This is a genomic window from Phocaeicola sp. ICN-14070, from assembly GCF_037892625.1.
Lineage (GTDB): Bacteria > Bacteroidota > Bacteroidia > Bacteroidales > Bacteroidaceae > Phocaeicola > Phocaeicola plebeius.
Genome location: NZ_JBBKBF010000032.1, coordinates 1 through 44,487, shown reverse-complemented (window position 1 = coordinate 44,487; position 44,487 = coordinate 1). Strand labels below are relative to the sequence as shown.

General features: G+C 46.6%; 42 protein-coding genes and 1 tRNA gene. 20 read left to right on the top strand and 23 right to left on the bottom strand.

Annotated features, from left to right (window positions below; all coding sequences use genetic code 11):
• Positions 1 to 16 precede the first annotated feature (16 nt).
• Positions 17 to 841: a 4-(cytidine 5'-diphospho)-2-C-methyl-D-erythritol kinase gene (ispE, locus tag WKT20_RS10145; RefSeq protein WP_340417312.1), complete on the bottom strand. Its 825-nt coding sequence runs from the start codon at positions 839 to 841 to the stop codon at positions 17 to 19.
• 102 nt (positions 842 to 943) lie between these two features.
• Between ispE and dnaB the strand changes: the two genes are divergently transcribed.
• The 5 genes from dnaB to WKT20_RS10120 all read left to right on the top strand — a co-directional run bounded on the left by dnaB (position 944) and on the right by WKT20_RS10120 (position 6,428).
• Positions 944 to 2,506, top strand: a complete 1,563-nt coding sequence (gene dnaB, locus WKT20_RS10140) for a replicative DNA helicase (RefSeq protein ID WP_022054401.1) — start codon at positions 944 to 946, stop codon at positions 2,504 to 2,506.
• Between the two features lie 101 nt (positions 2,507 to 2,607).
• Complete coding sequence (gene pheT / locus WKT20_RS10135; RefSeq protein WP_340417311.1) at positions 2,608 to 5,070, top strand: phenylalanine--tRNA ligase subunit beta; 2,463 nt, start codon at positions 2,608 to 2,610, stop codon at positions 5,068 to 5,070.
• A gap of 9 nt (positions 5,071 to 5,079) precedes the next feature.
• Complete coding sequence (locus WKT20_RS10130) at positions 5,080 to 5,322, top strand: hypothetical protein (protein WP_117700595.1); 243 nt, start codon at positions 5,080 to 5,082, stop codon at positions 5,320 to 5,322.
• Between the two features lie 23 nt (positions 5,323 to 5,345).
• Positions 5,346 to 6,083: a YebC/PmpR family DNA-binding transcriptional regulator gene (locus tag WKT20_RS10125; RefSeq protein WP_117700596.1), complete on the top strand. Its 738-nt coding sequence runs from the start codon at positions 5,346 to 5,348 to the stop codon at positions 6,081 to 6,083.
• Positions 6,084 to 6,188: 105 nt separating this feature from the next.
• Positions 6,189 to 6,428: a TIGR03905 family TSCPD domain-containing protein gene (locus WKT20_RS10120; protein WP_117700661.1), complete on the top strand. Its 240-nt coding sequence runs from the start codon at positions 6,189 to 6,191 to the stop codon at positions 6,426 to 6,428.
• Between the two features lie 90 nt (positions 6,429 to 6,518).
• On the opposite strand, the gene WKT20_RS10115 is transcribed toward WKT20_RS10120, so the two are convergent.
• Positions 6,519 to 7,856, bottom strand: a complete 1,338-nt coding sequence (locus WKT20_RS10115; protein ID WP_340417310.1) for a DUF3667 domain-containing protein — start codon at positions 7,854 to 7,856, stop codon at positions 6,519 to 6,521.
• A gap of 197 nt (positions 7,857 to 8,053) precedes the next feature.
• Complete coding sequence (locus WKT20_RS10110; RefSeq protein ID WP_117700662.1) at positions 8,054 to 8,755, bottom strand: Crp/Fnr family transcriptional regulator; 702 nt, start codon at positions 8,753 to 8,755, stop codon at positions 8,054 to 8,056.
• Between the two features lie 112 nt (positions 8,756 to 8,867).
• On the opposite strand from WKT20_RS10110, the gene WKT20_RS10105 reads away from it, so the two are divergent.
• Positions 8,868 to 11,066 (top strand): DUF5686 family protein, encoded by a 2,199-nt coding sequence (locus WKT20_RS10105; RefSeq protein WP_117700598.1) that lies wholly within the window; start codon positions 8,868 to 8,870, stop codon positions 11,064 to 11,066.
• Between the two features lie 15 nt (positions 11,067 to 11,081).
• Here WKT20_RS10105 and lysA read toward each other — a convergent pair whose 3' ends face one another.
• From lysA to hisH, 7 genes are all read right to left on the bottom strand, one after another.
• A complete protein-coding gene (gene lysA, locus WKT20_RS10100; RefSeq protein WP_117700599.1) occupies positions 11,082 to 12,242 on the bottom strand; it encodes a diaminopimelate decarboxylase in 1,161 nt (386 codons plus the stop codon).
• A 107-nt stretch (positions 12,243 to 12,349) separates the two neighbouring features.
• On the bottom strand, positions 12,350 to 13,675 hold the full coding sequence (locus WKT20_RS10095) for an aspartate kinase (protein ID WP_117700600.1): 1,326 nt from the start codon (positions 13,673 to 13,675) through the stop codon (positions 12,350 to 12,352).
• A 115-nt stretch (positions 13,676 to 13,790) separates the two neighbouring features.
• Positions 13,791 to 14,477 (bottom strand): cell division ATP-binding protein FtsE, encoded by a 687-nt coding sequence (locus WKT20_RS10090; RefSeq protein ID WP_340417309.1) that lies wholly within the window; start codon positions 14,475 to 14,477, stop codon positions 13,791 to 13,793.
• A 9-nt stretch (positions 14,478 to 14,486) separates the two neighbouring features.
• Entirely contained in the window at positions 14,487 to 15,098 is a 612-nt protein-coding gene (hisIE, locus tag WKT20_RS10085) for a bifunctional phosphoribosyl-AMP cyclohydrolase/phosphoribosyl-ATP diphosphatase HisIE (RefSeq protein ID WP_007561805.1), read from the bottom strand.
• Positions 15,099 to 15,133: 35 nt separating this feature from the next.
• A complete protein-coding gene (hisF, locus tag WKT20_RS10080) occupies positions 15,134 to 15,889 on the bottom strand; it encodes an imidazole glycerol phosphate synthase subunit HisF (RefSeq protein ID WP_117700602.1) in 756 nt (251 codons plus the stop codon).
• 22 nt (positions 15,890 to 15,911) lie between these two features.
• Positions 15,912 to 16,634 (bottom strand): 1-(5-phosphoribosyl)-5-[(5-phosphoribosylamino)methylideneamino]imidazole-4-carboxamide isomerase, encoded by a 723-nt coding sequence (gene hisA / locus WKT20_RS10075; protein WP_118163132.1) that lies wholly within the window; start codon positions 16,632 to 16,634, stop codon positions 15,912 to 15,914.
• 22 nt (positions 16,635 to 16,656) lie between these two features.
• Complete coding sequence (gene hisH / locus WKT20_RS10070) at positions 16,657 to 17,247, bottom strand: imidazole glycerol phosphate synthase subunit HisH (protein WP_117700604.1); 591 nt, start codon at positions 17,245 to 17,247, stop codon at positions 16,657 to 16,659.
• Positions 17,248 to 17,506: 259 nt separating this feature from the next.
• Here hisH and WKT20_RS10065 point away from each other — a divergent pair.
• A tRNA-Asp gene (locus WKT20_RS10065) sits at positions 17,507 to 17,580 on the top strand.
• Between the two features lie 111 nt (positions 17,581 to 17,691).
• Here the strand turns inward: WKT20_RS10065 and WKT20_RS10060 are convergent.
• From WKT20_RS10060 to mobV, 3 genes are all read right to left on the bottom strand, one after another.
• Positions 17,692 to 18,240: a hypothetical protein gene (locus tag WKT20_RS10060; protein ID WP_302462627.1), complete on the bottom strand. Its 549-nt coding sequence runs from the start codon at positions 18,238 to 18,240 to the stop codon at positions 17,692 to 17,694.
• A gap of 13 nt (positions 18,241 to 18,253) precedes the next feature.
• The gene (locus WKT20_RS10055; RefSeq protein ID WP_340417308.1) at positions 18,254 to 19,255 is read right to left on the bottom strand and encodes a hypothetical protein; all 1,002 of its coding nucleotides are present in this window, start codon (positions 19,253 to 19,255) and stop codon (positions 18,254 to 18,256) included.
• 236 nt (positions 19,256 to 19,491) lie between these two features.
• The gene (gene mobV, locus WKT20_RS10050; protein ID WP_118242661.1) at positions 19,492 to 20,832 is read right to left on the bottom strand and encodes a MobV family relaxase; all 1,341 of its coding nucleotides are present in this window, start codon (positions 20,830 to 20,832) and stop codon (positions 19,492 to 19,494) included.
• 440 nt (positions 20,833 to 21,272) lie between these two features.
• Between mobV and WKT20_RS10045 the strand changes: the two genes are divergently transcribed.
• From WKT20_RS10045 to WKT20_RS09990, 12 genes are all read left to right on the top strand, one after another.
• Positions 21,273 to 21,638, top strand: coding sequence for a BlaI/MecI/CopY family transcriptional regulator (locus WKT20_RS10045; RefSeq protein ID WP_117702350.1), 366 nt, complete (start codon positions 21,273 to 21,275; stop codon positions 21,636 to 21,638).
• Between the two features lie 12 nt (positions 21,639 to 21,650).
• Positions 21,651 to 22,919 (top strand): M56 family metallopeptidase, encoded by a 1,269-nt coding sequence (locus WKT20_RS10040; protein ID WP_340417307.1) that lies wholly within the window; start codon positions 21,651 to 21,653, stop codon positions 22,917 to 22,919.
• Positions 22,920 to 23,036: 117 nt separating this feature from the next.
• Positions 23,037 to 24,245: a TlpA family protein disulfide reductase gene (locus WKT20_RS10035; protein ID WP_118242638.1), complete on the top strand. Its 1,209-nt coding sequence runs from the start codon at positions 23,037 to 23,039 to the stop codon at positions 24,243 to 24,245.
• Between the two features lie 89 nt (positions 24,246 to 24,334).
• The gene (locus WKT20_RS10030; RefSeq protein WP_118242636.1) at positions 24,335 to 24,724 is read left to right on the top strand and encodes a hypothetical protein; all 390 of its coding nucleotides are present in this window, start codon (positions 24,335 to 24,337) and stop codon (positions 24,722 to 24,724) included.
• Positions 24,725 to 24,773: 49 nt separating this feature from the next.
• Positions 24,774 to 25,736: a biotin synthase BioB gene (gene bioB / locus WKT20_RS10025; protein ID WP_118242635.1), complete on the top strand. Its 963-nt coding sequence runs from the start codon at positions 24,774 to 24,776 to the stop codon at positions 25,734 to 25,736.
• Positions 25,726 to 27,015 (top strand): adenosylmethionine--8-amino-7-oxononanoate transaminase, encoded by a 1,290-nt coding sequence (gene bioA / locus WKT20_RS10020; protein ID WP_340417306.1) that lies wholly within the window; start codon positions 25,726 to 25,728, stop codon positions 27,013 to 27,015. Before bioB ends, bioA begins: the two co-directional genes overlap by 11 nt.
• Positions 27,016 to 27,033: 18 nt before the next feature.
• Positions 27,034 to 28,209, top strand: a complete 1,176-nt coding sequence (locus WKT20_RS10015) for an 8-amino-7-oxononanoate synthase (RefSeq protein ID WP_117702357.1) — start codon at positions 27,034 to 27,036, stop codon at positions 28,207 to 28,209.
• A 20-nt stretch (positions 28,210 to 28,229) separates the two neighbouring features.
• Positions 28,230 to 28,898: a DUF452 family protein gene (locus WKT20_RS10010; RefSeq protein WP_340417305.1), complete on the top strand. Its 669-nt coding sequence runs from the start codon at positions 28,230 to 28,232 to the stop codon at positions 28,896 to 28,898.
• Complete coding sequence (bioC, locus tag WKT20_RS10005; protein ID WP_340417304.1) at positions 28,883 to 29,632, top strand: malonyl-ACP O-methyltransferase BioC; 750 nt, start codon at positions 28,883 to 28,885, stop codon at positions 29,630 to 29,632. The genes WKT20_RS10010 and bioC overlap by 16 nt, the downstream gene beginning before the upstream one ends.
• Positions 29,633 to 29,645: 13 nt before the next feature.
• Positions 29,646 to 30,293 carry a dethiobiotin synthase gene (bioD, locus tag WKT20_RS10000; RefSeq protein WP_117702360.1) on the top strand — a complete coding sequence of 216 codons (648 nt, stop codon included), beginning with the start codon at positions 29,646 to 29,648 and terminating at the stop codon, positions 30,291 to 30,293.
• Positions 30,294 to 30,424: 131 nt separating this feature from the next.
• Positions 30,425 to 31,651, top strand: a complete 1,227-nt coding sequence (locus tag WKT20_RS09995; protein ID WP_317345298.1) for a hypothetical protein — start codon at positions 30,425 to 30,427, stop codon at positions 31,649 to 31,651.
• A 27-nt stretch (positions 31,652 to 31,678) separates the two neighbouring features.
• Positions 31,679 to 33,292, top strand: a complete 1,614-nt coding sequence (locus WKT20_RS09990) for a hypothetical protein (protein ID WP_118242627.1) — start codon at positions 31,679 to 31,681, stop codon at positions 33,290 to 33,292.
• A gap of 67 nt (positions 33,293 to 33,359) precedes the next feature.
• Here the strand turns inward: WKT20_RS09990 and WKT20_RS09985 are convergent, their stop codons facing one another.
• The 10 genes from WKT20_RS09985 to WKT20_RS09940 form a co-directional block, all read right to left on the bottom strand.
• The gene (locus WKT20_RS09985; RefSeq protein WP_340417313.1) at positions 33,360 to 34,460 is read right to left on the bottom strand and encodes a DUF4421 domain-containing protein; all 1,101 of its coding nucleotides are present in this window, start codon (positions 34,458 to 34,460) and stop codon (positions 33,360 to 33,362) included.
• Between the two features lie 75 nt (positions 34,461 to 34,535).
• Positions 34,536 to 35,525 (bottom strand): Gfo/Idh/MocA family protein, encoded by a 990-nt coding sequence (locus WKT20_RS09980; RefSeq protein WP_007561855.1) that lies wholly within the window; start codon positions 35,523 to 35,525, stop codon positions 34,536 to 34,538.
• A gap of 12 nt (positions 35,526 to 35,537) precedes the next feature.
• Positions 35,538 to 36,356 carry a transporter substrate-binding domain-containing protein gene (locus WKT20_RS09975; protein ID WP_270653592.1) on the bottom strand — a complete coding sequence of 273 codons (819 nt, stop codon included), beginning with the start codon at positions 36,354 to 36,356 and terminating at the stop codon, positions 35,538 to 35,540.
• 10 nt (positions 36,357 to 36,366) lie between these two features.
• Positions 36,367 to 38,454 (bottom strand): putative porin, encoded by a 2,088-nt coding sequence (locus WKT20_RS09970; RefSeq protein WP_340417303.1) that lies wholly within the window; start codon positions 38,452 to 38,454, stop codon positions 36,367 to 36,369.
• A gap of 171 nt (positions 38,455 to 38,625) precedes the next feature.
• Entirely contained in the window at positions 38,626 to 39,168 is a 543-nt protein-coding gene (locus tag WKT20_RS09965; protein ID WP_007561861.1) for a 2-oxoacid:acceptor oxidoreductase family protein, read from the bottom strand.
• A gap of 15 nt (positions 39,169 to 39,183) precedes the next feature.
• Positions 39,184 to 39,957 (bottom strand): thiamine pyrophosphate-dependent enzyme, encoded by a 774-nt coding sequence (locus tag WKT20_RS09960; RefSeq protein ID WP_340417302.1) that lies wholly within the window; start codon positions 39,955 to 39,957, stop codon positions 39,184 to 39,186.
• Between the two features lie 18 nt (positions 39,958 to 39,975).
• Positions 39,976 to 40,107: a hypothetical protein gene (locus WKT20_RS09955; RefSeq protein WP_258361454.1), complete on the bottom strand. Its 132-nt coding sequence runs from the start codon at positions 40,105 to 40,107 to the stop codon at positions 39,976 to 39,978.
• A 45-nt stretch (positions 40,108 to 40,152) separates the two neighbouring features.
• A complete protein-coding gene (locus WKT20_RS09950) occupies positions 40,153 to 41,235 on the bottom strand; it encodes a 3-methyl-2-oxobutanoate dehydrogenase subunit VorB (RefSeq protein ID WP_040313010.1) in 1,083 nt (360 codons plus the stop codon).
• Between the two features lie 29 nt (positions 41,236 to 41,264).
• Positions 41,265 to 41,495, bottom strand: coding sequence for a 4Fe-4S binding protein (locus tag WKT20_RS09945; protein ID WP_007561869.1), 231 nt, complete (start codon positions 41,493 to 41,495; stop codon positions 41,265 to 41,267).
• A gap of 12 nt (positions 41,496 to 41,507) precedes the next feature.
• Positions 41,508 to 41,786: a tetratricopeptide repeat protein gene (locus WKT20_RS09940; protein WP_022052453.1), complete on the bottom strand. Its 279-nt coding sequence runs from the start codon at positions 41,784 to 41,786 to the stop codon at positions 41,508 to 41,510.
• A 352-nt stretch (positions 41,787 to 42,138) separates the two neighbouring features.
• On the opposite strand from WKT20_RS09940, the gene WKT20_RS09935 reads away from it, so the two are divergent.
• Positions 42,139 to 44,433, top strand: coding sequence for a bifunctional dihydroorotate dehydrogenase B NAD binding subunit/NADPH-dependent glutamate synthase (locus tag WKT20_RS09935; RefSeq protein ID WP_118163094.1), 2,295 nt, complete (start codon positions 42,139 to 42,141; stop codon positions 44,431 to 44,433).
• Positions 44,434 to 44,487: the final 54 nt, after the last annotated feature.

Sequence of the window (44,487 nt, the reverse complement as noted above, 5' to 3'; positions counted from 1 at the left end):
AAGAACCGGACTCCAATTAGTTCAGTTCTCTCTGACGACAGAAGCATCCGCCAAATTTCTCGTCCACGTGTTCTACCGGCTGGCGGAAGATACCGTAAACCGATGAGCCGGATCCGCTCATGCTGGCATATACCGCACCCAGGTCATACAATTCGTCCTTGATGGCTGCAATCTCCGGATATTTCAGGAACACACTGTCTTCAAAATCATTCTTCATGTTGTCCTTCCACGTTTCTACCGGCTGGCAGATGATGTCTTTCAACGAAACTTCCGGCCGACGGGGAGTGATGTGTGCGAAAGCGTCGCGCGTGGATACGAAGATGTCCGGTTTCACCAGCACCAGGTAATAGCCCGAAAGCGAAAGACGGACAGGTTCGAATAGGTTACCGATGCCCGTGGCAAATACCGACTGGTTGCGGATGAAGAAAGCACAATCGGCTCCTAAACGGGCGGCGTAGTCTTCCATCTCCTCCAGACTCAGTGCCAGACGGAATTTCTCGTTCAGCAACTTAATCATGAACGCGCAATCAGACGAACCACCTCCCAGTCCGGCACCTGTGGGGATGTGCTTGAACAAGTGGATGTCAACGGGCGGTATGTCATGATCCTTTTTCAGTAATTCGTAGGCTCTGACCACTAAGTTGTCTTCCGGCTTACCCTCGATAGCCGTACCTTTCACGTGAAGCGTATAAGGAGCATCGTTATTTTCTCTTCGTGTTACTTCCAGTGCGTCTTGCAAATGGATGGGGTAGAAAATAGTTTCCAGGTTATGGTAACCGTCGGGACGTTTTTCAATAATATTCAGGCCAAGGTTTATTTTGGCATTTGGAAATGTAATCATAAGGTCGTTTGTTTTTTCGTTTCTCAAATATAGCAGAAAGTTTCGAGAAAATCGGGATTCACGGAAAAAATCGTATCTTTGCCCCACTTAAACAAAAATAAAATGGCAGAACCGAGAAGAAATACACGTGTGGCAAAGACGGCTAAGACCAAGCCGATGGATGAGTACGGCCACCTTCAGCCTCAGGCTCCCGAACTGGAAGAAGCCGTGCTGGGTGCGCTGATGATTGAGAAGGATGCGTATTCGCTGGTGAGCGAGATTCTTCGTCCGGAGTCGTTCTACGAACACCGGCACCAGCTGATTTATGCGGCCATTACTGACTTGGCTATTCAACAGAAACCGATTGATATTTTGACCGTGGCCGAGCAGTTGCGCTCGCGCGGTAACTTGGAAGAGGCGGGCGGACCGTTCTATATCACTCAGCTGAGTGGTAAGGTGGCCTCGTCGGCTCACATTGAGTACCATGCCCGCATCATTGCCCAGAAGTTTCTGGCACGTGAGCTGATTTCTTTTACGAGCAATATACAGACCAAGGCGTTCGATGAGACGCAGGACGTGGACGACCTGATGCAGGAAGCTGAAGGAAAGCTCTTCGAAATCTCTCAGCAGAACATGAAGAAGGACTACACGCAGATTAATCCGGTTATTCAGGAGGCCTATGAAATGCTTCAGAAGGCGGCGGCACGTACCGACGGTTTGAGCGGACTTTCGAGCGGATTCCATCAGCTGGACAAGATGACCTCCGGCTGGCAGAACTCCGACCTGATTATCATTGCGGCTCGTCCGGCCATGGGTAAGACGGCCTTCGTGCTTTCCATGGCCAAGAACATGGCGGTGAACAGCAAAGTGCCCGTAGCCTTGTTTTCGCTTGAAATGAGCAACGTGCAGCTGGTAAACCGTCTGATCGTGAACGTCTGCGAAATTCCGGGCGAGAAAATCAAGAGCGGTCAGCTGGCACCTTACGAGTGGGGACAGCTCGACTACAAGATAAAAGAACTCTACGACGCACCGCTTTACGTGGACGACACGCCTTCTTTGTCCGTGTTCGAATTGCGAACTAAGGCACGTCGTCTGGTACGTGAGCATGGGGTGAAAATCATCATCATCGACTACCTCCAGCTGATGAATGCCAGCGGTATGTCGTTCGGAAGCCGTCAGGAAGAGGTCAGCACCATTTCGCGTTCGTTGAAGGGATTGGCCAAGGAGCTGAACATCCCGATTATCGCGCTGAGCCAGTTGAACCGTGGAGTAGAGAACCGTGAAGGTATCGACGGAAAGCGTCCGCAATTGAGTGACCTCCGTGAATCGGGAGCCATTGAGCAGGATGCCGACATGGTGTGCTTTATCCACCGTCCGGAATACTACAAGATTTACACCGACGAGAAAGGAAACGACCTGCACGGCATGGCCGAAATCATTATCGCCAAGCATCGTAACGGTGCCGTGGGTGATGTGCTGCTCCGTTTCCGTGGCGAATATGCCCGTTTTCAGAACCCTGATGACGACATGATTGTACCGATGCCGGGTGAAGAGAAGAAGGCTCCGGTGCTCCGTTCGAAGATGAATAACGGCGGCGGACAGGACTTTGTACCACCTCCACCCGCAGAGATGCCTCCTATGCCCGACAATCCGTTTGGTGCACCTGTGCCCGATGTACCGTTCTGATGGTTTTTGGCTAAAAATATTTTTTGTCTTACCTCTTATATCCCAAATATGTATTAACTTTGCACATCATTGTTTGGGAAATTATAAAATACTATTACGATATGAATATTTCTTATAACTGGCTGAAAGAATACGTCGACTTCGACCTTACTCCGGACGAAGTGGCAGCCGCACTGACTTCCATCGGTCTGGAGACTGGGGGAGTGGAAGAAGTTCAAACTATCAAGGGAGGATTGGAAGGTCTGGTAGTAGGCGAAGTGCTGACCTGCGAGCCGCATCCCAATTCTGACCACATGCATATTACGACCGTCAACTTAGGACAGGGAGAACCTGTGCAGGTTGTCTGTGGTGCCGCTAACGTCGCTGCCGGACAGAAGGTTATCGTAGCTACGCTGGGTACAAAACTGTACGATGGTGACGAATGTTTCACCATCAAGAAGTCGAAGCTCCGTGGCGTGGAATCAAACGGTATGATTTGTGCCGAAGATGAAATTGGCGTGGGTACAAGCCACGAAGGTATCATCGTATTGCCTACTGACGTAGTTCCGGGTACACTGGCCAAGGATTACTATAACGTGAAGAGCGAATACGTGCTCGAAGTGGACATTACTCCGAACCGTGCCGATGCCTGCTCACACTACGGTGTGGCACGCGACCTCTACGCATGGCTTATTCAAAACGGTCATAAAGCTACGTTGAAGCGTCCTTCGGTAGATGCTTTCAAGGTAGACAATCACGACATGAACATCGACATCGTGGTGGAAAATACCGAAGCTTGCCCGCGTTATGCTGGAGTAGCCATCAAGGGAGTAACGGTAAAGGAAAGTCCTGAATGGTTGCAGAACAAGCTCCGCCTTATCGGTGTGCGTCCTATCAATAACATTGTCGATATTACCAACTACATTGTGCATGCTTACGGCCAGCCGATGCACTGCTTCGATGCCGACAAGATTAAGGGCGGCAAGATTGTGGTGAAGACTTGTGCCGAAGGAACTCCGTTCGTTACACTGGATGAAGTGGAACGTAAATTGTCTGACAAAGACCTGATGATTTGCAACGCGGAAGAACCGATGTGTATCGCCGGTGTGTTTGGAGGTCTGGATTCAGGTACTACTGAGGCTACTACTGACGTGTTCTTGGAAAGTGCCTACTTCCATCCTACATGGGTGCGTAAGACTGCCCGCCGTCACGGATTGAGCACCGACTCTTCTTTCCGTTTCGAACGTGGCATCGACCCGAACATCACTATCTATGCCTTGAAGGAAGCTGCTCTGCTGGTGAAAGAACTGGCCGGAGGTGAAATTGCTTCTGATATCAAGGATAACTATCCGAACCCGATTGCCGATTTCGCGGTAGAACTTTCATATAATTATGTAAACTCGCTGATTGGAAAGGAAATTCCGGCAGAAACGGTGAAGAGCATCGTAACCAGCTTGGAAATGAAAATTGTGGAAGAAACGGCTGAAGGTCTTTCTTTGCAGATTCCTCCTTACCGTGTAGACGTGCAGCGTCCGTGCGACGTGGTAGAAGATATTCTTCGTATCTACGGATATAACAATGTAGAAATTCCTACTACCCTGAAATCAAGCCTGAGCGTGAAGGGAGAAGTGGATAAATCGGTGAAACTCCAGAACCTGGTAGGCGAACAGCTGGTGGGTTGCGGATTCAATGAAATCCTGAATAACTCTTTGACTGCGGCCGCTTATTACGACGGACTGGAAACTTACAAACCGGAAAATCTGGTACGCCTGATGAACCCGTTGAGCAACGACCTGAACGTGATGCGTGCTACTTTGCTCTTTGGTGGTCTGGAAAGCATCCAGCACAATGCCAACCGCAAGAATGCTGACTTGAAGTTCTTCGAATTCGGTAACTGCTATCACTTCCATGCAGAGAAGAAGAATCCGGAAAAAGTGTTGTCAGGCTATTCAGAAGAGTTGCACATGGGCTTGTGGGTTACTGGAAAGCGTGTAAGCAACTCGTGGGCTCATGCCGACGAAAACGCTTCAGTTTATGAACTGAAGGCTTACGTGCTGAACATTTTTCGTCGCCTGGGTGTGAATTTTGGCTCACTGGTGTTCGGTAACCTTTCAGATGACATCTACTCGGTAGCTATCTCTGTACACACCCGTGGCGGTAAATTGCTGGCTACCTTTGGTGTGGTTTGCAAGAAGATTCAGAAAGCGTTCGATATCGATAATGAAGTGTACTATGCCGACCTGAACTGGAAAGAACTGATGAAGGCCATCAAGGGCAATACGGTAAGCTACAGGGAAATCTCCAAGTTCCCGGCTGTAAAACGTGACTTGGCATTGCTGATTGACAAGAAGGTGCAATTTGCTGAAATCGAAAAGATTGCTTGCGAAACCGATAAGAAATTGCTCAAGTCTGTAGAATTGTTCGACGTGTACGAAGGAAAGAACTTGGAAGCTGGCAAGAAGAGCTATGCTGTAAGCTTTATGCTTCAGGATGAAAACGCTACACTGAACGACAAGCAGATTGACAAGTTCATGCAGAAGTTGATTGGTAACTTGCAGAACAAGCTGGGAGCAGTGCTTCGATAACTGTAAAAAATGATGCGTTACAATATTAAACCAGATTATCACATAAAAGCCAAAAGGGGATACCTGGCGGCTTTTTACATCGAATTGTTTCTGGCTCTGCAGGCTGGAATGGTGCTCTGGCATTTTTCTTCGAATGAAACGTGGAGAAATGTGCTGGCTATCACGGGCGGGGCAATATGCTTGTGTCTCGCTGGTGTGTCGTACTGGAAATATTGTAAGCTGGTACAGAATAGTGAAAAAGAAACTCATTAAAAATAAATTTAAAATATCATCCAATGGGAAGAGCATTTGAATATAGAAAAGCTGCAAAGCTGAAAAGATGGGGTCACATGGCAAAGACCTTTACACGTCTGGGTAAACAAATTGCAATTGCGGTAAAAGCTGGCGGTCCGGAACCGGAAAACAACCCGACTTTGCGTTCGGTAATCGCTACTTGTAAGCGTGAAAACATGCCGAAGGATAACATTGAACGTGCCATCAAGAACGCAATGGGTAAGGACCAAAGCGAATACAAGAGCATGACTTACGAAGGATACGGTCCTCACGGAATCGCCGTATTCGTAGATACACTGACTGATAATACCACTCGTACCGTAGCTGATGTTCGTTCGGTATTCAACAAGTTTGGCGGAAACTTGGGAACAACTGGTTCATTGGCTTTCTTGTTCGACCACAAGTGTGTGTTTACTTTCAAGAAGAAAGACGGACTGGATATGGAGGAACTGATTCTGGACTTGATTGACTACAACGTAGAAGACGAATTCGATGAAGATCCGGAAGAAGGAACTATCACTATCTACGGTGATCCGAAGAGCTATGCGGCTATTCAGAAGCATCTGGAAGAATGTGGTTTTGAAGATGTCGGTGGTGATTTCACTTACATTCCGAACGACCTGAAAGATGTGACTCCGGAACAGCGTGAAACTATCGATAAGATGGTAGAACGTCTGGAAGAGTTTGACGACGTACAGACCGTATATACTAACATGAAACCGGAAGAAGACGCTGAATAAGCTTTTCTTGAAAGATAATGACGGAACGGAGTATCCGGCCGGAATGATCCGGCAAGTGGTGCTCCGTTCTCTTTTTATGTTAACTCGACTAGCATATTGATGACAATGAAATATACTTATCGTACGATGGGAACATGCAGTTCTCAGATTGATTTTGAGGTAGAGGATGGCATACTGAAGGGCGTGCATTTTACCGGTGGTTGCAATGGAAACTTGAAAGGGATTTCAGCCCTGGTGGAAGGTATGAAAATAGATGAAGTGATTGCTCGTCTGGAAGGTATCCGTTGTGGCGGGAAGCCGACTTCTTGTCCCGACCAGCTCTGTAAGGCTTTGCGGGAAATCTAAGTGACTAAATGAGGGATATTGAAGCAAAGAGCACTTCTGAGAGATGAATGTTATGTCTCGGGAGTGCTCTTTTTATGTGAATGTTTGATATTAAAGCTGCTCAGAAAGAGTGGAAAGCAGGAATACCAATAGCGCAGCCGCAATGGCTAGTGAAATGAAGGTAAAGACAGCCAGGAAAACGATTGTCTTGACAAATGTACGTATCCATCCCCGGCGGTATACCGTGTGCAGGGAAATGTAGGTGTACACAAACATGCCTGCTACGAAGATAAGGAGAGTATACATTGGCATGTTTCCCTTAAGTGATTCCATAAAAGTGTCACTTGTCAGCACGGGTACCAGTGGAATAGGAATCAGTATCAGAAACACGGTATTCAGGTGAATCGCGTGTACGAAATGCCACATGTAAGGAAGTTTAGATTTCCGGAACATTCCCTGCAAAAGCCAGGCAAACAGTGGCAGAAGGAACATCATGTAGAGCGGAGTCCATTTGGATAAATCTCCAAAAAACTGGTTGAGAAAGGATTCCTGACGAAGTTGCTGTGCTTCATCGTTATGGTCTTCTCTCCATTCGTATACGGGAGTAAGAGCGGTACCGGTGGAGTCTACCAGGAAATGGCGCGCGGCTTGCAGGGATTCAGAGGTAATCTCTTCTTCCTCAATCAGATTATTCAAGTATTCACCTTGTACTTTTTTCAGATTCAGAATAGTATTCAGGTCTTTTTGCCGGAGAGTTGTTTCATGCAGGCAGGAGTCGGCCACGATTTGGGGCATTCGCATGTAGGAAAGAGAGAACCGGTCGTCCAGGCGTTGCACTTTGAACAGCTCCTCGGCCTTTTCTACTCCTCTTTCTTGAAAGGCTTTCACTAACTCAGGGCCTTGGTATACATACACACATGTATCGGGCAGGGTAGCAGATGATTTGAGCTGTGCTACAATTCTGTCGTTGATGTTTAGTGAGCTTACAGCTTGCAATGCCTGATTGGCTTTGTCGGAGGCTATCATGAAGAAAAGGGTAAAGAAAACGACGGAGATGCACATATAGAGCCGGAAAGGATGTACGTAGGAATTGATTTTTCCGGCATTGAATTCGTTGGTCAAGAATCCGGGGCGGGTGAACATCAGCCACAAAGTTTGCCAGATTTTGCTGTCAAACTGGTAGACATTTTCAATGTATTGTCTGAGGTATTTCCAGAAAGGTTGGTAGATGTCGAGGGCATATTGTCCGCAACAATGGCAATACATTCCCTCTAGCTTGGTACCGCAATTCTTGCAATAGGTGTACCCGGGTACAGTCTTTTTACGTATTCTCCGAAGACGTTTCAACTCGATGAGGCGCATCACCCGGCGTTTTCGTTCTTTCAGTCTTTGTCGCATCCGGGCGAGAAGAGTTTTGTGGGTTTCTTCTTTGTGTGTGGTATTTCCCATGTCAGTATAAATGTAATATAAATGATATTTTGACACAAAAGTACGTTCGTAAAATGAATTTAGCAAGTTTTTATATAAGGAATTGAATACGCAGGTATTGGGATTTAGAGACATAAAAAAAGTGATATTGTTTCTTTTGTTGTAGAAACAATATCACTTGATGAATGAACAAACATGGGATGTTTATCCACAAAAGTTTATCCAATCTTGCTTATCTTCTTTAATTTCTCTTCGTCAATGAGCTTTATTTTTCGTCCGTCGATGATAATCAGTTTTTCGGCGGCAAAATTTGATAAAGTTCGGATGGCATTGGAAGTGGTCATGTTAGAAAGATTGGCCAAATCCTCTCTGGAGAGATAGATGCTTAGTGTGCACTGGTCTTCCTCCATGCCGTAAGTATCTTTCAGGAAGAGCAATGATTCGGCTAGACGTCCCCGAATGTGTTTTTGGGTCAGGTTGACAGTTCTTTCATCCGAAATTCCCAAGTCTTTCGACAATTGTTTGATGAAAAACATAGCAAGCTCCGTATTTTCCATAATCAACTGTACGATGATAGGCATAGGAATCAGACACATGGTACATGGTTCAAAGGCAGCTGCTGCGGTCACAAAGTTCTCTTCCGCAAAATAGGCACGATAGGCAAAATATTCTTTGTCCTTTACAACTCGGATAATTTGGCTGCGTCCTCCTACGCCATCCTTGTAGATTTTTACCTTTCCGTTCAGCAAACACATTAAATTCTCTGGTGTTTCACCTTCGCAATAAATCGTTTCGTTCTTTTTGTATTTCTGAATCGTAAAGTTTTGTGCCAGCAGTTCGCGTTGTTGCTGTGTTAATGGTTGCCATAAATCTGGTATACTTTCGGCAATCTCAGCTTCTGTTAATTCCTTTTTTACCATAAAATGTTCCAAAACCATGTTATTTAGCACAAAGGTACAAAGAAAAATTGAAAATATTCTTTTTTTTCTTCATAAAAATGGCTTCAGATAAGTGGTTTGTTATATATTTGCCATGAATATGCGAAAATTGAAAGGCTTATATGTAGCTTTGTGGGGCTTGCTGATGGTGTGTCTGCTCAGCGGCTTTCCGCGACAAGGAATGGCTCGCGACAATGCTCCAGCTCTTCCGAAAAAGCCTGTCGTTGCCGATTCTATTATGGAGCATATGTTTCATTCTGCTTCCATTTATTCGCATGAAGTGAAGGGATACAAGGGCGATTTGTATCTGAAAGGTCATTTGAAAGTACACAAGCAAAACCGGATTATCAAGTATGTACCTTCCATGTTTCGCCTGGAGAAGGGAATTAATGATTATTTTCATGAGTCTATCAGTGAACTGCAATATACGGCTCCTGCCATTTATGACCGAAAGGTCAGGGCAATATCTACGACTTTCCCCAGCACCAGAGGGCAGATATTCGACATTATGGACTACATGAAGTTCAATATTTATGCTCCTTCGCTGATGGGCAACAGGATACTTTCACCGTTGAACAGAAAGGCCCAGGTGCATTATCATTATTTGCTTGAAAGGGTAGAACACCGGCTGGGGGGAGAATTGTATTGCATTCGTGTCGTACCTCGTTATCGGAGCACGCAGTTGGTGGAAGGTTTTCTGTGGCTTTCATCAGCCGACTGGACTATCCGAAGAATGAATCTCAAGGGACGTTATGACCTGGTAAGGTTCCAACTGAGCATGCAAATGGGAGAGGAGGACGATACGAAATATCTTCCGGTACTGTTGAATCTTGACTTGAACTTCAAGTTCCTGAAGAATCATCTGGAGATGAAGTACACGGGGTGGATGAAGTATTCATCGGTCGTTTATCGTAAGCCGGGGGAGGAATGGATTGTCAAGAAAACGAACGACCATAATCTGTCGAATTCTTATATCTTGTCGTGTGATACTAGCCGGCTTGTGGTGGAGCGTGACTCGTTCAACCGCATCCGTCCGATTCCTTTGTCTGCTTATGAGGATTCGCTTTACCGTTCGGCAGATGAGCGGCGATTGAAACGGGAGGCCGATACGATAAAGGCAGAGCCTACGAAACTGAAGAAGAACATGGTATTCTTGGGCCAGTTGGGGGATGCCTTGATCAGCAGTTATGACATTGACATCTCTAAAGTGGGAAGCATTAACTGCTCTCCGATTATCAATCCCTTATTAGTGAGTTATAGCCACCGGAACGGAATATCCTATCGACAGGTGTTTAAGTACAACAAGCTTTTCCATGACGGGCGCCTGTTGCGTATTGTTCCTCAGATTGGTTATAATTTTACAAAGAAAGAATTTTATGCCAAGGCAGATGTGGAATATATTTACAACCCTCGAAAGCTGGGGTCCATTGAGATACATGGAGGAAATGGTAACCGTATTTACAGTAGTGTTGTGCTTGATCAGCTGGAGCAGATTCCGGACAGTGCCTTTACGTTCGATGGACTGGAACTGGATTACTTTAAGGATGTATATGTGGATGTATCGCATAATATAGAGCTGTGTAACGGCTTAAAGCTGGGCACAGGTTTGGCCATGCATTGGCGATATACAAAAAGTTCACCGGAGGTAGAAGCGCGTGTACGTTCCAATTATAATAGTTTTGCTCCTCGTATTCGTTTGGAATGGACGCCGGGTATGTATTACTATATGAACGGTAACCGAAAGATAAATGTCGGTTCCTTCTTTCCTACCTTTATGCTGGATTATGAACGGGGTATCAAAGTCTTAAAGAACTCCGGTACCTACGAACGAATTGAAGGCTCTGTAGAGCAGGTCATTCGTTTGAAAAATGTGCGTTCACTGGCTTATCATGTGGGGGCTGGAATGTTTACTAACCAGTCGGATATGTACTTTGTGGATTATGCGCATTTTGCCAACTTGAATCTTCCTCAGGGATGGAATGACGATATTGGAGGTACGTTTCAGATGCTGGACGGTCGCTGGTATAATGCTTCCAGTCACTACATACGAGGAAATCTGACTTTTGAGGCACCTTTCATACTCTTATATCCGGTCACTCGTCTGTTGTCGTTCGTACAGAAGGAACGTATTTATACGGGTATCCTTTTTATGCCTCATCTGAATCCTTACCTGGAATTCGGTTACGGGTTTGCTACCCACTTGTTTGATGTGGGTGTCTTTATCGGAAATGAAAAAGGTAAATTTACCTCCGTGGGATGCAAATTTACCTTTGAGTTGTTCAATAATAAATGATGTTTCGCTTGTTGTTTATACCAACTCGTCCGAGGTGTATCCTTGCGGAAGCGGACGACAGTTGTATCCTGAAGCCATAATTTCGCCATAAGCACCGGCAGAACGCAGGGCAATCAGGTCGCCACGATGTACTTTGTTCAGGTCGATAGCCTTTCCAAAGACATCGGATGATTCACAAATCGGACCTACCACATCGTATGTTTCTACAGGTTCTTCCGAGGTCAGGTTTTCAATCTTATGATAAGCCTGATATAAAGCCGGTCGAATCAGGTCGGTCATACCTCCGTCTACAATGGCAAATTGCTTGTTGGTACCTTGTTTCACGTAAGTCACCTTGGTGATGAGACTTCCGCATTGTCCCACTACAGCACGTCCCAATTCAAAATGAAGCGTTTGTTGCGGGCGCAGGTGCAGGTGTTTGTGGTAAGTCGCGAAATATTCTGCAAAGTCAGGAATCGGCTGGCGGTTAGGGTGTGCATAATCAATGCCTAAGCCACCTCCCACGTTGATATGTTCCACGATAATCTGGCGAGCAAAAAGCTTTTCCTGTAACTCATTCACACGGTTGCAGAGTGCCACAAAGTCACCCATATCCAGAATCTGTGAGCCGATGTGGAAGTGCAAGCCCACAAACTTCACGTTTTTCATTTCAAGTGCCAAGTCAATCACGCGGTCCATATCCTGTATGCTGATACCGAATTTGTTTTCTGCCAGTCCGGTAGTGATGTTGGCATGCGTATGAGCGCCTACATCCGGATTGATACGGAAAGCCACACGGGCAATCTTGTTCTTTGCGGCGGCCAACTCATTGATAACTTCCAGTTCCGGGATAGACTCTACGTTGAAGCAGAAAATATCATAGTCCAGTCCCAAATTGATTTCCTTGTCTGTTTTTCCTACTCCGGCATATACAATCTTGCTAGCCGGGAAACCGGCTTTGATGGACGCTTGGATTTCTCCTCCACTCACGCAATCGGCACCTAGTCCGCTTTCACGGATAATTCCCAGCACTTTCGGATTGGCATTTGCCTTTACTGCATAATGCACACAGAATTTATTGTATTTTCCTGCTTCTTCCTTGATTTTGTTCAAAGTTTCACGGAGCAGATTCGTATCATAATAATAAAATGGAGTTTCCAGTTTCCGGAATTGTTCTATTGGAAAATTAGCTTTCATAAAACGAGTTTAGTTGTGATTGTTATTATATTAGAAGAATAAAAAAGGCGGTGATGCGGTTTTTACTGACCGTATCCTCCGCCTTTAGCTTTTATAAAAGGTTGCTTTTATTTCTGGTTACCATTGAAAAGCACGTTGCTCAAAGATTGCAGAGCCTGTTTCTTGTCTGATTCACGAATCAGGAAAGAAATGTTGTAGTTACTTCCGCCGAATGAAATCATACGTACTGGAATCTCACGCATTGCATCTAGTGCTTTTGCTTCGAAACCTACGTTTTCCCATTCCAGGTCACCAACTACACAAACGATACACATGTCATGGTCTACCGTTACCGTACCGTATTTCTTCAGGTCGTTTACGATTTCGTTCAGGTGTTTCGTGTTGTCAATCGACATTGATACACCCACTTCTGAAGTACATACCATATCAATAGGAGTTTGGTAGCTTTCAAAGATTTCGAACACCTTGCGGAGGAAACCGTGAGCCAGCAGCATACGGCTTGACTTGATCTTGATAGCCGTGATGTTGTCTTTGGCAGCTACTGCTTTGATTTTACCTTTTTCCGTATCGTTAGAAATCAGTGTACCCGGAGCGGTTGGTTCCATGGTGTTCAGCAAACGTACCGGAATGTTGGCATATTTAGCCGGCTGGATACAAGTAGGATGCAGAATCTTCGCACCGAAGTAAGCCAGTTCAGCTGCTTCTTCAAAGTGAAGCTGACGTACCGGAGAAGTCTTGTCTACCACACGCGGGTCGTTGTCGTGCATACCGTCGATATCTGTCCAGATCTGGATTTCAGAGGCATTGATGGCGGCCCCAATCAGAGAAGCAGTGTAGTCACTTCCTCCACGTTGCAGGTTGTCGATTTCACCGTACGCGTTGCGGCAGATAAATCCCTGAGTAATATAGATTTCATAATCCGGGTTAGCTTCCAGTTGTGCCGACAGCTTTTCGCGGATGTAAGTCAGGTCCGGTTCGCTGTTCTTGTCGGTACGCATGTATTCCAATGCCGGAATCAATGTGGCGTTTACGCCCTGTTCGCACAAGTAATTGGTCACCATGTTGGTAGAGATGATTTCTCCCTGAGCCAGGATGACTTTTTCTTCAAATAAAGTAAATATGTCTTTCGTATAAGAACGAATGTAATCGAATACAGATTTTACAAAATCCAGTGTTTTCTGTTTATATTCTTCGGTAGAATACAATTCATCAATGTGCTGTTTATATTTTGCTTCCAGTCTATTGATGATTTCATTTGCACCTTCTGGATTTTTCTTGTACAGATAATCCGAAATTTCAACTAATGTGTTAGTCGTACCTGACATGGCAGACAGGACTACAATTTTCTGTTCGCCGTCAGTGATTAATTTGGCCACATCTTTCATTCTTTGTGCAGAACCCACAGATGTACCTCCAAACTTTAAAACTTTCATTTTACGTTTCGAATTTTAAATGTTCTATAATTAATTAATTTCGGGAGCAAATGTAATAATAAAAACCCTATTTTGAGGTCATTTTGGCAAAAATCCTTTTACTCCTTTGTCTTTTTTATGAATTTGTCGTTTCCGTAAGCCGGTGATGTTCGCATTTGTACACTTTTCCGGGATATTCCGAAAGCAAGTTCAAGTTCAAGTTGTGCGTAGTCATCAGAATGGCTGAGCCCTGGCGGCAGATGTCCTGCAATAATTCCACGATGCGGCGTCCGGTATCCACGTCCAGGTTGCCAGTCGGCTCGTCGGCCAGTATGATTTCCGGCTTGTTCAGGATGGCCCGGGCGATAACGATACGTTGCTGCTCTCCACCGGAAAGTTCGTTGGGCATTTTATATCCCTTGTTTTCCATGCCTACCTGCTGTAAGACTTCTCCAATTCGCCGTTCTATTTCCGTACGGTTTTTCCAGCCTGTAGCTTTAAGCACGAATTTCAGGTTCTCGTGCACGGTACGGTCTGTCAATAGCTGAAAGTCCTGAAACACAATACCGAGTTTCCGGCGAAGGGTAGGGAGATCCTTTTGTTTCAGGCTACGCATGGCATTTCCCAGCACCCATGCTTCTCCGTCATCAATCTCCACCTCACCGTAGATGGTTTTCAGGAGAGTAGACTTTCCGCTACCCACCTTCCCGATGAGATAGACAAATTCGCCCTTTCGGAGTTCCAGGTTTACATCCGAAAGAATCTCCTGCCCTTGCAGGCTCACGTTTACGTGCTGGTAAGAAATGAGTGGTTGTTCTTCCATATCTCGTGATTAGTGTTTTTTCCAGGTGGCACTGTGACGCTCTTTCAATTCACGGGCCAAGTCTTCAATGCGGTAGCCTTTGTAAGTAAGCAGTACAATCAAGTGGTAAAGCAGGTCGGCTCCTTCGTAAATCAGGCGTTCGTCGGTTCCGTTGCAGGCTTCGAGGATGGTTTCCACAGCTTCTTCGCCCACCTTTTGTGCCATCTTGTTGACTCCCGAATTGAATAAGCTGGTGGTGTACGATTTCTCCGGCATTTCCTGACGGCGACGGTCAATGAAATCCTGCAACTCTTTCAAAAACATGATGTCCTGCTCATTCTTGTCTCCCCAGCAAGTATCTGTACCCTTGTGGCAGACAGGACCTTCCGGATGTACCATGATGAGCAGTGTGTCGTTGTCGCAGTCAGCTTTTACCGAAACCACGTGCAGAAAGTTTCCGCTTTCTTCTCCTTTGGTCCACAAGCGGTTTTTGGTACGGCTGAAGAAAGTCACTTTACCCGTTTCCATGGTTTTCTCGTAGGCTTCCTTGTTCATGAATCCCAGCATCAATACTTTCTGTGTATAGTTATCTTGGATAATGGCCGGAATCAAGCCATTCATTTTTTCAAAATCCAGTTCCATAATTTTACTTTATATAATATAGTTAGTTGAAATAGTTATCTGCGCACAGCGATACCTTCTTTGCAAAGGTAATCTTTTAATTCGGGAATTGGTATTTCACCGAAGTGAAAAACACTGGCAGCCAGAGCGGCATTAGCTTTTCCTAACGTAAACGCATCACGGAAATCCTCTTTCTTGCCAGCTCCTCCGGAAGCGATGACCGGAATGGTCAGCCGGTCAGCCAGCTCAGCCAGTGCTTCGTTGGCATATCCTTCCTTTACCCCGTCGTGGTCCATGCTGGTAAATAAGATTTCCCCGGCTCCACGGCTGTTGGCTTCTTCCGCCCATTCCATAAGAAAACGGTCGGTCTCCAGCCTTCCTCCGTTGAGGTAACATTTCCAGCCTCGCGGGGTCTGTCGGGCATCAATGGCTACCACACACACCTGTGATCCGAAATGACGGGCGATGTCATCGATGAGCTGCGGGTTCCGGATGGCCGAAGAGTTGATAGACACTTTGTCGGCTCCAGCATTTAGCAGACGTTCCACATCGCTCAGTTCATGAATACCTCCTCCCACGGTGAAAGGAATGTTGATTTCTGCAGAGATGCGTTTTACCAGCTCCGTAAACGTTTTCCGTCCTTCGTGGCTGGCAGTGATGTCCAAATAAACCAGTTCGTCGGCTCCTTGTTCACTGTAAGCCTTTCCGAGCTCTACCGGGTCGCCCGCTTGTCGCAGATTGACGAAGTTGGTACCCTTCACTGTTTGTCCGTCTTTGATGTCAAGACAGGGTATGATTCTTTTTGCTAACATAATCAGTTTCTTGAGTTAAGAGTTAAGGAAGAAAAGCTTTCAACTCCTGCAGGGTGATACGCCCTTCATAGAAAGCCTTGCCGAATACCACTGCCGGAATACCTGCTTCGTTCAGTGCTTCAATGTCCTTCATGCCGCTGATGCCTCCGCTGGCTATCAGATGCAGGTCGGGGTGAGCCTCCATGATTTGCTTGTATAGCTCCAAAGATGGTCCGTTGAGCATACCGTCGCGAGAGATGTCTGTGCAGAGTACCTTTGCGACACCTTTCTTTATATAGTCATCCAAGAACGGCATCAGCTCCAGACGGCTGCATTCCAGCCATCCGTTGACGGCTATTTTCCCGTCTTTGGCATCCGCTCCTAAAATAATCCGTTCACTGCCATATACCTCCATCCATCGGTTGAACGTATCCGGCTCCTTTACGGCGATGCTGCCCAGCGTTACCATCTGCGCTCCGCTTTCGAAGGCAATGTGCAAGTCTTCATCGCTTTTGATGCCTCCGCCAAAGTCAATGACCAGCGAAGTCTGTCCGGCCAGTGCTTCCAGTACCTTATAGTTTACCACATGCTTGGAAGCCGCTCCGTCCAGGTCGACCACATGCAGGCGATGGATGCCATGCGCTTCAAATATCTTGGCCACTTCCACCGGATTCTCGTTGTAAACCTTTTTTGACTGATAGTCGCCCTGAGAAAGTCGTACACACTTCCCGTCGATGATATCGATGGCAGGTATAAGTTCTATCATATTTTTATATAATGTTTCAGGATTAGAGATTCAAAAAGTTGCGCAAGATACATTCTCCCACCTTTCCGCTTTTTTCCGGATGAAATTGGGTGGCATAGAAATTATCCTTGTGCAAGGCTGCACTGAAAGGGGTGATGTAGTCGGTTGTAGCCGCTGTAAATTCGTTGACCGGCACATAGAAACTATGCACGAAATATACGAATTCTTCTTCTTTTATACCTTGAAAGAGCGGGCTGCGGAGATGTGACAATGTGTTCCATCCCATGTGAGGAACTTTCTCTTCAGGATTGGTCGACTGGAATCGCTTGACTTCTGCATCGAAGATTCCCAGGCAGTCCGCATCACCTTCTTCCGAATGGCGGCAGAGTAGCTGCATCCCCAGGCAAATACCTAATACTGGTTGTTTAAGTTCTTTGATGAGAAGATCCATGTGGCAAGCTTTCAGGTAATCCATGGTGGTACGTGCTTCGCCCACTCCCGGAAAAATTACCTTGTCGGCACTGAGCAGTGTCTCCTTGTCGTTGGTGATGACAGGTTCCACACCCAGTCGCTTCAGTGCACAATCTACCGAAAAGAGGTTGCCTGCATTGTATTTTATGATTGCAATTTTCATTCAGTGCTGTTTTTTTTGTAGAAAAATAGTTTTTTGCAAAAGTAACGAATTATAAACAATCTCCTAATAAAAGCGACAAAAAGTTTGTCTGTGATGGTAGTTTTCTGACAAGGTTTTTGTAAGAAGCTTCTATGCGTGGCTTTCTAAAAAATGGACTGTAAAACTTTTTTGAATATTTTTTCGGAAAGCTATTGCAGATTCAAAAAAAAGCACTACCTTTGCAACGCAATCGAGAGAGATAGCAACGAAAAAACTTAATGGTGCGTTAGTTCAGTTGGTTAGAATACATGCCTGTCACGCATGGGGTCACGGGTTCGAGTCCCGTACGCACCGCAATAAACATTGAAAATCAATAGTTTACAAAAATAACGCCCAGTTTTACACCCACTAATGTAAAACTGGGCGTTTTTATTTCAAAAGGTAATAGGAGAAGCTATTTCAGTCCTAATTGGATGAATTATTCATATATACCAATAGCATAACAAACAAAATGAATACAAGAACAAAAGCAAACCCCGTCAGTAATCCTTTCAGTTCATCTTTATCATCTTGAGCAATCCGTCCAAATAATTTCCTACCTGAATAAAAGTCAATTGCGGCTTGTAATTTCCTACCGTTACAGGAATATTCATTAAGTAGAATGGAGATATGTTCATCATTCTTTAATACAATTTCCAAAAAGGATTTAGGTTGCCACTGTGTAGTTGGAAAACTTATGTAAAAACATCTTTTTATTCGATTCCAATGGATTGTACCTTTCTCTTCCGTAGTTATCCCTTGTTTGTCTATCCGCATTATCTTGTCTTTCCTTTTTAATTTATTGATGCCTACAACCATAAGGATTAGAGAAAGGACAATGCCGAATAGACTAATATCTCTTGATGTCAATCCTACGGCAAAACTCACAAAAGCTGCAAAGAAAAAAAAGTATGGAGTCTCTTTACTCCTGTGCAGTAAATAAGGATGTGATAAATCGAATTGATATTTTTTCATAAACAGTACAACTTTAATGTTCCCATATTTGTTTGCCATTACACATTACACCACGACACACATCTATACCCCATAGTCCTTTGCCTATGTTCAATATACATGTGTCTCCTACGTGCATCAAATTTTCATTTACTTTGTAGCCTATTGTAAAAGTATCATCATTTCCAAAGCGTAATCGGGCAAAGGTTGTGCGCTTGTGCCTACCTCCTTTATATATTTTTTCTATTACCGCTTTACGTTTTTCGAGGGGTCCGGAAAAGTAGTAATTGGGTATGTATATCAGAACGGGTATAGCAAACCACACTATAACCACATTGATAGAATATCTATGTTTCGTAAAAGAAGTTAATAATCCGACCAACACTCCTATTAGAAGTAAGTACCAACTCAAATTGCCGTCTGCTGTGCGAAGGTTCAGTGATGCGCTATAACAAAAAAGCCCAAGAACTATGATTATAGGCAAACACCCTGAGGTGCACGAACGCCAATCTTCCATAAATCCCTGCACTTTATTGCAGATACGTTGCCACAAGCTAAACTTTTCTTCCGTTGCCCGAAAAGCATGTATGTTGCTTGCACTTGGAAACTTTGTATCCATGAAAGGGATATAGATAGCCTGTTCCCCTGTTGATTTAAAGGAATAAGGTTCTGTGTTTATATCATCTTCGTATACATTTCCTTTAGTATCTACTGCCGCAAAGTCCGACTTACTGCTATCATTCACATAAATCATAGATTCGGCAGGCAATCCACTTCCTTTCTGCTTCCTTTTGCAGTATGCGCGTACTTTCCTTTTGTCATTAGGCAATGTATCAAGTTTAAAGAGTAATTCGCAAAACAGGTCAAAAGGAATTGCTTGCGGGAAATTCAGCGCATAAGCCTTTCCTTCCAAACGATGCAAGTAAACGGTGAAGCGAACTCCTTTTCCGCTTTCTTCCGAACAAAACCGTTTTACGATAGATTTTATTTCTCGCTTATTAACTCCTTCTATGTAGATAACTTCTTCCTGCTTCATAAATTATTAGTTTAAAGTTCTAATGACTAACAGTACTCTACGGGATTGATTGTTTAAATGGATTCATACACGTATATTATAAAAGTCAATGACAAATGTACAAAAAAATGCTGTACACGAGAGACGGATACAGCATTTCTTTTGTTTTCAAAGAAATAAGTCGTTTACCACTTCTGTTAGATACCTTTCAAATAGAGATACGTAGCAAACATTAGAAGTAGATATTCAGTAAAACATTACATTCTCACCCCCTTTCTCGGTTCTTCTTTTTGGGTGTGGCTTACACCCAGTTTCTCTTTAAGTTCTTGGAATTTCATCCTAAACCATTCAAGAAGTGGCATTCCGTCAATGCACAGCCTGAATTTCCCATTCTCCTGCGGGTTTCTCTCTACGGTTGCCGTTGAGTGCTCCGTCCTGAACCTCTCCTTGTGTTCTTTCGAATAGAGCCTGCCTTTGAACCCTACGGGCTGCAGGCTGACGATTCGCCTTGTCAGTTCCTCGGTGAATCCCACTTCCCGGCATTGCTCGGCTATGGGCAGCAGTTCCGTTACGATAGGGAAATAGGTATCTATCTGTTTCAGCCTATTGTCGTACCCTGCAATTTTCTGTTGGTAATTCCGGTCTATCCTGACTATCTCGCTGTTGTGGCGGTTCTCCATGTTCTTCTGTTCCCTCTGTTCGGCTTGTACCTGCTTTTGCAGCTTCACAATGCCCTGCCTCAAACTTTCATTCTCCGTTTCCAGCCTCCTGACCTTGCTGCCTCCCAAAAGAGAACTCACCCCGTCCGCTATGGCTGTGGTGGCGTTTACCGCCGCGTTCTTCATCTTCTGCGTGTTGATTTCCCCCTTGACCTGCTTCAACCTCTTCTGCGCTTCCTCTTCCAGTCCCAGCAGGGTTTCTATGTTCTCCTGCAGACTGTCTTGTTGCTCTACCAGCTCCTTGTAGTATTGCATGGTGGAGATGTGTTTTGCCAGCGAACCGTCTATTCCTCTTTGCAAGCCATATTTGCCCATGGCTTGTGCGTAGGTGTCCTGATAGTGTTTCAGCTTGTGCCTTGCCATGACATCATCTGCACACAGCCGCACGTCCTGCGTGCTCTTCTTGCGGTATTTCTTTTTCCCGTTCTGTTCTTCTTTTTTGGCTTTCCTGCGCTCTCCGGTCACTATCGGTACGATAGTGGCGTGTATGTGCGGTGTCTTTTCGTCCATGTGCAGAACTGCCGACACGAGGTTCAGCTCCCCGTATGTTTCCCGGAGCCATTGCAGGCTGTCGTTACACCAGCCGTCAAGCTGCCCGTCCGCTTCCATTTGCTTCATGTCCTTGTTGCTTCCGGTGAGCAGTACCCGGATTGCCTTCACCTGGTTGGTGCCCACCTTGCGTCTGATGCCTGCCGTCTCTATCCGGTGCGCTATCGCCTGCGTACGGTTTCTCACCCCTTCGGGGAATTGCACCAATTCCCGGTTCAGGTGCGTGCGCGTTCTGTCCGCGTTCTTGGGGTGGACGGTGCGCTCTATGTGTGCGGACATCCTGCTGTCCGTACCCTTTGCCTTTTCCAAATGTAAAACTGCATATCCCATAACTGTAATACATTTTTCGGTTAATACTTCCCCTGCCTTGTTCCCATGCCGCATGGCTCCGGGGTTTCAAAAGGGGCGGCGTCCCTTTTGCTCATTGGGGCTTTTTTAGCAATTGTGGCCATTATTGTTATTTTCAATAAAAGAAAATAATTGCTTATCCGTTTTTGGGTAAATTTTCTTTCCTTTTCTACGTTTTCCGTGGCAGAACCTTACGTTTCTTTTACGGGAAACGTAGGTTTCCGGCTGGAGAGCCGTATGGTTTCCGGAAAGGAAACATAGAAATCTTCTGTTCGTATTTCTTTATATACGCTTGCGTTTCTGCAATGTCATAGGAAATTTTGAAAATATACTTCTTGTTTAATATAATTAACTATTTGAATGCTTATTGTTTACGATGATTTCGTAGATTTGCGAAAAGTTCGTAGAAAAACTCGTTCGATATGGAAAAGCTAACTTATCAGGAAGAAGAAGCCATGCGCTTTATTTGGAACTTGGGACCGTGTTTTGTGAAGGATGTGGTGGCATGCTATGCTGAACCTAAACCACCTTATACCACGGTGGCCTCCATTATCAACAACCTGAAGCGGAAGGGATACCTGCAGGCGGAAAGGTTTGGTAATACTTACCGGTATACTCCTTTGGTGGCTCAGGAAGAATATACCAGCAAGTCTGTGGGCAACATTGTGCGCAATTATTTTGCCAATTCTTATAAGGAGATGGTTTCGTTCTTTGCCAAGGAACAGAAGATTTCCAAGGAAGACCTGAATGAGATTATCAACCTGATTGAAAAACGTGAAGACAAATAAAAACTTATTTCTATGCTATACCTTCTTCAAGTCAATGTCGGATTAATCCTGTTCTACGCGCTCTATAAACTGGTATGTACGCGGGATACCTTCTTTCGTTCCAGAAGATTTATCCTGATAGTGTCGCTTGTATTGCCATTCATTCTGCCTTTTATCGAGGTGCGTGAATGGCTGGAAAGCCGTGACCGCATGATTATGCTCACTCACTTTGATTACTCTGCGGTGCTGCCGGAGATTGTGGTAGGGAGTGAAGTAGCAGAAACCGGGAACCGTGTGTTCGTGCTGTCTGAATGGATAGGCTATCTGTATCTTGCCGGGGTAGTGGCATTGCTCGTCCGGCTTGCGGTTCAGGCATTCAGTCTGTATCGCCTCATTGTACGTATGCCGGAAAAAGAGATAAACGGCGTCTGCGTAAAATGTTTGAATGACCCTTCCGGACCGTTCTCTTTCTTCGGATGGATTTTCATGAATCCTGCCGCAGTGAAGGAAGATGAAATCAGTGAAATTCTGACGCACGAAATGGCGCACGTAAGGCAGCATCATTCTGTCGATGTACTTCTTGCCGAGATGGTCAGCATCTGCTGCTGGATGAATCCCTTTGCCTGGCTGCTGAAACGCGAGGTCAGACTCAACTTAGAGTTCCTGGCCGACAGGAAAGTAATGGAGGCAGGGTTTGCTACTAAAAGCTATCAATATCACCTGCTTGGGTTGGCCTACAACCACAAGTACGGGTTATCCAATAATTTCAACTTCTCTCACCTTAAACAACGTATCATTATGATGAACAAGAAAAAATCAAACGCTGCAGGGCATATCAAATATGCACTGTTCGTGCTTCCGGCCTTTGCTCTACTCGTTGCCGGAAACATCTCCTGCTCGCAGGGAGCATCCGAAAAACAGGATGCCAAAGAAGAAACCGTTGCACCAGATTCAGTAGCGGCTCCTACTGACGGTGTAGCGAAAGACGAAGTGTTTATGGTTGCAGAACAGATGCCTGAATTTCCGGGAGGAATGAAGGAGTTGTTGAAATTCCTTCAGAACAACCTGAAATATCCGGAAAATGCCATGAAGAATAATGTGCAGGGACGGGTAATCGTGCAGTTTGTGGTGGAAAAAGACGGAACTCTTACCGAATTCAAGGTGGCTCGTTCTGTAGATCCGGATTTGGATGCAGAGGCTTTGCGCGTGCTGCAGATCATGCCTAAGTGGAAGCCGGGCATGCAGAGGGGGAAGATCGTAAGGGTAAAATTTACCGTACCTGTTTCCTTCAAACTTCAGTAAATTGTGTTTGAGTCCGCTTTAAAAATGGGCTGTAATTATGCTTAAATGCTTCTGAGAGAAGTTGGAATGTAATCCTGTATTTTAGAGCGGGCTCATTTTTTATAGAAATATAATGTCATGAAAATCATTGTAATATTATTCTTCTCCATGTTATTGGCTCTGCCGACTTACGGACAAAATAGAGAGACGGACTATCTGTCGCATGTACTGGAGAAAATGAACGCTGTAGAATCGGTAACCTATCATTGTGTGAAAAAGGCATGGGAACCGGGAGACAAAGAGCCGGTGTACAGTGTGCCAACAGAAATTTATGAGCATGTGAATCCGCAGGATACTGCTGTGGGGTATTCTTTCTTGTGTGCCTCGGATAAGGAATTCAGACAACCACTTTGGGTATATGACGGAACTGTGTTTGCTTACATAGAGAAAGAAGAAAAAGAAGTAAGGATAGATGATTTCACTCAGAAAAGTCCCCTTCCATTCAGAGTTATTATGCCGCAAGCTTTTGGTTGCATGAAATCCATTCTTGAGTATGTATTGAACACTCAGGATAGCATAGTCCTCAGCTTGAAGGATGAGGGGAAAGATTATCTGATGGAATTAAGTATCCATACACCGTATCAGGTGGAGTTCTTTGGTAAAGCTTGTTACATGCCGCAGAATCCGTATATATATGATCCGACATCTATTTACAAAATCTGGATTTCAAAAGAAAATGACATGCCTTATCGTTATCGCAGGGAGATGCAGCATAGCATCAGTGAGGGTATTTGTTCTGATTTTGTGTATAATCCTTATGGAAAGGGAAAAATTGTGGCGGAAGATTATTATCCGGCAGATTATGTGCGGCGTATAAAAGGAGAGAAGTCTCAGAAGGCGACAGTGGATATGACGGGTAAAAAAGCTCCAGACTGGACGCTTACTGATATGAAGGGGCAGCAGGTTTCTTTAAGCGGTATAAAGTCGAAGGTCATCTTGTTGCAGTTCACAGGGATAGGCTGCGGACCATGTAAGATTTCGATTCCTTTCTTGAATAGGTTGAGAAAAGAATATGCGGTGAACGAGCTTGAAGTGCTGGCTGTGGAAACGTGGGGAAGGTCGAAGTCGTCTTGCGAAGCCTATGTGAAAAATCAGGGAATAGAATACAGTTTTCTGACAGCCGATAAGGATACAATTGCTAAACTTATAAATGATTATCAGGCTGGTAGCGGAGTTCCGCAGTTTTACTTGATAGGTAAAGATCGCACGATAATTGCAAAGTTTCAAGGCTATGCGGAAAAGACAACAGATGCAGAGATAGAAAAGAAGATAAAAGCGAATTTGTAGACCGAAAAAACGTATTCTCCTCAATCCTTGCATTTTCTGTAGATTTTTCTATACATTTGCAGCCATACATTTAAACAAAGAGAAAACAGATGCATCGTATCACTCCCTGTTCGCAAAAGGTCATGCTTCGGTTCCGTCGCTGGAGCCGGAAGGAATATGCTGCGTTTGTGAGCCTGCACCGTCATGTCACCATCGGACAGGTGGGACGAGGAATTGCAGATGCTTCATTGGGCAAGCAGAAAACGGCAGTGTGCGAGGGAAAGAAAACAGAAGGCACGTCATGGACTGACCTTTCAGAGGAAGATGCACTCTTTGGAAGTGGAGGACTAGGGCTTGGAGGAAGTCTATTCGAAACAGACCGGACAAGATTGTGGTGTCTGCTGGTGCCGCAAAGGGAAGAAGTGCCTGCGCTGCTTTTAGAGGAAATAAATAAGATAACAATAACCGGAAGGGGTGTACCCGTTTCAGGTCAAGTCTGACAGACTTAACCGAAGCGGATACATCCCTTCTTTTTTAGGATAAATACGTATGGAAAGATTACAGAAATTAGAAGAGAAGATAAAGGAAGGAGGCATGCTTACTTCGGAAGAGGCTTTGTGGCTGCTCGAGGAAGCGCCTTTTGAGGAACTGTGTGAGGTGGCTCACCGCATTACGGTGGCATACGCTTCACGGAAGTTTGACATGTGTTCCATTATTAACGCCAAGTCGGGTCGTTGCCCTGAAAACTGCAAATGGTGTGCCCAGTCGGTGCATCATCACACGGGTGTGGAGGAGTACGGACTGGTGAGCGAAGAAGAGTGTCTGCGTCAGGCAAAGATGAACGAGAACCAGGGTGTGGCTCGTTTCTCATTGGTGACCAGTGGTCGTCGGCCTTCAGCAGGAGAGGTGGAGAAACTTTGCGAGCACTTTGCATACCTTCGGGCGCACAGTAAGATTGAATTGTGTGCGTCGTTAGGACTGGCAACGGAAGAACAGCTTGCGGCCTTGTATCGTGCCGGGGTGAGCCGTTATCATTGCAACCTGGAAACGGCACCTTCGTTCTTTCCGACCTTGTGTTCCACGCATACGCAGGCACAGAAGATAGAAACGCTCCAGGCAGCTCGTCGGGCGGGCATGGACGTGTGTAGCGGAGGCATCATCGGCATGGGAGAAACGCCGGCCCAGCGGGTAGAACTGGCACTGACCTTGCGGGAACTGGAGGTACAGTCCATCCCGTTGAACTTGTTGCAGCCCATCAAGGGAACGCCGCTGGAACACGCAAAGCCGCTGACGGCGGAAGAGGTACTGCGTACGGTGGCCATGTTCCGCATGGTGAACCCGACGGCTTTCCTTCGCTTTGCCGGAGGGCGCTCGCAGTTGAGCGAGGAGACGGTGGACCGTGCGCTGTATGTGGGAATCAATTCGGCCATTGTGGGGGATTTGCTGACTACCCTTGGCTCAAAAGTAACAAAAGACAAAGAACGTATAAAGGAGGCAGGATATGAATTGTGAGAAATTGTTTGACGAATTTGACCGGAACCATTTGTGGCATCCGTACACTTCAACTTCAAATCCGCTGCCCACTTATAAGGTGGAACGGGCACAGGGTTGTACCTTGACGCTGGCCGACGGTACGGAACTGATTGATGGCATGTCATCGTGGTGGTGTGCTGTGCATGGATACAATCATCCGGTGTTGAACCAGGCAATAGAAGAACAGCTTCACCGGATGTCACACGTGATGTTCGGGGGACTGACACACGAGCCGGCTATCGAATTGGGAAAGGAATTGCTGAAAATCGTGCCTCCCAGCATGGAATACATTTTTTATGCCGACAGTGGGTCGGTGGCTGTGGAAGTGGCTTTGAAGATGGCGGTGCAGTATCAGTTTGTGGCAGGTCATCCGGAGAAGAACAATTTTGTGACCATCCGTTCGGGCTATCACGGCGATACGTGGAACGCCATGTCGGTATGCGACCCGGTAACGGGCATGCACAGCCTGTTTGGTTCGGCCCTTCCGGTGCGCTATTTTGTACCTTCTCCGCAGTGCCGTTTCGATGCGGAATGGGACGAGAGGGACATCGAACCCTTGCGTGAAGTCATCAATCAGCATCACGGTGAGCTGGCGGGACTGATTTTAGAGCCGATAGTGCAGGGGGCCGGCGGAATGCGTTTCTATCATCCGCAGTATTTGCGGGAGGCGGCACGCCTTTGTCGGGAACACGGCATGCTGTTGATCTTTGACGAGATTGCCACAGGCTTCGGACGTACGGGGAAATTGTTTGCATGGGAACATGCGCAGGTGGAACCGGACATCATGTGCATCGGCAAGGCACTGACCGGAGGGTATATGACCTTCTCGGCGGTGCTGGCTTCGGCAAAGGTGGCCGACTGTATTTCTTCCAAGGAGCCACGTGCGTTCATGCACGGTCCTACGTTTATGGGCAACCCGCTGGCTTGTGCCGTGGCACTGGCTTCCGTGCGTCTGTTGTTGTCGTCAGGCTGGCAGGAGAAGGTACTCCGCATTGAAGCACAGCTGAAAGAGGAACTGACACCGGCGGCTTTGTTGCCGCAGGTGGCCGATGTCAGGGTACTGGGTGCCATCGGAGTGATTGAAACCAAGAAGCCGGTCGACATGGGCTGGATGCAGCGTCGGTTTGTGGAAGAAGGTATTTGGGTGCGTCCGTTCGGACGGCTGGCTTATATCATGCCGCCTTTCATCATTCGTCCGGAAGAACTGACGAAACTGACGAGTGGTTTGTGTAAGATTGTCGGTGAAATGCCGGAATAAAAACAAAGGAGGTGAATTATGGAAAATGAAATACAACCCGGACTGGACGGAGATTTTCAGCTGGAACTGGATAAACTGGAGGCGTGTGGCAACCTGCGTGTGTTGCCGGAAACCTGTAGCGAAGGGAAATGGATTGAGGCCGGCGGACGAAGGATGTTGAACCTGTCGTCGAACGATTATCTGGGACTGGCTTCGGATAAGGCGTTGCGTGAGGAATTTCTGCGGACGGTGAAGGAAAGGGATTTGTGCTTTTCTTCCTCGTCTTCACGGTTGCTGACGGGCAACTTCCCAGCCTATAGGGAACTGGAATCGCTGCTGGCTTCGTTGTTTGGAGCGGAGAGTGCACTGGTGTTCAGCAGCGGGTATCACATGAATACGGGAATTCTTCCGGCGGTGACCGATGCAAATACGCTGATTTTAGCCGACAAATTAGTGCATGCAAGTCTGATTGACGGCATCCGCTTGTCGGCGGCCAAGTGCATCCGTTACCGTCATCAGGACTATGCACAGTTGGAGAATCTGCTGGCCAAACATCACGGCGAGTATCACCGGATTATTGTAGTGACCGAAAGTGTGTTCAGCATGGACGGTGACGTGGCTTCGCTCGACCGGCTGGTGGAACTGAAGCGCCGTTATACCAACGTGATGCTGTATGTAGACGAGGCGCACGGCATTGCCGTACGGGGCCAGCGAGGGCTGGGGGTAGCCGAGGAACAAGGTTGCCTGAAGGACATCGATTTCTTGTGCGGTACCTTCGGCAAGGCGATGGCTTCCGTGGGAGCGTATGTAGTGTGCCGGAAGGTGATACGCGATTACCTGGTGAACCGGATGCGTACGTTGATTTTCACCACGGCCTTGCCGCCTATCAATGTGGCATGGATGCGCTTTGTCTTGTCGCACCTGGAAGATATGCAGGCACGGCGGGAGCATCTGGCCAGAATCTCAGCAAGCCTGCGGACGGCTATCCGTGAGAGTGGGGTGGAATGTCCGTCGGAAAGTCATATTATTCCCCTGGTAGTGGGAGCCAATGAGAAGGCCATCTGGAAGGCCTTGCAGATGCAGGAACGCGGCTTTTATGTGTTGCCCGTGCGTCCGCCTACCGTACCCGAGGGAACAGCGAGGTTGCGTTTCTCGCTGACTTCGCTGATTGAAGAAGAGGAAATGGCACGGTTGTGTCATGAAATGAAAGCATGAAAACAGAAAGAAATTAAGATATGAAACAACGGTTTATCAAGAAGGAAGGAAATTCTACATTGCTGCTCTTCTTTGCCGGATGGGGCTCGGACGAAAATTTATTTGCCGGACCGGTGCAGGAGGAATGCGACTGCCTGTTGTGTTTCGACTATAAGGATTTGGATTTTGACTACAGTCTGCTGGAGGGTTACAAGGAGATACGGGTCATGGCCTGGTCCATGGGGGTATGGGTAGCCTGCCAGACGTTGGCCGGAAAAGAATATCCTTATGGGATGAGGCTGGCAGTGAACGGTACGCCTTTCCCTATTCATGATACAAAAGGCATTCCTGAATCCATCTTTCAGGGAACTTTGGAGAATTTTTCGGAACCGGTACTGATTCGTTTCCGTCGGCGGATTTGCGGGTCGGCCGCACAGGTGAAGACATTCCTGTCGCATCACCCTTATCGGGAGGTAGACGATTTGCACCAAGAGCTGGCGGCTTTGTGGACGGCAGTAAAGAATCGTCCGGCTGTGGAGTGGACTTGGGGCAAGGCGATTGTCGGGACGAACGACAAGATTTTTCCGCCTCAGAACCAGCGCGAAGCCTGGAAGGGAGTGGCCGTGGAAGAAGTGGATGCGGAACACTATGACGAGGAGTTGTTCCGTGAGTTGCTGAACGGAGAAAGTCGCTTATGGACAAGGCCCTGATTAGTCGGTGCTTTGCCAAGGCCGTGGGAACTTACCTGGACAAGGCCGACGTGCAGCGTTACGTGGCATCCCGGATGGCGGAACTGACCGGGCGTTACATTCCTTCGGACATACAGGAGCGGGTGCTGGAAATAGGCTGCGGTACGGGCATGTTCACGCGGATGTACTTGCAGCAGGCTGTACCGGAAGAAATGTGGCTGAATGACCTTTGTCCGGAAGTGGAACCTTACCTGGCAGATGTGCTGGGTGAAAAGGTGCATTTCATGGCGAAGGATGCAGAGACATTAGCCTTTCCGGAAGGACAGGACCTGATTGTATCGTGCTCGGCGGTGCAGTGGTTTGAAGATTTGCCACGTTTCTTTTCAGGATGCCGGAAGTTGCTGCACGAAGGGGGATACCTGGCTTTCAGTACCTTTGGTCCCCACAATACGGAGGAGGTGGCGACACTGACTGCGGCGGGATTGTCGTATCCGTCGCTGGAGGAACTGAAAGAGATGCTGACGGCACGTTATGAAGTGGTATATACCCACGAGGAACAGTTGCGCTTATCATTCTCTTCTCCTTTGGATGTGTTGAAGCATTTGAAGGAGACTGGAGTGACAGGCACGGCTGCACAGCCATGGACACGCGGTAGGTTGCAGGAGTTCTGCCGGAATTATACGAAACAGTTTTCGGATGAACGTGGAAAGGTGTACCTGACCTTTCATCCTATTTATATGATATGTAGAAAATAAAAAGGTTACGAGTATGAAAAAGAATGTATATTTTGTCAGCGGTATCGATACCAATATCGGAAAGAGTTATGCTACGGCTTACCTGGCTAAGACCTGGAATGAACGGGGTATCCGTACCATTACGGAGAAACTGATTCAGACGGGGAATACGGACATGTCGGAAGATATCGAGCTGCACCGCCGGATTATGGGTACCGACTTGTTGCCGGAAGATAAGGAACGATTGACCATGCCGGAGATTTTTTCTTATCCCTGTTCTCCGCACCTGGCAGCGGAGATAGACAAGCGTCCGATTGATTTCGACAAGATTGAACGTGCCACTCAGACACTGAGCGAACGCTATGATGCGGTGTTGCTGGAAGGAGCCGGAGGACTGATGGTGCCGCTGACCCGTGAACTGCTGACCATCGACTATGTGGCACAGAAACAGTACCCGCTGGTGTTCGTCACTTCCGGTCGTTTGGGAAGCATTAACCACACGTTGCTGAGCCTGGAAGCGATGACGCGTCGGGGCATCCGTCTGCATACGCTGGTCTACAACCTCTTTCCGGAAGAAGACGATGAGATTATCCGTCGCGATACGGAGGAATATATGCGCGACTTGCTGAAACGGGAATATCCAGACGCAGAGTTTGTGGTAGTTCCGTTCCTGGGAGTGTAAAAAAATTGAGCATTCGACAAGTTTAGGGAAACCCCTATCTCGAAATAGGGATTTCCTGCTTGATGGGGAGAAATATCTTTCTAATTTTGTATCAGATTAAAAAGGTGAAACCGTTAAATGATATAATTATGATGAAGGTGAAAGTATTTGCTTCGTTGATGTTGGCTGGCTTGCCATTTATTTTGGCAGCGCAGAGTAACGACGACCTTTACTTCGTTCCGAAGAAAAAAACGGAAACGAAGAAGGAGACCGTAGTGGCTCCGAAGCAGAATAGTCAGGAGACAACGGTGTATTCCACATCGACTACTTCCACTCCGGTTGTAGTGAAAGATGTGGCAGGAAATACGCGTGATGTAGATGAGTACAACCGTCGGTATACATCGCGTGAAAATACATTCTCTATGCAGAATGATACGCTTTACATTCAGGAAAAACCGTATGGCGAACGAGGAGAATGGGTGAACGGATTTGAAGGTTCGCAGGATGATTACGAATATGCCATGCGTATCGTTCGTTTCCGGAGTCCGCGTTATGCCATACCGGTAAGCAGTCCGTTGTACTGGGATGTAGTGTATGGTGCTTTCCCGTCATGGGACTGGAATGTGTATGATGATGGACTTTATGCTTATGTATTTCCTACCTACAGCAATCCGTTGTGGTGGGATTGGAGATGGAACTGGAGCATAGCCGGGCCGAGATTCAGTTTTGGCTGGGGATGGTCTTCTCCATGGTATTATAGCAGCTGGTATTCTCCATACTGGTATGGCGGTTACTGGGGTGGCTATTGGGGAGGTTACTGGGCCGGTTACTGGGGACCGGGGTGGCATCATCATTATCCGTCGTATGGATGGGGAGGAGGATGGCATGGTCATTCTTATACCTACAATAACCGCCGTGCAGAGAATGTGGTACGGAGAGGTACTGTGGGCTCTGTATTCGACCATAATGGCCGAACAGGAGGTCGTGTGATGAGTGCTTTGGATCAAAACGGTAGAACGGGAGGTCGTGTAGTGAGTGGAACTAATGGGGTACGTTCTGTACGTCCGGATGACGCTACAAGAGTACGTAGCACAGGTGTGAGATATACACGTCCTTCACAAGGTATTGGTGAATCTACTTATTCTCGTCCAAGCAGTACGCGTCCTAATTCTTATCGTAATACGGGAGCGTTTAACCGCATGAACCAGAATAGCAGCAACCGGATGAACGGAATAAACAATTCACGGACAAATTCAAACTCATCTGTCAGAAGCTATAACAACTTTGGAGGAGGTAGCTATCGCTCTACTACAACCCGTAGTGGAGGCTCTTCAAGAAGTGTAAGTTCTGGTGGTGGCGGAGGTGCACACAGAAGATAGTCTGAACATTAAATTAAGAAATCAAGTATGAAAAGGAAATATATGTATGCGATGGCCTGCTCATTGATGTGCAGTGCGCAGGCTATGGCGCAGAATGCGTATGATGCGGCTCGCTATGCTGGTGATGAGTTAAACGGTACGGCCCGATTTGTAGGTATGGGAGGAGCCATGGGAGCTTTGGGAGCGGATATTTCTACTATTGGTACCAATCCTGCTGGTATCGGTTTGTTTAGGGGGCATGACTTGTCTACTTCCTTTGGTATGAACAGCACAAAGGCTGAGAGTGACTTTGGAGGGGAGAAGATGAATGACAAGCGGAATAAGGCTTCCTTTGATCAGATTGGTTTTGTGTATTCCACAAAGATTGGTAATCGTACTACACTTCGCTACCTGAATTTTGGATTCAATTACCATAAGAGTCGTAATTTTAACAGAATGTTTGCGGCTGGAGGAATGCTTAATGGGCTTTCACAAACGCAGCAGATGGCCAATATGGTGGGAGGAACCATTTTCTCCATAGATGAGATAAATAATATTTATAATTATGGAATGGAAGGTCATAGTAACCTGTCTAATCCATATAATAATGTCAATTATCCATATTTAGGCGTAATGGGTATTCGTACTGGTTTGGTAGGAGTAGGTACTTTTGACGATGGAAAAGGAGGAACCTATCAATTACCGATTGGGTGGAATGGAAATTCCAGTGGATTCCGCAGTCGGGAAGAGGGTGGTATTAACCAGTATGATTTTAACGTTGCATTTAATGTGGAAGACCGGATGTATTTCGGAATTACATTGGGTGTGAATGATGTGGATTATACGCGTAGCACCTATTATACAGAAGACTTGTATGATGGTAGTCATTCCGGTTTCTATGAGTTGCGGAATCTGTATCGAACGGAAGGATCGGGAATTAATTTGAAACTTGGAGCTATTTTCCGACCCATAGAAGAATCTCCGTTCCGTTTCGGTTTTGCCATTCATACGCCTACCTGGTATTCATTGACAGATATCTATTCTTCTGAAATTTATTCAGAACTGAATTATAACTATGAAAATGAGGATGATAACAAGCAGTTTAAGGCGAATGAAAGAACTATAGATTATGCCGGAGAATCTGTGCAGGACTATCGTTTGGTTACTCCATGGAAATTCAATGTCAGTGCAGGAACGACTTTAGGAGGTATCATGGCTTTAGGTGCGGAATATGAGTACGCCAATTTCGGCTCTTCTCGCTTGTATTATAATGATGGAACTCCGATGGAGAATCAGAATGAGTATACCAAATCTACGCTGAAAGGGCAACATACACTGCGTTTGGGAATGGAAACTCGTATATCTTCTGCGTTTAGCGTAAGAGCGGGTTACAATTATTCTACATCGGTTTATAAGGATGGTGCATACAAGTCGTTGAATGCAAATGATATGCGTACAGATACAGAATATGCTAATGATTTAGCCCGTAATACGGTAACTGTGGGCTTGGGTTACAGATGCAAGTGGTTCTACACTGACTTAGCTTATAAATATGATGTATATAAGTCTGATTTCTATGCATTCAGTGATGCGGCTTTGCAGGCTACGAAAGTGACTAATGAACGTCATCAGTTGCTGCTTACACTGGGCGTTCACTTCTAGAAGTTCATTGTGTTTGTTTTATTTAAATACGGGAGTTGCTTTTATTCACTGGGGCAGCTCCCTTTTTTTATTCTTTTTTCTCACAGTATTCTTTCTTTTTCCAGAAGTTGAATCCCATGTAGATACGTAAGCTTCCGAAAGAGTTGGTCATAGAGAAGGAGGGTTTCCGGTAGTCATACGTGTGGAGTACGAGAGACGCTCCTACATAGTATTTGCTGTTGTTCCAGGTGATGCCGGCACGTGTAATCAGATCAAAGTTGATGTCTTTTATCCATTGTGCCCAGTCGGTTCCGCTTTGAGTAGGCTGGTCGTTGATACGTGCTTTTTTATAGGCTATGGCGGGAAGGAGAGAAACATTCAGCAGACAATTCTTAGCGAATACCCAGTTGTAACCGTAGCCAACACTAAGGTTGTAGTCGGTATAGCGCAGGCTATGAAATTTCAGGGAGGAACTGAGCTGCTGTTGCATTTCCTCGGGCAATTGGGTATGGTTGAAGGAAATGTTATGCTGGGAATAGGAAAATCCGGCCAGCAGGGAGCCACAGCTTTTCCGTTGGTTGGTCGACTGGCTATAGGCCGCAGGATAAGAAAAGCGCTTGTGGTTGAAAATCCAGTAGGCATTTAGTCCTTTGATGTTGCTTTGAAAACCGTTGAACTGTGTGTTCGTATAGCTTTGGCTCAGGTTAAACTTTTCATAGGAAGACAGCTTGAAGTTGCTGCCTGTTTTCCGGTAATACAAGTCTACACCAAATTTAGCGCTGTATAGATTGAATACAATTTCTTTTCGGGGAGCTTTTTCTTTCCCTTTGCCGATAAGGTCTTTGATGTCGAAAGAAAGTCCTAAAAAGATCCATCTCCAGCCGAAATAGACTCCTAACTTAGTATTGATGTTCGGGGCAAAATTCAGACTTTGTCCGTCATTGCTGCCCAACCGGTAATGTTCATACCAGGAACTTTGCTCCAGCATGAAGGCCAGATTATATTTGTTGGGAGAGATGTAAGTGGTGTCTATGGTGTTCAGTTTGGCCCCAGCCTTCTTGATTTCTTCTCCAGTGTACTTGATGGAACGGACAATACCGTCGGTCAGACTGCTTAATGACAGTCGGGGAGAAGCCACAGGGGCTGGTTCGTTGATTGACACGCTGTCTTTCTTCTCTACCTGAGCCATGGTGTGCGTCGGATAGAAAAGGAGTATAGACAGTATGGTCAACAAAGAGAGTGGCTTCACCCCATCGTGTATTAGTTAAAGTTTGTTCAGAATGCGGTCCATTACCCAGTTGGTAGGAGTGGCACTGACCCCGTCGCAGGTGCAGACTGCCTTTCCTTGCAGATGCTCTACTACAGCTTTAATCAGCGGAAGCTGTACATGAGGAGGGTTAGGAGGCAGGATTTCTTCACGTCCACGTTCCGTATGCAGGGCTATCGGGTCGTAGGTGAAGACGGAAAAGCAGATCATACCTTTGTCTCCGATAATTTCAATACGGTCTTCCTTGGCGGAGTCGTGAGCTACGAAGCACCATGAACCTGAGCCGGGCAGGCCGGAGTCAAACTTGAAGCAGGCACTGATTGTATCTTCTGCTTCATACAGTCCGCCACGGTTACATTTGTATCCTTCTGCTTCCAGGATGCATCCGAACATGTCCTGCAATAAATCGAGCTGATGGGGAGCCAGGTCGTAGAAATAACCTCCACCTGCAATATCAGGTTGCACACGCCACGGCAGGTTCTTGCTGTTGTAGTCGAGTGCACGCGGGGGCTGTGCGAAACGAATCTGCACGTTGATAACGTTGCCGATTTCGCCTTCTTCCACTAACTGACGGACTTTTTGAAAGTAGGGCAGGTAGCGGCGGTAATAGGCTACGAAGCAAGGTACTCCAGTTTCTTTTGAGATACGGTTGATACGTGCGCAGTCTTCATAGCTGGCAGCCATCGGCTTCTCGATGTATACTGGTTTGCCGGCCTTCATCGCCATGATGGCAAATGTGGCATGCGAAGAAGGAGGAGTAGCGATGTAAATGGCATTCACATCTTCGTCTCCAATCAACTCTTGTGCGTCGGTGTACCATCGGGGTATCTGATGGCGTATGGCGTAGGATTTGGCTTTCTCTTCGTCGCGGCTCATGACGGCAACCACCCGTGAGCCTTCTATCATGTTAAAAGCGGGTCCGCTTTTCTTTTCGGTGACTTCACCGCATCCGATGAATCCCCAGTTTACTTTATCTAGTTTGATCATAGATGAGTGGTTTTAATGAAAGTATTTCTTATATAATTTCTGATAGTCTTCGCTTTTCATGTACTCGTCGAGCCATTGGTTCAGGCTGTCGAGCAGGATGGGAGAATGTTTAGCTACTCCCCATGCGTAGAATTGGGTGAAACTGATGTCTGTATCAATATCCAGGTTTGGATATAGGTGCATGTTTGCCTTGGCAATATTCTCGTCGCACACGGCATAGTCAATGTCACCTCCGGAAACCATGGCCATGAGTTGTTCAGGACCGTATTGTTCTATCTCCTGAATATAGATGGTGTCGGCTATCTCGCTGATGAGGTTGTGCAGGCGCAGCAGGGCAGGAGAGCCTTTGACCACATGCAGGGTTTTGTGTCCTAACTCCAGTTGGTTGTGTATGTACAGACTGTCTTTCCCTTTTTCTGGTTTGCGCTGTACCAGTACCTGCTTGCTGAGCAGCAGAGTGTGGCTGAAAAGAAGGGAGTCTTTGGAACGGGTAGTTACGGTTGTTTCCGTAGCAATCAGGTCGTATTTTCCTTTGTTGAGGCCTTTCAACCGTTCCTCAAAACTCATTTCCGGAGTGACTTCCAGCCGTAGGTTCTTGGCTTGTGCAAAGGCATTCAGCAGTTCGTAGTCAAAGCCGGACAGACTGTCCTTGTCGGCATGATAGCTGATGGTATTGTATTCCGTTACTGCACGGAGGATACCTGACTCGATGATTTCCGGATAGTCGCGTGGTGTGAACTTCGGTTCTTCTTCATGGTGTGAACAGAGCCGGAGTATGGCGACAAGAATAATCAATCCGCCTGCCAGATATAGAATTTGGTTTCTCTTCATAGGCAGAGAATTAATCAAAGAAGTTCCATGAGAGTCCTACTTTCAGGATACGCGGGTTAAGCGGATAGTGCGGAGCCAGGAAGTAGCTCTTTTCTCCCGTACGCTGCAGCAGGTTATACATCTGTACGAAGATACGCGTACGTTTCAGGTGCAGGTTGATGTAGCCGTTGATGAGGGGGTAGCCTCCGATTTTATAACGTGTGTCCGGATTTTGCAGGTAGAATTGTCCGATAGCCGGAGCATAGTCGGGGGCATAATATTGTGTAAAGTAACGCATATCGGCTCCCATTTCAATGCTCAACACCTTCTTGGCCAGTCCGAACCGGATGTACAGGTCGTGATAGAGTACAAGTTCCGGCAAGGGAAGCACGGTCTTGTTGCTGGTCTTCTGGTAGGTGATTTCATTGTCTAAGTGAAGGATGCCCAACTTGAAGTCCTGACGCAGGCTGGCACTGAACACTTGGATGTTTCCGGAATGCTGGCGTACGGCCATGTCGTTCTTGTAGCTGACCACATCGTTGGCGTTGGTATATTTCACCGAAGCATTGTCCAGATACGTATAGTTGGTGATATTTTCTACTCCCGCCTTCAACTGTGTCCGCCAGCGGTCGATGCTCAGCTTTCCTTCAATGCGTGTACGCATGATTTTGCTCAGGTCATTGTCCCACCAGTAATGTTTGGAGTGGAAATGGCGGTAGTAGAACGTTGGATTCAGGTTTTTGATATAGGCATTGGCTTCCAGACGTACGGTATCGTTGAACAGGCGGAAGTTCAGGTCACCTTGTCCTTCTACGCTGAACTGTCCGGCATCTTCTCCAATCATGGCTATTTCACCCAACACATTGTAGTGCAGTGTCTTTCCCTGTGACTTGATAAGCTGGCCTCCGATAGACAATACATTCTCTTTGTGAGTTGTCGGGATGCGTCGTCCCGGAGTGCCGGTAATGGTATCAGTCAGCGTAAAGTTACGATGCTCAAAGCTGGCAAAAACGGTCAGTCCGGCTTTGGCCCATTTGTTGAATCCTTCCCGCAGGGCAATGCCGACGGTGTTCTTGATAGAGAAGTTCTTGGTGATGTCCAGTGAATCCTTGCCCAGGTAGTTATGTTCAAAGTATTCTTCATTCTGGCCTACGTCATAAGACACGTATTTTCTGCGGTTGATATCTACGTTGACGGTATGAATGAAGCTGGTTACTGGTACGAATACCTCTTTAGTAATCGTATCGTTCTCTGTTGTTTCATCGCGATAGAATCCTAAATTGTATCGGTGAGTCAGGAAGGCATGATACCCGGTATTGTTGTTCCAGATATTTGACAGATTGGTCGGGATAGAATACGTTTCGTAGGTTCGGTTTCCCTCGGCCATCTCCAGCGGGTTGGTGATGTAGCGGTCGTCTGTGATACCTCCGTTTTCGGCCACCTTCAGGTTTTCATTGATAAAGCTGAAGTGCATGTCGTACTGGTCGCCGTGATAGTAGGCAAAGAGATTACCGTTGAACAGCGCCGTTGACTGGCTGTCGTATTTTCCTCGTCCGTAGGTGTAGTCAATGTCGAATCCGAAGCCTAAACGCTTGTTCACATTCACGGCAAAGTAAGCTTTGAAACGTTCCTCTCCGTAACGTCCGTCTCCCTGCTTGAAGTAGGTCAGGTTGGTGAACGGTGACTTGGTATTGGTATATACCACGTCACTGGGTTTCCGTACGGTGAAGTCGTATGGGTCAGTAAAGAAAAACTGGCTGCTTTCTTTCCGTTCAAAGAACACGTGTGAGATACGCGGTGCTCCCAAGTTACCTAAGTAAGTATAATGTCCCGTAGGACCTCCCGTATCATTGGAGTTCTGGAAACCATGTTGCAGGGTGTCGACCGGAACGGGGGTCATTTCTCCAAATCGTGTGTCGATTTTCCAGGCATTCAGTCCCACCGGTACGGTGCTGGCATCAATTACTGCGGTTGTATCTATCGGATTACCGTTTCGGTCATATCTGTTGCCGTCCATTCCGGTGGCCGACATTCCTTGTCCGTATTGGGAAATGGTGTTCTGTGCCGAGAGGGCGGTGCACACCAGTATGAATAGGGTTGTAAAAAATAGCTTCTTCATAATGGGGCAAAGATACAATAAAAATGCGAAAACGGGAGATTGTGGCTTTCAAAAAGTAGCATTGGAGATGTTAGAAGTGAAACTCTGGAAAAAGAAGCAGGCTGCCAACCGCATTTCTTTCTGTAAATGCGCTGGCAGCCTGTGATATAGAAGTACGCTTCCGGTAAGAAATCAGACTTCCTTGATGATGTCCATACCGATATGTATGGCTTCTTCGTTCATCGGAATCAGGTGATGGTGACGCTCAGGCAAAGTTTTACGCAGGGCTTTCACCACACTTTCGATTGATACGATGGGACGGATTTTCAACAATCCTCCCAATACAATCATGTTGAAGGTCTTAGCCATTTTTCGTTCGTTGGCTTCGTCCATGGCATCAATGCGATACACATGGATGTCCTTGCGTGTAGGAGGGTTGATGATGCCGTATCCGTCGTAAATCAATACTCCACCTGGCTTAACTTTGCTTTCAAACTTGGCAAGCGAAGGCTGGTTCAGGATGATGGCTGTGTCATACTTGCTGAGAATCGGGGATGAGATACGCTCGTCGCTCACAATGACAGTGACGTTGGCCGTACCTCCGCGCTGTTCCGGACCGTAGGCTGGCATCCAAGTCACCTCCTTGTTTTCCATCAGACCGGAATATGCCAGGATTTTTCCCATGGAAAGAACTCCCTGACCTCCAAATCCTGCTATGATAATTTCCTCTTTCATATAATGTGCAAATAATTATTTATTTTCGGTAGTATCTTTCAGGTCGCCCAGCGGGTAGAAGGGGAACATGTGTTCTTCCATCCATTTGTTGGCGGCTTCGGGTGTCATTTTCCATCCGGAGTTGCAGGTAGATACGATTTCTATCAGACTGGAGCCTTTTTTCTGCATGGAACATTCGAATGCCTTGCGGATGGCTTTCTTAGCCTTGCGGATGGCAGCCACTGACTGCACTGACTGGCGGGTTACGTAAGCGGTACCTTCCAGTGTAGCGGCAATTTCGGTCATCTTCAGCGGGTAACCGTGGATTTCCGGAACACGTCCGTACGGGCAGGTAGAAGTCTTCATACCCACCAGCGTGGTCGGAGCCATCTGGCCGCCGGTCATACCATAGATGGCATTGTTGATGAAAATGATGGTGATGTTTTCTCCGCGGTTCAGGGCGTGAATGGTTTCGGCCGTACCGATGCAGGCCAGGTCACCGTCGCCCTGATAGGTAAATACCAGGCGGTCGGGCCATAAGCGCTTGATGGCAGTAGCCAGGGCAGGTGCACGTCCGTGTGCGGCTTCCTGACAGTCTATATCCAGGTAATTATACATGAACACGGCACAACCTACCGGACTTACTCCGACAGCTTTCTCGGCCATGCCCATTTCGTCGATGACTTCGGCAATCAGTTTGTGAACTACTCCGTGACTGCATCCCGGACAGTAGTGCATAGGGTTATCGTTCAGCAGGCGAGGCTTCTGATAAACCAGATTTTCAGGTTTGATTATATCTTCTTTTGTCATAATTAGTTCTCCTGTAGTTTATCGTAGAAAGAAACGAAACACGAATTCCATCATCTTCAGGAAAAGAGAGGCACCGCACACATAAAAGAATACGGTCTTGTCTTCGCCCAATGTGAAGTAGAGAATAACGGAAATCAATGCTCCAATCATAAACAGTACGTTTAAGACGGCTCTTATTCTATCGGTATCCATAACTTATTTCTGAATCAGTTTTTCCTTGATGGCTTCGATTACTTCATCCGGATCGGGTACGATACCTCCCAGACGTCCGAAATGTTCTACGGGTACCTTACATTCTACGGCCAGACGGACATCTTCAATCATCTGTCCGCTGTTCAGTTCCACGGTCAGGATACCTTTCACCTGTTTAGCTCTTTCTTTCAGGGCCTTGCTTGGGAACGGCCATAATGTAATCGGACGGAACAGACCTACCTTGATGCCTTCTTCGCGTGCATGCTCCATGGCTTTCTGTGCGATACGTGCACAAGAACCGAAAGCTACAATCAGGTATTCAGCATCTTCTGTGTCAAGCTCTTCGTAGCGTGTTTCTTTTTCTTCGATTTCTGCGTATTTAGCCTGCAAGTGCAAGTTGCGCTGTTCCATGATGGCCGGATCCAGTTCCAATGAGGTGATGATATTGGGCTTGCGTCCCTTGCAGCCGGTCGTTGCCCACGGACATTGGGCCAGAATCTCTTCTTCCGTACGTCTGGGGCGATATTCCGGAAGCACTACCTTTTCCATCATCTGACCGATAACACCGTCAGCCAGAATCATAGCTGGATTGCGGTATTTGAAAGCCAGATCGAAAGCCAGCCCTACAAAGTCAGCCATTTCCTGTACGGAAGCCGGAGCCAGTGCAATCAGGTGATAGTCGCCGTGACCGCCTCCCTTGGTAGTCTGGAAATAGTCGGCCTGACTGGGCTGAATAGTACCCAGACCCGGACCTCCTCGCATCACGTTGACCACCAGACAAGGAAGTTCCGCACCTGCGATGTAGGAGATACCTTCCTGCTTCAAGCTGACGCCCGGACTGGAGGATGAAGTCATGACCATTTTTCCACTGCCGGCGCCTCCGTATACCATATTAATTGCTGCCACTTCACTTTCAGCCTGAAGAACTACCATTCCGGTAGTTTCCCATGGCTTCTGTTCGGCAAGCGTTTCCAATACTTCAGATTGGGGGGTGATAGGGTAACCGAAGTAACCGTCCACGCCGATACGGATGGCGGCATGGGCTATGGCCTCGTTACCTTTCATAAGAACAACTTCTTCTGCCATAATTTTTCGATTTTGCTTGTTGGGCATTTTTATTCTTCACTTTTCGCTCTGTATACGGTCAGACAACCGTCCGGGCACACAATGGCGCACGAAGAGCATCCGTTACAGGTATCTTCCACTACCTGCTGTACGTAATTATATCCTTTTTGATTTACTTTCGGGGTGAGTGACAACACATGCAGCGGGCATGCTACCACACATAAGTTGCATCCCTTGCAGCGTTCGGTATTTACGATAACCACACCTTTCATCTTAGCCATAGTATATATCTCTTATTGATTAAACATATCTTTATTATAAAAGTTAAGTATATCCATCACCATCTTTCGTGCATCGGCTGCCGGACTTTCCGGGTCCAGGGCAATCGCTTCCTGATAATTGTTGAGCGCTCCCTGCCAGTCACCTTTTTTCCGATAGGCGTTTCCCAAAAGATAATATGCTTCCGCCGTGGGCGAGGAAGCCGTTTGCAACCAATCATTCAGGCGAGATATAGCGGTGTCTACATGTCCTTCATTTATCAGTTGTCTGATGTGATTCAGTTGTTCATTCATGGTCTTTTATGTCATATTGTAACCTTACAAAGATAGTCTTTAATTTGGTACGAGAGTCATTTTTACGGAATAAATAGTAAAAAATGCCGATTTTCCTTTTTTAGGTATTGTGTAAAATGCTGATTTATAATATATTCTAATGCTGTGGTTTTTGTTTCAATTGAAAAAGATGCATATCTAACTAATTGCTTAAAATAATGAAGGGTGTAACAGATTTGTCAGATATTGTAAGGGGTTACCAAAAGTTTATTGAATGAGCAGAATCTATTTGATTATGTCATTATTTCTTTTAACTTTGTGGCAATTTATTCATGAAACAAACAACTAAATAATTAACTTATCAGATAGAATTATGAACAGGATTCTTCAGAAGGAACATTTTTCCGAAAAGGTCTTCAAACTGGTGCTTGAGGCTCCTTTGATTGCAAAGTCGCGTAAGGCGGGACATTTTGTCATTGTCCGTGTAGGCGAGAAGGGGGAACGCATGCCTTTGACCATTGCAGCAGCCGATCCGGTGAAGGGAACCATTACTTTGGTGGTGCAGGAAGTCGGACTTTCGTCCACTCGTTTGTGCGAACTGAATGTGGGTGATTACATTACAGATGTGGTAGGTCCGCTGGGAAAGGCTACTCATATTGAAAACTTCGGAACGGTGGTTTGTGCCGGAGGTGGTGTAGGTGTGGCTCCGATGTTGCCTATCGTGCAGGCATTGAAGGCTGCGGGAAACCGGGTCATTACCGTGCTGGCCGGACGTACCAAGGAACTGATTATTCTTGAAAAGGAAATGCGTGAGAGTTCGGACGAAGTGATTATCATGACGGACGACGGTTCTTACGGACAGAAAGGTTTGGTTACTGAAGGAGTAGAAGCAGTCATCAAACGTGAAAAGGTGGACAAGTGTTTTGCCATTGGTCCGGCCATCATGATGAAATTTGTCTGCCTTCTGACCAAGAAATATGATATTCCGACTGATGTGTCGCTGAACACCATTATGGTGGATGGTACGGGCATGTGTGGTGCTTGTCGTATCACCGTGGGCGGAAAGACGAAGTTCGTATGTGTGGATGGTCCGGAATTCGACGGTCATCAGGTGGACTTCGACGAGATGCTGAAACGTATGGGAGCCTTCAAGGATATTGAACGTGAAGAAATTCATAAACTGGATACAAAACCTGCAACTTGTGAAGCTGAACAGGCTGCTTCCGGACGAAACGCTGAATGGCGTGAAGCGTTGCGCAAGAGCATGAAGCCGAAAGAACGTACGGCTATTCCGCGCGTGAAGATGAACGAACTGGATCCGGAATACCGTTCACACAGCCGCAAGGAAGAAGTGAACTTGGGACTGAGCGAAGAGCAGGCGCTGACAGAAGCCAAGCGTTGTCTGGACTGTGCCAATCCTTCTTGTATGGAAGGCTGTCCGGTGGGTATTGACATTCCGGGCTTTGTCAAGAACATCGAACGCGGAGAATTCCTGGAAGCAGCGCGTACGCTGAAAAAGACCAGTGCGCTTCCAGCCGTATGTGGCCGTGTCTGTCCGCAGGAAAAGCAGTGTGAATCGAAATGTATTCATCTGAAGATGGGACACGAAGCGGTAGCTATCGGTTACCTGGAACGTTTCGCTGCTGACTATGAACGTGAAAGCGGACAGATTTCAGTGCCCGAAATTGCAGCCAAGAACGGTATCAAGATTGCAGTAGTGGGTTCAGGACCTGCCGGATTATCGTTTGCAGGCGATATGGCCAAGATGGGTTACGACGTAACTGTGTTCGAGGCACTGCATGAAATTGGTGGTGTATTGAAATACGGTATTCCTGAATTCCGTCTGCCGAACAAGATTGTGGATGTGGAAATCGAAAACCTGTCTAAGATGGGTGTGACTTTCGTGAAGGACTGCATCATAGGCAAGACCATCAGTGTGGAAGACCTCGAAAGTGAAGGTTTCAAGGGAATCTTCGTTGCTTCGGGTGCTGGACTGCCTAACTTCATGAACATTCCGGGCGAGAACTCCATCAATATCATGTCTTCGAATGAATATCTGACACGTGTGAACCTGATGGATGCAGCCAGCGAAGATGCCGATACTCCGGTGACATTCGGCAAGCGAGTGGCTGTAATCGGTGGTGGAAATACAGCGATGGATTCTGTACGTACCGCGCGTCGTCTGGGAGCAGAGAAAGCGATGATTATCTACCGTCGTTCAGAAGCAGAAATGCCGGCCCGTCTGGAAGAGGTGAAGCATGCCAAGGAAGAAGGTGTAGAATTCCTGACATTGCACAATCCGATAGAATACATTGCCGATGAGAAGGGACGTGTAAAACAGGTGGTATTGCAGAAAATGGAACTGGGTGAGCCTGATGCTTCCGGTCGTCGTAGTCCGGTTGCCATTCCGGGAGCTACAGTAACTCTCGACATCGACATGGCCATTGTCAGTGTAGGTGTATCGCCTAACCCGATTGTGCCGAATTCTATTCCGGGGCTGGAATTAGGACGCAAGGGAACCATTGCCGTCAACGATGACATGCAGTCGTCTATCCCGACCATCTATGCCGGTGGTGACATCGTGCGCGGTGGAGCTACTGTAATCTTGGCGATGGGTGACGGACGCCGTGCGGCCGCAGCTATGGACCGCCAGCTTCGTCAGGCATAAAAGCAAGCTTGAAAATCGGGCATAAAAAAAACGCTTTGACGTTTGTAATAGAAC

Bases quoted from the DNA above. Each gene is read 5' to 3' on its own strand.
- WKT20_RS10095 (WP_117700600.1), bottom strand. From the start codon at position 13,675: ATGAAAGTTTTAAAGTTTGGAGGTACATCTGTGGGTTCTGCACAAAGA.
- dnaB (WP_022054401.1), top strand. From the start codon at position 944: ATGGCAGAACCGAGAAGAAATACACGTGTGGCAAAGACGGCTAAGACC.
- hisA (WP_118163132.1), bottom strand. From the start codon at position 16,634: ATGATAGAACTTATACCTGCCATCGATATCATCGACGGGAAGTGTGTA.
- WKT20_RS09940 (WP_022052453.1), bottom strand. From the start codon at position 41,786: ATGAATGAACAACTGAATCACATCAGACAACTGATAAATGAAGGACAT.
- WKT20_RS09980 (WP_007561855.1), bottom strand. From the start codon at position 35,525: ATGATCAAACTAGATAAAGTAAACTGGGGATTCATCGGATGCGGTGAA.
- WKT20_RS10030 (WP_118242636.1), top strand. From the start codon at position 24,335: ATGCATCGTATCACTCCCTGTTCGCAAAAGGTCATGCTTCGGTTCCGT.
- pheT (WP_340417311.1), top strand. From the start codon at position 2,608: ATGAATATTTCTTATAACTGGCTGAAAGAATACGTCGACTTCGACCTT.
- WKT20_RS10115 (WP_340417310.1), bottom strand. From the start codon at position 7,856: ATGGGAAATACCACACACAAAGAAGAAACCCACAAAACTCTTCTCGCC.
- WKT20_RS10045 (WP_117702350.1), top strand. From the start codon at position 21,273: ATGGAAAAGCTAACTTATCAGGAAGAAGAAGCCATGCGCTTTATTTGG.
- WKT20_RS10105 (WP_117700598.1), top strand. From the start codon at position 8,868: ATGAATATGCGAAAATTGAAAGGCTTATATGTAGCTTTGTGGGGCTTG.
- WKT20_RS10125 (WP_117700596.1), top strand. From the start codon at position 5,346: ATGGGAAGAGCATTTGAATATAGAAAAGCTGCAAAGCTGAAAAGATGG.
- WKT20_RS10120 (WP_117700661.1), top strand. From the start codon at position 6,189: ATGAAATATACTTATCGTACGATGGGAACATGCAGTTCTCAGATTGAT.
- WKT20_RS10040 (WP_340417307.1), top strand. From the start codon at position 21,651: ATGCTATACCTTCTTCAAGTCAATGTCGGATTAATCCTGTTCTACGCG.
- WKT20_RS09960 (WP_340417302.1), bottom strand. From the start codon at position 39,957: ATGACAAAAGAAGATATAATCAAACCTGAAAATCTGGTTTATCAGAAG.
- WKT20_RS10015 (WP_117702357.1), top strand. From the start codon at position 27,034: ATGGAAAATGAAATACAACCCGGACTGGACGGAGATTTTCAGCTGGAA.
- WKT20_RS09975 (WP_270653592.1), bottom strand. From the start codon at position 36,356: ATGAAGAGAAACCAAATTCTATATCTGGCAGGCGGATTGATTATTCTT.
- mobV (WP_118242661.1), bottom strand. From the start codon at position 20,832: ATGGGATATGCAGTTTTACATTTGGAAAAGGCAAAGGGTACGGACAGC.
- WKT20_RS09935 (WP_118163094.1), top strand. From the start codon at position 42,139: ATGAACAGGATTCTTCAGAAGGAACATTTTTCCGAAAAGGTCTTCAAA.
- WKT20_RS10110 (WP_117700662.1), bottom strand. From the start codon at position 8,755: ATGGTAAAAAAGGAATTAACAGAAGCTGAGATTGCCGAAAGTATACCA.
- bioC (WP_340417304.1), top strand. From the start codon at position 28,883: ATGGACAAGGCCCTGATTAGTCGGTGCTTTGCCAAGGCCGTGGGAACT.
- WKT20_RS10090 (WP_340417309.1), bottom strand. From the start codon at position 14,477: ATGGAAGAACAACCACTCATTTCTTACCAGCACGTAAACGTGAGCCTG.
- WKT20_RS09965 (WP_007561861.1), bottom strand. From the start codon at position 39,168: ATGAAAGAGGAAATTATCATAGCAGGATTTGGAGGTCAGGGAGTTCTT.
- WKT20_RS09995 (WP_317345298.1), top strand. From the start codon at position 30,425: ATGAAGGTGAAAGTATTTGCTTCGTTGATGTTGGCTGGCTTGCCATTT.
- WKT20_RS09945 (WP_007561869.1), bottom strand. From the start codon at position 41,495: ATGGCTAAGATGAAAGGTGTGGTTATCGTAAATACCGAACGCTGCAAG.
- WKT20_RS10130 (WP_117700595.1), top strand. From the start codon at position 5,080: ATGATGCGTTACAATATTAAACCAGATTATCACATAAAAGCCAAAAGG.
- WKT20_RS09985 (WP_340417313.1), bottom strand. From the start codon at position 34,460: ATGGCTCAGGTAGAGAAGAAAGACAGCGTGTCAATCAACGAACCAGCC.
- WKT20_RS10060 (WP_302462627.1), bottom strand. From the start codon at position 18,240: ATGAAAAAATATCAATTCGATTTATCACATCCTTATTTACTGCACAGG.
- WKT20_RS09955 (WP_258361454.1), bottom strand. From the start codon at position 40,107: ATGATTGGAGCATTGATTTCCGTTATTCTCTACTTCACATTGGGCGAA.
- ispE (WP_340417312.1), bottom strand. From the start codon at position 841: ATGATTACATTTCCAAATGCCAAAATAAACCTTGGCCTGAATATTATT.
- WKT20_RS10035 (WP_118242638.1), top strand. From the start codon at position 23,037: ATGAAAATCATTGTAATATTATTCTTCTCCATGTTATTGGCTCTGCCG.
- WKT20_RS10055 (WP_340417308.1), bottom strand. From the start codon at position 19,255: ATGAAGCAGGAAGAAGTTATCTACATAGAAGGAGTTAATAAGCGAGAA.
- hisF (WP_117700602.1), bottom strand. From the start codon at position 15,889: ATGTTAGCAAAAAGAATCATACCCTGTCTTGACATCAAAGACGGACAA.
- WKT20_RS09990 (WP_118242627.1), top strand. From the start codon at position 31,679: ATGAAAAGGAAATATATGTATGCGATGGCCTGCTCATTGATGTGCAGT.
- WKT20_RS10010 (WP_340417305.1), top strand. From the start codon at position 28,230: ATGAAACAACGGTTTATCAAGAAGGAAGGAAATTCTACATTGCTGCTC.
- lysA (WP_117700599.1), bottom strand. From the start codon at position 12,242: ATGAAAGCTAATTTTCCAATAGAACAATTCCGGAAACTGGAAACTCCA.
- bioB (WP_118242635.1), top strand. From the start codon at position 24,774: ATGGAAAGATTACAGAAATTAGAAGAGAAGATAAAGGAAGGAGGCATG.
- WKT20_RS09970 (WP_340417303.1), bottom strand. From the start codon at position 38,454: ATGAAGAAGCTATTTTTTACAACCCTATTCATACTGGTGTGCACCGCC.
- hisIE (WP_007561805.1), bottom strand. From the start codon at position 15,098: ATGGAACTGGATTTTGAAAAAATGAATGGCTTGATTCCGGCCATTATC.
- hisH (WP_117700604.1), bottom strand. From the start codon at position 17,247: ATGAAAATTGCAATCATAAAATACAATGCAGGCAACCTCTTTTCGGTA.
- bioD (WP_117702360.1), top strand. From the start codon at position 29,646: ATGAAAAAGAATGTATATTTTGTCAGCGGTATCGATACCAATATCGGA.
- bioA (WP_340417306.1), top strand. From the start codon at position 25,726: ATGAATTGTGAGAAATTGTTTGACGAATTTGACCGGAACCATTTGTGG.
- WKT20_RS09950 (WP_040313010.1), bottom strand. From the start codon at position 41,235: ATGGCAGAAGAAGTTGTTCTTATGAAAGGTAACGAGGCCATAGCCCAT.